Origin of the sequence: Paenibacillus sp. 7541, from assembly GCF_002276395.1 — a bacterium.
Lineage (GTDB): Bacteria > Bacillota > Bacilli > Paenibacillales > Paenibacillaceae > Paenibacillus_AQ > Paenibacillus_AQ campinasensis.
In genome coordinates this window covers 288357-346027 of record NZ_NQLZ01000001.1, presented here as the reverse complement: position 1 = coordinate 346027, position 57671 = coordinate 288357, and the positions used below count along the sequence as shown (strand labels likewise).

At 54.7% G+C, this 57671-nt stretch carries 52 protein-coding genes, 1 pseudogene and 1 other annotated feature (2 of these 54 cut by a window edge); of the genes and pseudogenes, 41 read left to right on the top strand and 12 right to left on the bottom strand.

Annotated elements, in window-relative coordinates; translation table 11 throughout:
• The 4 genes from gndA to CHH75_RS01500 form a co-directional block, all read left to right on the top strand.
• On the top strand, positions 1 to 553 hold the 3' portion of the coding sequence (gene gndA, locus CHH75_RS01510; protein ID WP_095265265.1) for an NADP-dependent phosphogluconate dehydrogenase. Its footprint begins 860 nt before the window's first position; 553 of the gene's 1413 nt are visible here — the last part of the coding sequence; the start codon falls outside the window, past its left edge; it ends in the stop codon at positions 551 to 553.
• A 141-nt stretch (positions 554 to 694) separates the two neighbouring features.
• Positions 695 to 739: an erythromycin resistance leader peptide gene (locus CHH75_RS25495; RefSeq protein ID WP_141235798.1), complete on the top strand. Its 45-nt coding sequence runs from the start codon at positions 695 to 697 to the stop codon at positions 737 to 739.
• A gap of 297 nt (positions 740 to 1036) precedes the next feature.
• A complete protein-coding gene (gene erm / locus CHH75_RS01505) occupies positions 1037 to 1903 on the top strand; it encodes a 23S ribosomal RNA methyltransferase Erm (protein ID WP_095397267.1) in 867 nt (288 codons plus the stop codon).
• 83 nt (positions 1904 to 1986) lie between these two features.
• Positions 1987 to 2838, top strand: coding sequence for a GNAT family N-acetyltransferase (locus CHH75_RS01500; RefSeq protein ID WP_176475423.1), 852 nt, complete (start codon positions 1987 to 1989; stop codon positions 2836 to 2838).
• A gap of 55 nt (positions 2839 to 2893) precedes the next feature.
• Here the strand turns inward: CHH75_RS01500 and CHH75_RS01495 are convergent, their stop codons facing one another.
• Together CHH75_RS01495 and CHH75_RS01490 are read right to left on the bottom strand one after the other, a co-directional pair.
• On the bottom strand, positions 2894 to 3988 hold the full coding sequence (locus CHH75_RS01495) for a glycerol dehydrogenase (protein WP_095265262.1): 1095 nt from the start codon (positions 3986 to 3988) through the stop codon (positions 2894 to 2896).
• A 138-nt stretch (positions 3989 to 4126) separates the two neighbouring features.
• Positions 4127 to 4681 carry a recombinase family protein gene (locus CHH75_RS01490; protein WP_095265261.1) on the bottom strand — a complete coding sequence of 185 codons (555 nt, stop codon included), beginning with the start codon at positions 4679 to 4681 and terminating at the stop codon, positions 4127 to 4129.
• A gap of 172 nt (positions 4682 to 4853) precedes the next feature.
• On the opposite strand from CHH75_RS01490, the gene CHH75_RS01485 reads away from it, so the two are divergent.
• From CHH75_RS01485 to CHH75_RS01465, 5 genes are all read left to right on the top strand, one after another.
• On the top strand, positions 4854 to 6317 hold the full coding sequence (locus CHH75_RS01485) for a SulP family inorganic anion transporter (protein ID WP_095265260.1): 1464 nt from the start codon (positions 4854 to 4856) through the stop codon (positions 6315 to 6317).
• A gap of 79 nt (positions 6318 to 6396) precedes the next feature.
• Positions 6397 to 6626, top strand: a binding site (T-box leader).
• Between the two features lie 60 nt (positions 6627 to 6686).
• Positions 6687 to 7139, top strand: a complete 453-nt coding sequence (locus CHH75_RS01480; protein ID WP_244908159.1) for an HIT family protein — start codon at positions 6687 to 6689, stop codon at positions 7137 to 7139.
• Positions 7126 to 7914 (top strand): PP2C family serine/threonine-protein phosphatase, encoded by a 789-nt coding sequence (locus tag CHH75_RS01475; RefSeq protein WP_095265258.1) that lies wholly within the window; start codon positions 7126 to 7128, stop codon positions 7912 to 7914. Before CHH75_RS01480 ends, CHH75_RS01475 begins: the two co-directional genes overlap by 14 nt.
• 55 nt (positions 7915 to 7969) lie before the next feature.
• Positions 7970 to 8497, top strand: coding sequence for a DinB family protein (locus tag CHH75_RS01470; RefSeq protein WP_095397265.1), 528 nt, complete (start codon positions 7970 to 7972; stop codon positions 8495 to 8497).
• 59 nt (positions 8498 to 8556) lie between these two features.
• On the top strand, positions 8557 to 9678 hold the full coding sequence (locus CHH75_RS01465) for an NAD(P)/FAD-dependent oxidoreductase (protein WP_095265256.1): 1122 nt from the start codon (positions 8557 to 8559) through the stop codon (positions 9676 to 9678).
• 336 nt (positions 9679 to 10014) lie between these two features.
• On the opposite strand, the gene CHH75_RS01460 is transcribed toward CHH75_RS01465, so the two are convergent.
• The gene (locus CHH75_RS01460) at positions 10015 to 10626 is read right to left on the bottom strand and encodes a TetR/AcrR family transcriptional regulator (protein WP_095265255.1); all 612 of its coding nucleotides are present in this window, start codon (positions 10624 to 10626) and stop codon (positions 10015 to 10017) included.
• Positions 10627 to 10830: 204 nt separating this feature from the next.
• On the opposite strand from CHH75_RS01460, the gene CHH75_RS01455 reads away from it, so the two are divergent.
• The 10 genes and pseudogenes from CHH75_RS01455 (at position 10831) to CHH75_RS01410 (ending at position 20006) form a co-directional block, all read left to right on the top strand.
• Positions 10831 to 11889 carry an NADH:flavin oxidoreductase gene (locus CHH75_RS01455; protein ID WP_095397264.1) on the top strand — a complete coding sequence of 353 codons (1059 nt, stop codon included), beginning with the start codon at positions 10831 to 10833 and terminating at the stop codon, positions 11887 to 11889.
• A 191-nt stretch (positions 11890 to 12080) separates the two neighbouring features.
• Entirely contained in the window at positions 12081 to 12680 is a 600-nt protein-coding gene (locus CHH75_RS01450) for a TetR/AcrR family transcriptional regulator (RefSeq protein ID WP_095265253.1), read from the top strand.
• A gap of 167 nt (positions 12681 to 12847) precedes the next feature.
• A complete protein-coding gene (locus tag CHH75_RS01445) occupies positions 12848 to 13726 on the top strand; it encodes an alpha/beta hydrolase (RefSeq protein WP_095397263.1) in 879 nt (292 codons plus the stop codon).
• A gap of 228 nt (positions 13727 to 13954) precedes the next feature.
• On the top strand, positions 13955 to 16090 hold the full coding sequence (locus CHH75_RS01435; protein ID WP_095397261.1) for an ADP-ribosylglycohydrolase family protein: 2136 nt from the start codon (positions 13955 to 13957) through the stop codon (positions 16088 to 16090).
• A 177-nt stretch (positions 16091 to 16267) separates the two neighbouring features.
• Positions 16268 to 16912 carry an SDR family oxidoreductase gene (locus CHH75_RS01430; protein WP_095265249.1) on the top strand — a complete coding sequence of 215 codons (645 nt, stop codon included), beginning with the start codon at positions 16268 to 16270 and terminating at the stop codon, positions 16910 to 16912.
• A gap of 211 nt (positions 16913 to 17123) precedes the next feature.
• Complete coding sequence (locus CHH75_RS01425) at positions 17124 to 18281, top strand: AI-2E family transporter (RefSeq protein ID WP_095397260.1); 1158 nt, start codon at positions 17124 to 17126, stop codon at positions 18279 to 18281.
• Positions 18282 to 18469: 188 nt separating this feature from the next.
• Positions 18470 to 18805: an Imm32 family immunity protein gene (locus CHH75_RS01420; protein ID WP_095265247.1), complete on the top strand. Its 336-nt coding sequence runs from the start codon at positions 18470 to 18472 to the stop codon at positions 18803 to 18805.
• Positions 18806 to 19216: 411 nt separating this feature from the next.
• Complete coding sequence (locus CHH75_RS25490) at positions 19217 to 19402, top strand: HNH/ENDO VII family nuclease (RefSeq protein ID WP_217989066.1); 186 nt, start codon at positions 19217 to 19219, stop codon at positions 19400 to 19402.
• A gap of 4 nt (positions 19403 to 19406) precedes the next feature.
• A pseudogene (locus CHH75_RS25485) lies at positions 19407 to 19517 on the top strand (HNH/ENDO VII family nuclease); the annotation flags it as partial.
• An 18-nt stretch (positions 19518 to 19535) separates the two neighbouring features.
• Positions 19536 to 20006: an SMI1/KNR4 family protein gene (locus tag CHH75_RS01410; protein WP_095397259.1), complete on the top strand. Its 471-nt coding sequence runs from the start codon at positions 19536 to 19538 to the stop codon at positions 20004 to 20006.
• Between the two features lie 399 nt (positions 20007 to 20405).
• Here CHH75_RS01410 and CHH75_RS01405 read toward each other — a convergent pair whose 3' ends face one another.
• Positions 20406 to 21047, bottom strand: coding sequence for an N-acetylmuramoyl-L-alanine amidase family protein (locus tag CHH75_RS01405; protein WP_244908156.1), 642 nt, complete (start codon positions 21045 to 21047; stop codon positions 20406 to 20408).
• 422 nt (positions 21048 to 21469) lie between these two features.
• Here CHH75_RS01405 and CHH75_RS01400 point away from each other — a divergent pair, with 422 nt between their 5' ends.
• The 13 genes from CHH75_RS01400 to CHH75_RS01345 all read left to right on the top strand — a co-directional run bounded on the left by CHH75_RS01400 (position 21470) and on the right by CHH75_RS01345 (position 38212).
• On the top strand, positions 21470 to 23308 hold the full coding sequence (locus CHH75_RS01400) for a helix-turn-helix domain-containing protein (RefSeq protein WP_095397257.1): 1839 nt from the start codon (positions 21470 to 21472) through the stop codon (positions 23306 to 23308).
• A 67-nt stretch (positions 23309 to 23375) separates the two neighbouring features.
• A complete protein-coding gene (locus CHH75_RS01395) occupies positions 23376 to 23807 on the top strand; it encodes a response regulator transcription factor (RefSeq protein WP_095265234.1) in 432 nt (143 codons plus the stop codon).
• A 154-nt stretch (positions 23808 to 23961) separates the two neighbouring features.
• Positions 23962 to 25332, top strand: a complete 1371-nt coding sequence (locus CHH75_RS01390; protein ID WP_244908155.1) for a diaminobutyrate--2-oxoglutarate transaminase — start codon at positions 23962 to 23964, stop codon at positions 25330 to 25332.
• A complete protein-coding gene (locus tag CHH75_RS01385) occupies positions 25326 to 27161 on the top strand; it encodes an IucA/IucC family protein (RefSeq protein ID WP_095265233.1) in 1836 nt (611 codons plus the stop codon). Before CHH75_RS01390 ends, CHH75_RS01385 begins: the two co-directional genes overlap by 7 nt.
• 41 nt (positions 27162 to 27202) lie before the next feature.
• Entirely contained in the window at positions 27203 to 28486 is a 1284-nt protein-coding gene (locus CHH75_RS01380; RefSeq protein WP_095397256.1) for an MFS transporter, read from the top strand.
• Between the two features lie 208 nt (positions 28487 to 28694).
• Positions 28695 to 30527 carry an IucA/IucC family protein gene (locus CHH75_RS01375; RefSeq protein WP_095397255.1) on the top strand — a complete coding sequence of 611 codons (1833 nt, stop codon included), beginning with the start codon at positions 28695 to 28697 and terminating at the stop codon, positions 30525 to 30527.
• The gene (locus CHH75_RS25105; protein ID WP_095397254.1) at positions 30517 to 32661 is read left to right on the top strand and encodes an IucA/IucC family protein; all 2145 of its coding nucleotides are present in this window, start codon (positions 30517 to 30519) and stop codon (positions 32659 to 32661) included. The genes CHH75_RS01375 and CHH75_RS25105 overlap by 11 nt, the downstream gene beginning before the upstream one ends.
• Positions 32648 to 33292 (top strand): RraA family protein, encoded by a 645-nt coding sequence (locus tag CHH75_RS01365; protein WP_095397253.1) that lies wholly within the window; start codon positions 32648 to 32650, stop codon positions 33290 to 33292. Before CHH75_RS25105 ends, CHH75_RS01365 begins: the two co-directional genes overlap by 14 nt.
• Positions 33293 to 33297: 5 nt before the next feature.
• Positions 33298 to 34635, top strand: coding sequence for an LLM class flavin-dependent oxidoreductase (locus CHH75_RS01360; RefSeq protein WP_483310901.1), 1338 nt, complete (start codon positions 33298 to 33300; stop codon positions 34633 to 34635).
• A gap of 328 nt (positions 34636 to 34963) precedes the next feature.
• Complete coding sequence (locus CHH75_RS01355; protein ID WP_255222933.1) at positions 34964 to 36004, top strand: ABC transporter substrate-binding protein; 1041 nt, start codon at positions 34964 to 34966, stop codon at positions 36002 to 36004.
• Complete coding sequence (locus CHH75_RS24715; RefSeq protein ID WP_176475422.1) at positions 36004 to 36153, top strand: hypothetical protein; 150 nt, start codon at positions 36004 to 36006, stop codon at positions 36151 to 36153. The genes CHH75_RS01355 and CHH75_RS24715 overlap by 1 nt, the downstream gene beginning before the upstream one ends.
• Before the next feature lie 3 nt (positions 36154 to 36156).
• Positions 36157 to 37203 (top strand): FecCD family ABC transporter permease, encoded by a 1047-nt coding sequence (locus tag CHH75_RS01350; RefSeq protein ID WP_095397251.1) that lies wholly within the window; start codon positions 36157 to 36159, stop codon positions 37201 to 37203.
• Positions 37178 to 38212: a FecCD family ABC transporter permease gene (locus tag CHH75_RS01345; protein ID WP_095397250.1), complete on the top strand. Its 1035-nt coding sequence runs from the start codon at positions 37178 to 37180 to the stop codon at positions 38210 to 38212. Before CHH75_RS01350 ends, CHH75_RS01345 begins: the two co-directional genes overlap by 26 nt.
• Before the next feature lie 259 nt (positions 38213 to 38471).
• Here the strand turns inward: CHH75_RS01345 and CHH75_RS01340 are convergent, their stop codons facing one another.
• The 7 genes from CHH75_RS01340 to CHH75_RS01310 all read right to left on the bottom strand — a co-directional run bounded on the left by CHH75_RS01340 (position 38472) and on the right by CHH75_RS01310 (position 44893).
• Entirely contained in the window at positions 38472 to 38897 is a 426-nt protein-coding gene (locus CHH75_RS01340; RefSeq protein ID WP_095397249.1) for a DUF4395 domain-containing protein, read from the bottom strand.
• Between the two features lie 162 nt (positions 38898 to 39059).
• Complete coding sequence (ssuD, locus tag CHH75_RS01335; RefSeq protein WP_095265224.1) at positions 39060 to 40196, bottom strand: FMNH2-dependent alkanesulfonate monooxygenase; 1137 nt, start codon at positions 40194 to 40196, stop codon at positions 39060 to 39062.
• Positions 40197 to 40221: 25 nt separating this feature from the next.
• Positions 40222 to 41100 (bottom strand): ABC transporter ATP-binding protein, encoded by an 879-nt coding sequence (locus CHH75_RS01330; RefSeq protein WP_095397248.1) that lies wholly within the window; start codon positions 41098 to 41100, stop codon positions 40222 to 40224.
• A gap of 37 nt (positions 41101 to 41137) precedes the next feature.
• Positions 41138 to 42205 (bottom strand): taurine ABC transporter substrate-binding protein, encoded by a 1068-nt coding sequence (locus CHH75_RS01325; RefSeq protein WP_095397247.1) that lies wholly within the window; start codon positions 42203 to 42205, stop codon positions 41138 to 41140.
• A gap of 30 nt (positions 42206 to 42235) precedes the next feature.
• Positions 42236 to 43048, bottom strand: a complete 813-nt coding sequence (locus CHH75_RS01320; RefSeq protein ID WP_095397246.1) for an ABC transporter permease subunit — start codon at positions 43046 to 43048, stop codon at positions 42236 to 42238.
• 291 nt (positions 43049 to 43339) lie between these two features.
• A complete protein-coding gene (locus CHH75_RS01315; RefSeq protein ID WP_095397245.1) occupies positions 43340 to 43873 on the bottom strand; it encodes a TetR/AcrR family transcriptional regulator in 534 nt (177 codons plus the stop codon).
• A gap of 204 nt (positions 43874 to 44077) precedes the next feature.
• The gene (locus tag CHH75_RS01310) at positions 44078 to 44893 is read right to left on the bottom strand and encodes a phytanoyl-CoA dioxygenase family protein (protein ID WP_095397244.1); all 816 of its coding nucleotides are present in this window, start codon (positions 44891 to 44893) and stop codon (positions 44078 to 44080) included.
• 147 nt (positions 44894 to 45040) lie between these two features.
• Between CHH75_RS01310 and CHH75_RS01305 the strand changes: the two genes are divergently transcribed.
• The 8 genes from CHH75_RS01305 (at position 45041) to CHH75_RS01270 (ending at position 55921) form a co-directional block, all read left to right on the top strand.
• Entirely contained in the window at positions 45041 to 45856 is an 816-nt protein-coding gene (locus CHH75_RS01305) for an AraC family transcriptional regulator (protein ID WP_095397243.1), read from the top strand.
• A gap of 107 nt (positions 45857 to 45963) precedes the next feature.
• Complete coding sequence (locus CHH75_RS01300; protein ID WP_255222932.1) at positions 45964 to 46968, top strand: sugar ABC transporter substrate-binding protein; 1005 nt, start codon at positions 45964 to 45966, stop codon at positions 46966 to 46968.
• Positions 46965 to 48431 (top strand): sensor histidine kinase, encoded by a 1467-nt coding sequence (locus tag CHH75_RS01295; RefSeq protein ID WP_255222931.1) that lies wholly within the window; start codon positions 46965 to 46967, stop codon positions 48429 to 48431. The genes CHH75_RS01300 and CHH75_RS01295 overlap by 4 nt, the downstream gene beginning before the upstream one ends.
• Positions 48406 to 49956, top strand: coding sequence for a response regulator (locus tag CHH75_RS01290; RefSeq protein WP_095397241.1), 1551 nt, complete (start codon positions 48406 to 48408; stop codon positions 49954 to 49956). Before CHH75_RS01295 ends, CHH75_RS01290 begins: the two co-directional genes overlap by 26 nt.
• 37 nt (positions 49957 to 49993) lie before the next feature.
• Complete coding sequence (locus CHH75_RS01285) at positions 49994 to 51112, top strand: sugar ABC transporter substrate-binding protein (protein WP_244908152.1); 1119 nt, start codon at positions 49994 to 49996, stop codon at positions 51110 to 51112.
• Positions 51113 to 51997: 885 nt separating this feature from the next.
• Positions 51998 to 53062, top strand: a complete 1065-nt coding sequence (locus CHH75_RS01280) for a sugar ABC transporter substrate-binding protein (protein WP_413773613.1) — start codon at positions 51998 to 52000, stop codon at positions 53060 to 53062.
• A gap of 100 nt (positions 53063 to 53162) precedes the next feature.
• Positions 53163 to 54683 (top strand): sugar ABC transporter ATP-binding protein, encoded by a 1521-nt coding sequence (locus CHH75_RS01275; RefSeq protein WP_095397240.1) that lies wholly within the window; start codon positions 53163 to 53165, stop codon positions 54681 to 54683.
• A gap of 119 nt (positions 54684 to 54802) precedes the next feature.
• Positions 54803 to 55921: a sugar ABC transporter permease gene (locus CHH75_RS01270; RefSeq protein WP_230875725.1), complete on the top strand. Its 1119-nt coding sequence runs from the start codon at positions 54803 to 54805 to the stop codon at positions 55919 to 55921.
• Between the two features lie 297 nt (positions 55922 to 56218).
• Here the strand turns inward: CHH75_RS01270 and CHH75_RS01265 are convergent, their stop codons facing one another.
• Entirely contained in the window at positions 56219 to 56860 is a 642-nt protein-coding gene (locus CHH75_RS01265) for an HAD family hydrolase (RefSeq protein ID WP_196426430.1), read from the bottom strand.
• Between the two features lie 251 nt (positions 56861 to 57111).
• On the opposite strand from CHH75_RS01265, the gene CHH75_RS01260 reads away from it, so the two are divergent.
• Positions 57112 to 57671 carry the 5' portion of a GNAT family N-acetyltransferase gene (locus CHH75_RS01260; protein WP_095265211.1) on the top strand. The gene runs 1 nt beyond the window's last position, so only the first 560 of its 561 coding nucleotides appear in the window; its start codon is at positions 57112 to 57114; its stop codon straddles the right edge of the window (only 2 of its three bases are visible, at positions 57670 to 57671).

The window sequence follows — 57671 nt, the reverse complement described above, 5'->3', positions numbered from 1 at the left end:
CTTCATCTCTGCGATGAAGGAGGAGCGGGTGGCGGCAAGCAAGCTGCTCAATGGTCCGTCGGCCGGCAGCTATGACGGCGATCGGGCGGAATTCATCGAGGCTGTGCGCAAAGCGCTGTACGCAAGCAAAATCGCCTCTTACGCACAAGGTTTTGCCCAGATGAAAGCTGCTTCCGAAGCTTACAACTGGAACCTGAATTACGGTGCGATCGCGATGATCTTCCGCGGGGGATGCATTATCCGGGCGCGCTTCCTGCAGAACATCAAGGATGCCTATGACCGCAATCCAGAATTGAAAAACCTGCTCCTGGACGACTATTTCAAACAGATCGTGGAGAACTATCAATCGGCGTGGAGACAGGTGGTTTCCATTGCGGTCACAAGAGGAATTCCGGTTCCGGCCTTTGCCTCGGCACTGGCTTACTATGACAGCTATCGCTCGGAGCGTCTGCCAGCTAATTTGCTGCAAGCACAGCGTGACTATTTCGGCGCTCACACCTTTGAGCGGGTGGACAAGGAAGGCAGCTTCCATCATCAGTGGTCTGCTGAATAATCGAACAGCAGTGTTACCCTATACAGCCCGGGAACCTTGTATGGCAAGGTTTGCCGGGCTGTATCATTGACTTGCTCATATCCAGCCACTATAATACGGGATGTAATATGAACTTAACGAATATTGGAGGATTATTAAAAAATGACACATTCGATGAGACTGCGTTTCCCAGCCTTGAACCGTTAATTAAATACGTTCAAGGGCTCTGTTGTTTGGTGTAAACAGAGTAACGGGATCAGTCTGTCCTTTTTTAATAATCTTCACTCGGATTAGAAAGGCGGATCGTTCTGCCTTTCTTTATTTATGTCTACATTTCCTCTGCGCGGCAACGTGCGGAGTCTGTTCGCTGTGCGATACTGGCTTCTGCTGCGCTTGGCGTCAGTCCAATTAAATAAGGATCGGTCTGCTTCCCTTTACTCTGCTGAAATCACAGGCAATTGGCCTGTGATTTTTTTTATTTTCATTCGAGAGGAAGAGATGACAATGACCAGAAGAAAGCATAAGTATAGCGGGACTAAACTGAGCAGAGGCGAGCCTCCCAATTTCTCGGGACAGCATTTCCTGCATAAGCCTGGCCTGATCCGGGAGATTGTGGACCGGGCACAAATTGGCAGCGAGGATACGGTGCTGGAACTCGGGGCGGGAGCCGGGGCGTTGACAACGCTACTGAGTGAGCGGGCTGGCAAAGTGCTGGCCGTGGAGTATGATGAGAAACTGATTGACACGCTGAAGCGCAAAACAGCGGCGTATGGCAACACCGTCATCATACATCAGAACATTCTCAATTTGCGCCTGCCCAAGGGGAAATTTCATGTTGTTGCCAACATTCCATACGCAATTACAACCCCGATCATGAAGCTGCTGCTCAATCGGCCGACGAGCGGATTTCAACGCGGCGTAATTGTGATGGAGAAAGGCGCGGCCAAACGATTTACATCACCTTATGTGAAAAATGCGTATGTGCTCGTGTGGAAAATGTGGTTCGACCTCCGATTGATCAAGGAGATTTCAAGGGAGTGCTTCTCCCCGCCGCCGAAGGTGGAATCCGCTATGGTGAAGATCACCCGCAGACCGAAGCCGATTATCGGCAATCAGGATCGGATGGCCTTCATCGGGCTGGCCGAGTATGCACTGAAGGTGGCGACGGCGCCGGCGGATGACGTGCTGCGCGGCATTTTCACACCGATTCAGATCAAGCATCTCAAGCGAAGCTCGGATATACGAGGCGATCAATCGATCGGCTCGCTGACGGTCCAGCAGTGGGGGGTTGTATTTCATACGATGACCCGGCATGTGCCGCGTCCATACTGGCCGCGTTTGTCCAAGAAGCAGCTTGAACAATATCAATAACCCTAATTTTGGATTTTTGTCCCGGACAGGCTATAATGATCAAGAAATGGGGGATGAAGATGGAGCGGAGAACAGCACTTGATATGGAGAAGATCGCTCGGTTTATATCGAGATTGAACGTTGAAGCCAAACATCATGTTGGCTATGTCGGAACCCAGAAGGATGAGATTGAAGCGTCGATCCGGGAAGAGTTCGTTCAAGACGGGAACGCGGATCAGCTCATAACGGTGGCTTACGAGAACGATGATATCATTGGCGTTTTGGGACTCAATGCGGATGATGAAAGTAATGTCGCTGAAATCTGGGGTCCGTATGTGGATGGAGAGGAAGAAGCATATCTGCGGGTGGCACCCCGCTTATGGGAAGAAGGGGTTCGCAAGCTGGCAGGCAATGTTAAAGCTTTTCACGGATTCTATAACCGGGAGAACAAGAACGCGCAGAAGCTTATGGCATCACTGGGTGCAGAGAAGCGGAATGCGCATATGATCTTAAAGCGATCGAGGCCGGATCGCCCATATCCTTCCGATGGCTCGGTGTCGGCGTTCACGACCGAATACATGAGGGATTTTGTACAGCTGCACGACGCGGTGTTCCCGAATACGTATTATAGCGGGGCGGAGATTATAAGTCGATTAAACGAGAATAACAAGCTGTTCATCTATAGGAAAGACGACAAGCTTGGCGGGTATTGTTATGTCGAAGGGAACCCGGAGCATCAAGAAGGCAGTGTCGAGTATATTGCGGTGTCGGATTCATTTCGAGCTCAAGGTATCGGAAAATCGTTGTTGCATGCCGGCTTGAATCATTTGTTTATGGAGCTGAATACAGCCGAGATTTCCATCTGTGTAGAACTGGGGAATGAGCGTGCCATTGGATTGTATCAGGCCGCAGGGTTTGAGGAGGAGCATGTGCTGTATTTGTATCATGTAAAATAATAAGCGAACACAGCAACCAGCCCGCCGGAATCTCCGGCGGGCTGGTTGACATGGGCTACTGTTGCTGGCTTAATACGTCAACGGCTAATATTGCGTTGGCTACTTGCTCGGCTGTAATCTCTGGGGACAGATTGCCCATCGTTTCATTGGTGCTGGTGGCGGCGGCACCGACCTTCAGCAAGTCCTCATCGGTCGCTTCCTTCAGGTGGAGCTCCTCCAATGTTGTCGGTAGGCCAAGCTCCCGGAAAAAGCGGATGTATTTCAGGATCTCCTGTTCCGGATGCAGCTCCAGGACGAGCTGAACCAAGGTTCCGTATGCCACTTTCTCGCCGTGGGTGAGGTGGTGGATGTCACCGGAGAGCACCGTCATGCCGTTGTGGATGGCATGTGCCGCGGCTAGACCGCCGCTCTCAAATCCGAGGCCGGACAGCAGCGTATTCGCCTCCACAACGGCCTCCACATGACGGGTAACCAGCCCTTGCTGTACTGCTTTATAGGCGGGAATCCCGTATTGAAACAGCGTTTCCTCGCATGCTCTAGCAATGGCCTGGGCAGCGATGCTCGGCTTGCCGCCGGACATGGCGTTCCCTCCGCTTTTCAGCGTAGCTCGCACTTCAATCCATGTCGCCATGGCATCAGCGATGCCGGAAGCGAACAGGCGGGCAGGGGCTTTGGCAACAATCGCGGTATCGACAAGCACCAGATCGGGATTCCGGTTATAGAAGCGATAGGACTCAAACACGCCTTCATCGCTGTAAATAACGGAGAGGGCGCTTGTGGGCGCATCCGTCGATGCAGTTGTAGGGACAATCACCACTTTCGACTTCAACTCATCTGCCACGGCTTTTGCCGTATCCAGCGTCTTGCCGCCGCCGACTCCAATGACGTAATCGACGGACTGTGACTGGCCTTCCTCTGCAATCCGGCGCACTTCGTTAACGGAAGCTTCGCCTTTAAACAGGACGAAGTGGTACGCCATATTTTCCGCTCCCAAGCTTTGAGTAATGGCATCCTCCGTAATACCCCAAACCACTTCGTCAGCGAGAATCAGCGGTTTGCGGCCCATGTCCTTGATATGCTGCCCAATCTCCCGCAAGGCACCCTGACCTTGAATATATTTGCTTGGCGAAATAAAAACAATGTTAGCCATCGATATAACCTCCTGAACCGTGTCAGTTTCTATGGATAATCTCGCCAAAGCGATGGCGGATTATACAGACTATAAACAGTTACAGGTTGTTATAAACCGGACCGACTTGAAAGAAAGGGTCGTTGTACACCTGTCTGTCTAATAGGTGCCTTCGCTTTCGAGGTAACGGTAGAGCGTTGATTTGCTGATGCCGGTTTCCTCTTTAATCTGAGCCAACGTATAGCGTTTGCTCTGATACATCAGAATCGCCCGCTTTACATTCTCATCCGGTTTGCGGGGTCTGCCGGGCGTGTTTCCTTTTTGCTTTGCTTCATATAGTCCTCTTTTTGTTTTCTCGCTAATGACATCACTTTGAAATTCCACCAGATGCTTGATGATGTGATGAAAAGGATAGCCCTCAGGCAGGCTGGTGTCGATCTGCTCCGATAGGGACAGCAGGAAAGCCTCTTTCTCATGGATAGCTTCAAGCAGCTCTGCCAGATGCCGGGTAGAATCGGCAATGGCGAACAGTTTATAAACCACAATCTTATCTCCTGGCGCTAGCTGCGTCAGAAGCTGGTTGAGCTCCGAACGCCGCTTCGCCGAGGAATGCTCTTCTCGAAGGATCTGCTCACAAGGTAGCTGCTCCAGGGCTGCCTTCTGATCGAGGCATTCCCAATCATCGTGATAAGGTCTCATATATCCAATCAGCATCGCGTATCTCCTAGGGGATTGTATTTACAACATCATACCATAATTGATGGTCTCAAAAAGGTTCCATTTCGGATCAAATGGTGGTACACTGTTGCTGTTGATTCTCGAACAGGGCGGATGAGAGCAAGGGTTCAAAGTCAAATAATAGATCAATATGAGGTGTGGAAGAGAAGTGATAGAGACTATCAAGAGAAATTGGTTTTCCAATGTCAGAGGGGACGTGCTGTCCGGTATTGTGGTGGCATTGGCATTGATCCCGGAAGCGATTGCCTTCTCGATTATTGCGGGTGTGGACCCCATGGTTGGATTGTACGCCTCCTTCTGTATCGCGGTCATTATTTCGTTTGTGGGCGGCCGCCCCGGGATGATATCAGCAGCAACAGGTGCTATGGCCTTGTTAATGCTCCCGCTGGTCAAAGAGCACGGGCTCCAATACTTGCTGGCGGCTACGATTTTGACGGGAATCATTCAGTTGATCTTTGGCGTGTTGAAGGTGGCTAGGCTGATGAAGTTTATTCCGCGAGCGGTGATGATCGGATTTGTAAATGCGCTGGCGATCTTGATCTTTATGGCGCAAATCCCGCACGTATGGGGTATTTCGGGCATGACTTATGTATTTGTTGGCATCACACTGGCGATTGTGTATATTGTGCCCCGATTCTTCAAGGCCGTCCCGGCGCCGTTGATCGCCATTGTGGTGCTGTCAGCCGTCGCGATCTCGTCGGACCTCGGGCTGCGCACGGTGGGTGACCTGGGCAATATCCAGCAATCGCTGCCTATGTTCCTGATTCCGGATGTTCCACTCAATTGGGAAACGCTGCGCATTATTTTTCCATATTCCTTCGCGCTTGCCATTGTCGGCCTGCTGGAGTCGCTGCTTACGTCATCCATTGTCGATGATATGACCAAGACAGGCAGTGACAAAAACCGTGAAGCCAGAGGGCAAGGCATCGCGAATATCGTGAACGGATTTTTTGGCGGCATGGCAGGCTGTGCCATGATCGGGCAGTCAGTCATCAATATCAAGTCGGGGGGACGGACCCGTCTATCCACTTTGGTTGCCGGGGCGTTCCTCATGTTTCTCATTCTGGTGCTCGGAGATTGGGTTGTGCTCATCCCGATGCCTGTGCTTGCCGGTATTATGATCATGGTCTGCATCGGCACGTTCGATTGGTCTTCGTTCAACTATTTGAGGAAAGCGCCTAAATCGGATGCTCTCGTCATGCTGGCGACAGTGATTATCGTGGTGGCTACTCATGATCTGTCCAAAGGTGTTATTGCCGGTGTCATCCTCAGCGCTATTTTCTTTGTAGCGAAAATGTCCAAGCTGGAGGTTCGCAAGCGCATGAATGGCGATGAGGCGGTATTTACGGTAAAAGGACAGTTGTTTTTTGCTTCGAGCAACAGCTTTGTTGACGCCTTCGATTATTCGCTGCGCTCGGCGGCCATTGTCATTGATTTCTCGGCGGCTCATATCTGGGATGATTCCGCTGTGGGGGCTCTGGATAAGGTGATCGAGAAATATCATGAGAACGGCAATCGCGTGACCGTTACCGGTCTGGACACGTCAAGTCAAAGCATGGTGGACAGGCTGGCGGTAACTCAAGGGGCGAGTGCCAAAGCGAGCGCGCATTAATCGGATGCTGAGATGAAGTTACTGAGTTGAAGTTGCACTTGACACGAACCGAGGTTGCTTCTATGCTATTAACAAAATTCGAAACACAAAGACCGGGAACAGTAAGGAACCGCCTATTGCCCAGCGAGCTGTCGTGTGGTGTGAGACAGTCTGTAGGCGCCTGAAGCTCGCCCGTGAGTGTCAAGACTGAAGCGATGCAGTAGGTCTTGCCGGTTCCCCGCCGTTAACCGGGCCAGAAGATGGAGCATTGCGGCTCGCCATGCATCCAAGAAGAGTGGTACCGCGATCGGGTAACCTATCGCCTCTTTGCAGGCGGTAGGTTTTTTTGTTGTTGTGTTAATCCATTGGTGAGGAAATGGAGTGATGGGCATGGAAACAGCGGATTGTTTTATTTGTCGTAAACATCGGGGAGAGATTCATGTTGCTGGCGGATGTATCTATGAGGATGACTATGTCTATGTCGGTCATATCGGCTCAAGCGGTTCAGCGGTCTACGTGGGATATGTGATGGTCGATCTGAAGCGGCATGTTGCCGGCTATGGCGATATGACAGAGGACGAGGCGAGCGCGGTTGGATCGGTGCTGAACCGGATCGGCAAGGCGCTTAAAGAAACGGAAGGGGCAGAGCATGTGTATTCCTTTGTGCAGGGGGATGCCTTTCCGCATTTCCATGTTCATCTCATTCCTCGTTATCCCGGCACGCCGGAGGAATACTGGCATCCCACGAGCATCCGGGGCTATGAGGCCGCTTATGGAACCGCGAATGAGGTTGAAACCTTGTGCGTCAGGCTGAAGGAGGTCCTTCATCATGAAGCGGGTTGAGTCCGTGAGCTGCTTATGGACCGGGGATCAGCAGGCCTATCTCGATCAACCCAGCAGCAAGCGAATCCGGCATGTGACGGTTGGCCGTTATGGCGGATGCACGGAGGGCGGTGCCTGTAAAAATGAGGACGGATTCCTGCTGTGGCTGGATGAGGCTGAGGCCTGGGAGTTCGCCGTGATTGTGGACGCGCACAGCTCCTGTCAAAGCGCGGTATTGATTCTGGAGACGCTTCAGCATCACGAAAGCTCCGTCCGCGACATACTCCGTCAGCCGCTGAGAAAGGCGGTAGACAGGATCGAGCGATGGGTGCTGGATATCTTTCAATCGGATGGTTTCTTAGTGAAATGCCGAGCTGTGCAAGGCGAAGCCTCTTGTCTGATCTGTCTGCGTATCGAAAATATGCTGTGGTGGTTCTCCGTAGGAGATTGCCAGCTGTTCCTCTTCCATGATGAACTGGAGTCCTGGGGGCAGAACTCGATGAATCAGCGAAATTTCTATGAATGGATCGGGCAGGTGAACACATTCGAGCAGGCGGTCCCGAGCTACTCGCTTGGACGGAGGCAGCTCCGAACCGGACGGAGCGGGATCATGGTGATGACGGACGGTTATTTGGAAGCAGAAGGCTGTGTGAGTGCGATGCCTGACCTGGGCAGGGGACAGATGTCGGGCGATGAATTCTTAGCCAGGCTGGTTCGCCATAGAACGGTAGACAGCACGACCTTCATACGCTGGTCGGTTCACAACGCGTATCCGGCGGCGCTGCCATCGAGTTGACGAAGAGGCTCCGATTGAGATGAAATATAAAGCAAGGAGAGGAGGAGTGTTCCAGATGAATTTTAGTATGGAGGAAGCGATAGAGGTGCTTGAACGGACGCCCAAGGTGCTGGAAACTCTATTCACAGGCCTGTCGGACGCATGGCTGACGTGCAATGAGGGGGAGGGCACATGGAATGCCTCGCAAGTACTGGATCATCTGATCGAAGGGGAGAAAAGCAACTGGATCCCGCGGCTAGATATGATTCTGTCCGGCGGTGAAGGTAAGCCATTCCCTGAATTCGACCGTTTCGCCCATTTGAATCACGCCGCAGCACCGCTGTCTGACAGGTTAAGCGAGTTTAAGAAGCTTAGAGGAGACAATATTCTCAAGCTGCAGCAGCTGGTTCAGCATGAGAGCCAGCTTGAATGCACAGGGATGCATCCTGCATTCGGCTCGGTGAAGGCAAGCGAGCTAATCGCTACCTGGGTCGTTCATGATATGACACATCTGAGTCAAATCGTTCGTGTGATGGCTGGAAGGTACCGGGAGGATGTCGGCCCCTGGATCGCCTTCTTGAGCGTATTGCAACCCCATCGTTAAAGTGGGCGAAATGATATAATAGGCGTCAAGTACGAGTGTCAGTGTGAAAGGGTGTAACGATGAAGAAAGTGATTGTGATCGGGGCAGGAATACTGGGGGCTTCGACCGCTTACCAGTTAGCCAAAATGGGAGCAGAAGTTACGATTATGGATCGTCAGGATGCCGGTCAGGCTACGGATGCGGCAGCGGGAATTATCTGTCCCTGGATATCCCAGCGGCGGAATAAAGCTTGGTATCGGCTTGTGAAGGCGGGTGCGCGCTTCTACCCGGAATTGATTGCGGAGCTGGAACGCGAGGGGGAGATGGAGACCGGTTATGCCCAGGTCGGGGCGCTCAGCATTCATCACGACGAGGAGAAAATCACGAGAATCGAAGAGCGGGCGCAGGACCGAATGGCCGATGCGCCCGAAATGGGCGAGATCACCCGGCTGGACGAGCATCAGACCAAGGCGTTGTTCCCTCTGCTTGGAGAAGGGTATCAGGCTGTACATATTAGCGGAGCCGCGAGAGTGGACGGCCGTGCCCTGCGGGATGCCTTGATCCGATCTGCCCAGCGAAAGGGAGCTGTTCTGATCCAAGGGGACGCCGTGCTGGAATATGATTCGAATCGTGTCACGGGGGCTTCTGTCCATGGAGGATATATCGCTGCTGACCGTATCGTCGTCTGTGCCGGAGCCTGGGCGAGACAGCTGCTGGAGCCGCTCGGCATCCGCTTCAACGTCAGCTATCAGAAGGCTCAAATTATGCATGTGAAGCTTGAAGGACATCAGGCTACAGCCGCCTGGCCAGTGGTGATGCCGCCTTCCGATCAGTATTTGCTGGCCTTTGATCATCAGAGGATCGTCATCGGGACGACGCATGAGAATGACGTAGACGGCTATGATCCAAGGGTGACGGCTGGGGGGATGCAGGAGGTGCTGAACAAAGGGCTGTCCCTTGCGCCGGACCTTGCGGACAGCACGTTCCTGGAAATGCGGGTAGGCTTTCGTCCGTTCACGCCCGGATTTCTGCCGGTCATTGGATCGATTCCGGGCTGGGAAGGACTCTTTACGGCCAACGGACTCGGTTCTTCGGGATTAACGGCTGGGCCGTATTTGGGATATCAGCTGGCCAAGCTGGCGCTTGGGCTGCCTGTAGATCTGGATATAAATGATTATGACATCGGGCAGGCGCTGGATTAAATCCACTATAGAACCAGATGGATATTCAAGGACATAAATCCAATAAAATACTATTATAATATTTTTTGATTTTAAGATAGTGTGATAGGGGGATTTTAGTGTCATTGTACCATGACCATATCCTGATTCAAGCACTAGGCGTGGACGGTGTATCGATGGCCAGTACTTCGTTAAATATTCATTCGGAGATGGATACGGATTACACTGAATAATATCACTTGAAGAAGACCTGCACTATAGCGATTGAAAGTGCAGGTCTTACTGTGTCATCCGAACGATGCCTTCCACGAATAACGCCTCACCTTGATGAGAAGTCATATTTATCGAGCTTGAGCTTCAGCAGACCGGTTGCGGATTCGAATTCAAGGCCGAGACACCGTTCATCATAATGGGCAATATTCGCGCTGCCAACTGTTCCGGAGATTCGGTTCTGCCGTCGAGGTTCCATTGATACGTGACGCCATAGATGGACCAGCTCATCGAAGTCGCCGCCGATTTCAACAGGGCGGGGTCTTGGCCATTCGCGCCATGGGTCACTAGCTGCGTTATAAAGCTCTCCAGCTGCTGCTTGATATTTTTTTCGACCACAGGGGCGACGGAAGTGTAGTTTTTCATGCATTTGTTGTTCAAAGTCTGATGATAATCGCAAAGCGCATGTATCAGCTGCCGGATGGTTTCCTCCGTCAATGGAGCGTCAGGCCGGATGCGTTGTAACAGAAACGAAGTGAACCCATCCGCCCACAATGCGTCAAGCAGCTCATATTTGTCCTGATAATGCGCATAGAACGTAGCGCGATTGATTGTGGCTTTGCTCGTGATATCGCTAATTGTAATCTGATGAAAGTCCTTATGTCTTAACAGTTCCGTAAACGCGTCCTGAATGAACTGGCGGGTCCGGACGACGCGCGGATCCGTGCGCTTGGAGGATTGGAAATCCGACACTTGCATGAACACCCCTTACCTGGAAGCTATGATTGGTTATATAATACACAACTGTTGTTTTCCTAACAAGTGTATATTAGATACAATATGCCGATTCTGTTGTTTAAGCAAAAGAATGGGCATATTGTTGGTTGAATCAGGTACGCCTAGCTTTTATCATCATAGACGTACCCAAGGTACAACAAAAGCTGAACTGGAGGTCTTGATGAAATGAATACTTCTCAATCTGTACAGGCCCTGTTTCAACCTGTGACGATAGGCAATATGAAACTTCCAAGCCGCATTGTGATGGCACCCATGACGCGCGGATTTTCTCCCGGCGGCATTCCCGGTCCGGATGTAGCGGCATATTACCGGCGGCGGGCGGAGAATGGCGTAGGCCTTATCGTGACGGAGGGGACCATTGTTAATCATCCTGAAGCCCATCAACAGCCGGGTGTGGCTGTCCCTCATTTCTATGGCGAGCAGGCGCTGGCGGGCTGGTCAAAGGTTGTGTCTGAGGTCCATGAGGCAGGCGGCAAGGTGATTCCACAGCTGTGGCACATGGGACTGAACCCGGACCGGAGCGTGAACGAGCTGACTGAAGCGGAGATTCGCGATATCGTTGAGGCATTTGCCCAGGCGGCCGCGGATGCGAAGCGCATAGGATTTGACGGGATTGAGCTTCACGGTGCGCACGGGTATTTGATCGATCAATTCTTCTGGGAGAAGACGAACCAGCGCACAGACCGCTATGGTGGTGATATCGTGGCTCGGACACGCTTCGCAGTTGAAGTGATCGAAGCTTGCCGACAGGCGGTAGGCCCGGATTACCCGATTGTGCTGCGCATATCGCAATGGAAGGGCAGCGATTATTCAGCCAAGCTGGCTGAGACGCCGGAACAGCTGGGGCAATTTCTTGCACCGCTGGTTGAAGCAGGTGTCGATATCTTTCACTGCTCGACCCGCCGTTTCTGGCAGCCGGAGTTTGACGGTTCTGAGCTCAACCTCGCCGGCTGGGTCAAGCAGCTAACTGGCAAACCGACCATTACCGTCGGCTCTATCGGATTGGACAGCGAAGTGACGAGCTATTTCTCTGAAGGGAAAGGAGCGGAAGCGGAGTCCACGAGCATTGACAAGCTGATCTCAAAGCTGGATCGGCAGGAGTTCGATCTGGTGGCGGTAGGCAGGGCGCTGCTGGTGGATCCGGCCTGGGCCGCGAAGCTTCGCGATGGCCGCTGGAGCGAGATGACACCATTTACACCGGAGGCAGCGAAGGTGCTCTATTAAGCGTGATGTAGCCATATGAAAATGATGGAGCATGTTCGGCAGATTCTTTCTCTGCCAAGCATGCTCTTTTTGTTCGGAAACAGAAGTGGATAGCAGCGCTTGCCCCCAGGTGGTTCTTGTGCTAAACTTCGTTTGAGACCGATCGGTTTCTTTTTTGGATGCGGTGAACATACATACAGGAGGAAGCGTGCATGCGTAAAGGCGAGAAGACCCGGGAGTTTATTGTGCAGCAGGCAGCCGAGCTGTTTAACCAGCAAGGGTATTTCGGTTCCTCGATGTCGGATATTATGCGGGTGACAGGGCTGCGCAAGGGCGGGATTTACAACCATTTTGAGAGCAAGGACGAATTGGCGCTTGAAGCGTTCGACTATGCCATTGGCGTACTGAGCAGACGTTATTATGAAGCGATCAGGGGGAAATCGTCGGCGGCCGAGCAGCTGATTTCGGTGGTGTCGATCTATGAGAATGTCATTGAGAATCCTCCGCTTAAAGGAGGCTGTCCGCTGCTGAATACGGCTGTGGAAAGCGACGATGCTCATCCTGTACTCCGTGAGAAAGCAGCAGATGCGATGGATCAGTTCTTGAAGTTTATACAGATGATCATAAACCGCGGGATGCGTAAAGGAGAACTTAAAGCGTCGATTCACCCTGAATCAGCGGCGATATTCATTACGTCTGCGATGGAGGGTGCGGTCATGATGAGCAAGCTGTACCGAGACAGCCGCTATATGCAGCAGGCCCTGGAGCACCTGTCCTCCTATATTCATAGTTTGCAGAAATCGTCCGACTAATTTTTTTTCTTCAAAAAAAGACCGATTGGTCCTTTATTCGGGTTCTTTCATCTCGAAGTGACGTGCTGTATCACATGGGTTGCTGCAATGCGATCCGCGGTCGCTTGGTTCATGAGCAATCCCGTTAACCTGTTCGGAAAAGTACAATAGTATGGAGGGGAAGCAGGATGATTTACATAGTCATAGGGATAGGGATCGCACTGTTGGTGTTTGTCAGCGTCTTGTGGAAACTGGCCGTTAAGGGGCAGACACCCAAAAGGGTGATCAACGTGCAGAAGCCCGCTCAGTATTATGAGGAAGTGTCATTTCAGAGTGGGGATGCGGTTGTTCATGGCTGGTATATTCCAGCCAAGGCCAGCGACGATGAGCCCAAACCGCTCATCATCGTCGTACACGGCTGGGCGTCGGCGAAAAGCCGAGTCATGAGTTATGTGGATCCGCTTCATCAAGCCGGGTATTCGCTGCTGTTGTTTGATGCCAGAGGTCATGGGGACAGCGAGGGGATCAAGGCCCCCACCATCAAAAGTTTCCGGGATGACGTGAAGGCCGCAGTCCGGTATGCTCAGCGCCGAGAAGATGTAGCTCCTGGGCGGATTGGTCTGCTTGGTCACTCCTTCGGGGGCATGGGGAGTCTGCTTGCGAGTCGGGACAAGATTGGCATCAAGGCACTGGTCACTGATTCGATGCCTGCCCGTTTTCGGACGATCATGGAAGCCTTGTTACGTGAATACAAGATGCCATATGCTCCGCTCGGACCTCTGCTAACCCGGATGATGTTTATGAGGGCGGGGATCTCTTCGACGGAGTTGAGAGAAGAACTTAGCCTGCCTGCCGCACTTGAGCATAGAAAGTCTCCCGTGCTGCTGGTGCATTCAAGAAAGGATCGGTATATTCCTTCGGAGGAACTGGATTATCTGATGCGTGGTTTGAAGAACAGACGTGAGGATGTCGAGTGTCTGTATGTTGACACGGACGGGCATCGAAGTTCGGAGAAGGACTCCAGGTTCTGGAAGAACGTGCTGTCTTTTTATCAAAAGTATGTGTAATGGAAGCCCGAGCGCTTGCTGCCCAAATGCCTATTTAGCATCCATTTCCTGGGAAACAGGTTTGGTGAATTAACCGACATTTATGAGTATCCCGGAAATGACAAGCTCTTTATGATGCCGGTCGTGGAATGCTGGTTTGAATCTGCGGCCCCGCTGCTGTATTTTATAAGTACGGTGAAACTTGCCGGACATCTTGAGTGTGGCAATTCATAGACAGGAGTGACAGCGATGACATTTACGATTCCGGAAGATTATGTAGAGCGGGTGTATGCCGGATGGCTTGGCAAAGTGATTGGGGTTCGTCACGGAGGGAACATCGAGCAATGGACGTATGAACAAATTGAAAAGGCTTACGGAGAAATAACCACCTACCTGCATGAGTTCAAAAACTTTGCAGCGGATGATGATACAAACGGTCCAATGTTCTTTCTCCGGGCACTGGAGGATTATACCCATACAGATCAGCTGACGGCGGAGCAGATCGGGCTGACCTGGCTGAATTATGCGCCGGACGGCCATGCATTTTTCTGGTGGGGAGGTTATGGGATATCGACAGAGCATACCGCATACGAGAATCTGAAGCATGGCATTATGGCTCCGAGATCAGGATCTATCGAGCAGAATGGCGCGGCGGTTGCCGAGCAGATTGGAGGCCAGATCTTCATTGACACCTGGGGCCTGATTGCGCCAGGCAACCCGAAGCTTGCCGCTGAGTACGCAGCGAAAGCCGCGAGTGTATCCCATGACGGGAATGGCAAATACGGGGGGATGTTCGTTGCTGCTTGCATTGCGGCGGCTTTTGTCAAGAAAGATATGGCGGATATTATCGAGGCCGGGCTGGGGGTCATTCCGCACAATTCTGAATTCCACCGGATGGCGCTGGACGTGATTGAGTATCACAGCAGGCAGCCGGAATCGTGGCGTGATGCGTATGCTTATGTGAAAGCGCATTATGGCTACCATCTGTACCCGGGCAATTGCCATATCATACCGAATGCGGCGGTGATCATCCTGTCACTGCTATACGGAGAAGGTGACTTCTCCAAGTCAATCAACATATGCAATATGTGCGGCTGGGATACGGATTGCAATGTGGCGAATGTGGGCACAATTCTCGGCGTTCTGAATGGTCTGCAAGGGATCGATGCTTCGTGGCGGACGCCGATCAATGATTTTCTATGCTGCTCAAGCGTTATCGGCTCGCTGAACATCCTGGATCTGCCATGGTGCGCTTCGTATATCGCTCGCTTCGGCTATAAGATCGCCGGGGTGCAGCCTCCGGACCAATGGGAAGCTGTGCTGAATGGCAGCTCGCCGAGATTCCATTTTGAATATCCAGGTTCAACGCATGCGTTCCGTACGGATCACGATGATCCTTCCCGCAATGTTACGGCTCGGGTTGAGAATAGTGAGGCAGAGGCTTATTCCGGAGAGCGCTCGTTAAAAGTAATGTTCGACAGAGTGAGAGGGGGCTACGGCTACCGGGTATATCACCAAACGTATTACGGTCCGTCCGATTTCAATGACAGCCGCTATGATCCGGCCTTCTCCCCACTGCTATATCCGGGCCAGAAGGTGGAAGCGCGCGTGAAACTGCCAGATACCGGTCCGGGTCTGAAAGCAACAATGTTCGTGAAGGATGGCAATCAGGACAAGCTATATTACGGGGAGAGTGTATACGTTCCAGCAGGGGAGTGGATTCATCTGACGATGGATATTCCGGTGCTGGATAACGCCTGCATTGAACAGGCCGGAATTGAATGGATCCCGTTAGCCGACTGGCAAGAAAGCCTGATCGCTTATGTGGACGATATGGATTATAGTGGTTCTCCGCATTACTCGATTGATTTCAGCCAGGAGCGTCTGGAAATGTGGAATCCGATTCACGTTGAGGTCCGTCAGTGCACCTATCTGCGAGGTCATTGGACACTGGACAACGGAGCTCTTAGCGGCAGCGGCTCGCAACTGCCTGCCGAGTGTTATACCGGTGATTATGCGTGGAAGGATTACAAATACGAAGCGGTGTTAACGCCGGTGGTCGGTGAGGAGCATCTGATTCAGGTGCGGGTGCAGGGCGGCATTCGGTCTTATGCAGCCGGCCTGGCGAAGGACAACCAACTCGTGTTGTACAAAAATGATCATGGTTATCGGGCTGTGGCCACGGCCGATTTCGCATGGGAGCCGGGTAAAGACTATCGGGTGGAGATAAGTGCGGAACATAACCGCTTGACGGTTAGTGTGGACGGAACACAGCTGCTGGCGTATACGGATCAGGATGCTCCTTATCTGCATGGCCAGATCGGTTTTGCCAATAGAAACGGAAGCCGGACGCTCTACAAGCGATATGCGGTTTCCCCATTGTAATCGCATCGGCCTGCACCCTTGATCCAGGCGACAGCCGGGCATGGATGCGCCGAACATCACCTATCCCGTCAGGCATGAGGGTGCTGGCTGCACCTGATTGGGCCTGCGGGATGTTTTTTATATAATAATAGCTAAAGATAAAGGATATCCACATTGCCGAAAGTGAGGAGCGACCACATGAACGTATTGATTATTGGAGCGAACGGACAGATTGGACAGCATCTCGTCCGCCAAATGCAGCAGTCGGCCGAGCTGAACCCGATTGCGATGGTGCGAAAGGAAGAGCAGAAGGCGAAGTATGAACAACAGGGCGTTCAGACTGCCCTGGTTGACCTTGAAGGAAGCATAGATCATATCGCCAGCGCGGCTCAAGGTGCGGATGCTATTGTATTTACTGCGGGTTCGGGCGGACATACCGGTGCCGATAAAACGATGCTGATCGACTTGGATGGGGCTATCAAATCGATGGAAGCTGCCAAGCAGGCTGGAATTCAGCGGTTTGTGATGGTTAGCGCAATCGGTGTTCATCATCGGGAGAAGTGGATGGCAAGCGCGCCGCACTACAGTGCAGCCAAGTATTACGCAGACATGTGGCTTATGAGAAGCGGGCTGGATTACACCATTATCCGACCAGGCGGACTAACGAACGAACCGGGAACCGGAAAAGTGAAGGCTGCAGCAGATGTAGAGCGCGGGAACATCCCGCGTGAAGATGTGGCTTCCACGATCCTCGCTGCGCTTGCCGATCCGTCTACGATGGGAAAGGCTTTTGACCTGATCAGCGGGGACACGCCGATTGAACAGGCGCTGAAGTTGGTGTAGGGGGACAGGGGGGCGAACCTCTCCAAAGCGAGTAAGGATAACGGGAAGAACGAGTGCGGCTGCCGATGATCCGGCAGCTGTTTTTTATGTTGCTGTGTGGCGGTACGATTGGCAGATTCGTGACGCAACTGGACACAGGCATTTTTCAAACATTATAGTATAGAGATAGAGTCATTTGCGATACATATCAGACTAGTAAGGGAGGACATCCATGGAGCCAACCCGAATTTGGCCAGATCGCTTTAAGCGATTTTTTCTAAATAACAAGTTTGTGCTGCTCTTGTTCGTGTTGTTGTTGGTAGGAATCAACATATTGGTGCTCAGCAAAATTTCGTTCGTCTGGCACCCTGTTACTGTACTGATCAAAACAATTATATTGCCGATTATCCTATCCGGTATTCTGTTCTATCTGCTTAATCCACTCGTGAATGTGATGGAAAAATGGAGGATCAAGCGGGGCTGGTCGATCCTGATTCTATATTTGGCGATCGCCGGTATTCTGACGGTGGTTGTGCTCGCGGTCATTCCGGTGGTTCGTAATCAGATTATGAGTTTGATCATCAACTTTCCGGTTTACAGTGAAAATCTGAGACAGCAGTTTGAGAATCTGACCGGAACCGAACTGTACAATCAAATTCAGTCGACGATTAACTTGAATTCGGAGGAATGGTGGGGGACCGTTACCCAGCAAGCAACAGATATTCTGAACACGACCTGGTCCAAGGTTGGCGGATTCCTGGGCGCGTTCACGGAAGTTGTGCTGTCGATTATTACGGTTCCGTTCGTGCTCTTCTATATGCTGAAGGATGGCAAGAAGCTGCCTGAGAAGCTGCTCTCTTTCCTGCCGACCCGGAGCCGCACGGGTGCTCTGCATGTGCTTCAGGACATGAACCATCAGATCAGCTCGTTCATCCGCGGCCAGATTATTGTCAGCTTCTGTATCGGTATCCTGCTGTACATCGGTTACATGATCATCGGGCTGGATTACGCGCTAATACTGGCCATTATTGCGTCATTCACCAATGTGGTGCCATATCTGGGTCCCGCGATTGCGATTACGCCGGCTCTTATCGTTGCGCTTGTAACCTCGCCGATCATGCTGCTGAAGATGGTGGCGGTATGGACGATTGTTCAGCTTATTGAAGGCAAGCTGATCTCGCCGCAAATTATGGGCAAGACCCTCAAAATTCATCCAATCACAATTATTTTTGTGATTCTGACATCCGGCAATCTGTTCGGGGTAGTCGGCGTCCTGCTGGCCGTTCCTGGTTACGCGATGCTGAAGGTGTGCGCTACGCACATTTTCCAGTGGTTCAAAAACACCTCGGGGCTGTATGAGTCGCCGGTGGAGCATCATGAGAAAGTATGAGCGAAAACTCCCGTCTGTCGGCAATTTGCTGAGGGCGGGAGTTTTTATGTAGTTAATAGGCATATCCAACTATTTTTTTGCTGGAGAAATTTGTCGAGAGATGGAGGGAGTATGGAATTAATGCGTGCGAAAGGTAGTTGCGAGAGTGGAAAAATCATTGATAGATTTTAGAAAGGAGGATAAATGTTATGAAATATTTGATTGATATAGAAAACGATGAAAGTGATGACTTTGAAAGATTGGCAGATAATGTTGGTGTGTTACAGGTTTTTGATAGCAATGGAAACGAAATAACAAAGTCATCAAAAGTATCCTTATTTCTGAGCAAAAATGCACTAATAGGTTTAGGAACTGAATTGATAAGGTTGGCTCATAATTATAAAGAAGGAAAGCATTATCATATAGAGCCAGCAAGCAAAGAAATGATGGTTCAAACATTAGGGGTTTTTCTGACACCGGATAGTTGTGAATTAATTGTGGGCTGTAGTGACGAAAAAGTTATTGATGATTATTTTAAAGAATAGGGGATTTTAAATTTACACAAATCACTAAACCTTGATTGGCTACATGCCTTTCAAGGTTCTTTACTTTAAATGAAGACGGATAGGGAAAGAGAGACGTATCACATTCAAGTTGCGATATCAAGCCGATCGAAGTGAAACAAGAGACGATTAGAATGTATAATTTCGTGTAGGGATTATTACACGTATTTTGTCAGCGAACTGAAATTATGGACCCCACAACTGCAGCGGCGGCGGAGGCGGACTCGGAAGAGGCCTAACCAGAGGTAGCCTGGGAGGCGGCAGCAACGGAGGAGCATTCGTCACACGAGGTCCTGGCGGCGGGCGAATGAAGCGTTCTTCGAGTAAGGCTGGCCCACTGAGGGTACAGGAAATAGTTATCAATACTGAAATAAAACCACCCAATTTAAAAACATGAAAGTTTACCAAAGAGATGATATTATAAATCCACATATGAAAGACGCACGAGGTAGATCTAACCTTGAAAGGATGCAGAAGGGATTAGCCCCACTTGGTCCAGATGGAAAGTCTATAAACCTTCATCACATGACACAAAGAAATGAAAGTTCGATAGCAGAGGTTACACAGAACGTTTCATAAAGATAACAGTTCTGTAATTCACATCAATCCTAATACTATACCTTCAGGTATAAATAGGTCTGAATTTAATAAATGGCGAACTGATTACTGGAAAAATAGAGTCAATGACTTTTAATGTTAAAGGGGGATGGAAATGAGTGTAGAAAATTATCAAAAAGCAAAGGAAATTATTTTGAGTGAAGAAGAGATTGCAGACTTTGTGGGTGGTCATACAGATGAATTAATTAGTTTGGCTGAAGAAAAATTAGGGTTAAAGTTTACTGGTTTATATCTTGATTATTTAAAGACGTTTGGAGCAGGTAATTTCGAAGCACAAGAAATATACGGAATTATTAATGCTGATTTTGAAAATTCATCAGTTCCAGACGCTATATGGTACACTTTAACAGAACGAAGAGAAATTAATCTACCTAATAATCTACTAGTTATATATGATACAGGGAGTGACGAAATATTTTGTTTAGACTATAATCAACTTGATGATAATGGTGAACCAAAAGTAGTATCTTTTGTACCTGGAGTTGACTTAGAGAGTCAAACATATGAAATAATAGCTAATGACTTTGGTGATTTTTTATTAGACTTAGTTAAGCTAGAAGTATAGATTTGAAAAACCTTGATTGGCTATATGCCTTTCAAGGTTTCTTTTTTATTGGGGGGCTATCCAGTGACGAATAGTTCACTTTTTATTCAGAGAATATGAGTAACCCTTGCAAGTCTTTTATTATGTTGTACGAACTATATTAGTACGTACAAAACCTATAAAACGGATAACCTAATTAATATATTCTACCTCTTAAAAGTAATCACAAAACCATCAGTTACCACCATTTTGACGGAAAAAAAGTTAATCTTCGTTTTCTCCCTGCTTATAAAATACTTGAAGCACCTGAGCCCTTGACGTATTTGAATCATAGGGTTATGACACCTCTCATTCTGATTTGTATCGATCACACAGGAACATAACACCATAATTTCACCTATATGGATGATAGCAAGGAGTTTAATGGCTAAAATAGTTCTTTAACCCTTCATAAATGGCAGTGGCTCCAAGAGCCTGTCCATCGCTGCTTAATAGCAGTTCTTCCTCGCCCGGATTGGTGAGGTATCCCATCTCTACGATGACCGCCGGAACCTCCGACCTGGACAGAATCACGAGCTGTTGCTGTTTGATGCCGCGATCCCGAAGGCCGAGCGCTGCGATAATCTCCTTCTGGAGCGTTCTAGCTAGCGGTATGCTTTCATTATGGTAGTACAAGGTTTCCGTCCCGGAAACCGCGGGGTCCTCGTACGTGTTGCCGTGGATGGAAACCAGCGCATCCGCATTCCACTCATTAGCGATGGCAGCTCGCTCTTCTAACTCAACGAATTGATCGTCTTCGCGGGTCATTTTAACTTCGAACATGGGATCCTGCTCAAGCAGCTGGTACACCCGCTGTGCCATCGCCAGATTGTACTCCTTCTCAAAGGCACCGCTGCTTCCCGTCGCTCCCGGGTCTTTGCCGCCATGTCCGGGGTCGATCACGATCCGGAATGTCGATGGACCGGATTCTGACAGCAGTGGGGGGATTTCAACAACGGAGGCCCCGCTGGTTGATGCGATCCTAATTCCTACAATCGTAACGATAAGCAGTATAAGTGACACACATAATCTTTCGAACCGTTTTCTCCGAGGGACTCTTTTCGAGAAGCCTTGTCTTTTGTTTGTCATGTTTCATTTCCCTTCCTTTCGTTCACAGGGAATGTTACATGGCGGACATCAAGATCATATGCAGACGAGATCAATGGCAAGTGAAAATGAAGGAAGTTATTGCGAGAGATAGACTATTTTTATATAAGGACATGTTCGGCATATACAATTTTTGTAGCCAAAGAGAATTTTGATCATCAGGGAGCGAAGATTCAACGGGTAATCTTCAGAGCAAGTGGTTGTAGCATGGACGATTATCTGCAGCATGAACCGTGATCCCGGGAGGGACCGCTTACAATTAGTTGATAATGATTCTCAATGAATTTATAATGGGGCTAGCATAGCAGACAAATCGGTATGGGGAGGTTGGAAAAACGATGTCGGTACGGGATCTCATGTTGCTGTGGACATACGCTTCCTTTGATGTTGTAGATATCCGCCCGGGACATGTGAAGCCGGAAGATCAGCTGGAATACAGGGCTCCAACATCGTTGTTTCTGGTGACGACAGGAGGTGCGGCCCGAATCAAGGCATCGAAGATCGATTACAGCTCGCAGCAGGCACCGGTAGCTCATATCGCGAAAGGTGAACATCTTCATATTCAGAGTACGCCGGCAGGGTACGAGTATATTATGATCATGTACAAAGCGCAGCTTCCTCATCCTGTGCCGGGCGAGATGGATGATCCGCAGCGTGCAGTAGAGCAGTTTCGGGCCAGTTACACAGCTCCGGCGGAAGCGGGAATTGCGTGCCGAAGCATGGCCTGTGAGATGGAAAACCTGTGGAAGCAAGCACATCCGCTGCTGCGGCTGAAGGTCAAGCAGCAAGTATATGCTTTCATCCATTTGCTGTTGAAGGAGATGGAGGGACAGGCGGAAGCAGGGAGGAGAGATGAGGATGCCATTGACGCTGCTGTTCGTCACATGGAGGCCAATTACAGCAAACCGTGGACGCTTGCGTCGCTCGCCGAGGATCTCGGAACAAATACACGCCAGCTGCAGCGGGGCTTCAAGGCTCGATTTGGCCATAGCCCGCTAGAACATCTGATCAGCATTCGGATTGCTAAAGCGAAGCAGCTATTGGAGCACAGTGAACGGACAATCTCCCAAATTGCCGAGGAGGTCGGTTATCCGGACAGCTACTATTTCAGCCGTTTGTTTAAAAAATACACCGGTATCTCGCCCAGAAGCTACAGGCAATCCCGTAATCAGCACCGTCCGTCTCTTCCCGAGGATTGTCGGATTTCTCCCACAAGTCCGTCGCATTCGGACATTGTTTCGGCAGGCGAGGGTCGGTATGATCAGAGGGAGAACGCTACCCAGGCGTTCCGCGCCTTGCTATCGCTAACTCTGCTCTGTACCGGAGGACTTGTAGAAATCGATGGGCATCTGCGTGTACCGCATTTGCGAGGCACGCTGGAGCTTGCCCGCAGGCCAAGAAGAATTGCGGTGCTGGACAACCAGTATGCAGACCAGCTGCTTGCGCTTGGCGTTGAGCCCGTGGGCAGTGTCGTATGTACGGTGGAGACGGGTGGCTTGCCGGCGAACCTGGCGTTGTCATTAGGAAGAATGGCGAGGCTCGGGACGAAGGAGCAGCCGGATCTGCGCAGATTGGCGGCATTGGAACCGGATCTGGTCCTATGCACCTCATTTCAGGAGCATTGCTACACCGAGATTTCCGGGATCGCGCCGGCGATGATGCTGGATCGCAACGAGGATTGGCGGCTGTCACTGCTTCGGCTTGGCGAGCTGCTTGGATTGAAATGGAAGGCGCTGCAAATCATTGATGCGTATAATGCACAGCTGAGTCGGCTGCGGAGACGGCTTGAAGATGGTGGAAGCACACCTACCGTTGCGTTAATCCGTCCTCGTGACGGCAGCATTCGTCTACATACCGGCAGGCACCGTACCGCAAGGCTTCTGTATAGCGAGCTCGGTCTGTCCGCCCCGCGGCTTGCCGCCAATCACACGGGCACCAGCTCCATGATCCCGCTTGAAGCACTTTCAGAGCTGCGAGCGGACCGGCTGTTTGTGTTGACAGATAATACGAACCGTGAACAGACCCGGCAATACGAGATGAACCCATTATGGAATGACGTGGATGCTGTGCATAGCGGCAAGGTCCGCCATTTTGATACGGCGCTGTGGATCGGATACTACGGTCCGATTGCGATGAGCAGAGTAGTGGAGGAAATTGCGGAGGCGCTGCTGCAATAAACTGCAAGTTTCTTCATAGACCATGCATGAATGAAAAATCCATTCCAGTCTGGGCGGTGATGCGCTTATGCCTGTTACAAAGCTGCTTCTTACGGTCGCTTCCAGCTCAGACCATGAGCGGGAGCGCCAGGAGCTGGCTGAACTGCACAGCATGATTATGAACCGGGTCGTGCACATGAATATCCGGGATTCCGTACAAGTGACGATGGAGTATGTGGTGGCGGATTCGGATGGGGATTCGGCATCCTCCGATTCAGTCGGTTTGGAGCTCGCGGCACGGGATAATCTAGCGAATTTAAGCGCGAGACAATTGGAGATTGCCGTGCTGTTGTGCCGTCATTACAGCATCAGGAAGATTGCCGAGGAATTATATATCAGCATCAACACGGTCAAAAAACATATTCAAAATATCAAAAAAGCACTCTGCCTTGAGGAGGCAGGGGACGAATTTGTGTTTCTTCTGGCGAAGAAGTTGGGAGATGACACTAAAAATGAATGAATAAACATTATTATCCATATGGAGTACTCGGATTATTCAACCGGATAATATTCCGGCTGACAGGGACATGGTATGATTTAGTCATCTTATTGATAATGATTATCATTATTGATAAGGTATGCAATCAAACTATTTTGCAAAGGAGTGTCCCGTCATGTATCGCTCAAGTGTGGCGGCAGAAATGAGCAATAACAGCCGCTATTTGCAAAGCCAGCAGGAGCGCGAATCTTCGGCCCGCTCCTATCCCCGCCGTCTGCCTATAGTCATCTCGGAAGCAGAGGGGATTTACGTCCGGGATTTGGACGGCAAGGTGTACTATGATTGTTTGGCTGGTGCCGGAACACTGGCGCTTGGACATAATCATCCCGTCGTGATCGGAGCGATGAGAGAACTATTTGATTCGAAAGCTCCGCTTCATACGCTGGATTTGACGACACCGCTCAAGGAAGCGTTCGTGGACGAGCTGTTCGCCAGCTTGCCATCGTCTCTGGCGAGCCGGGCACGGATTCAGTTCTGCGGACCGACCGGCGGGGATGCTGTCGAGGCTGCAATCAAGCTGATGAAAACGGCGACCGGCAGACGAAGTGTCCTGTCCTTCCACGGCGGCTATCACGGGTCGACGCATGCTGCGATGAGTCTAAGCGGAACACTCGGTCAAAAGGAGCGGATAGCCGGACTGATGCCGGATGTGCACTTCCTGCCGTACCCATACGCTTATCGCTGTCCGTTCGGCGTGGGTGGCAGCGAGACGCAAGAGCTCAGCCTCCGCTACATCGAAAATGTGCTGCATGACCCTGAAAGCGGGATCGTGCCTCCTGCCGCGATGATCGTTGAACCCGTACAGGGGGAGGGAGGCTCCATACCTGCACCATCCGCATGGCTGAAGGAGCTGCGGCGAATAACGAGAGAGCGGGATATTCCGCTCATCGTGGACGAAGTGCAGACGGGACTTGGGCGTACCGGCAAGCTGTTTGCTTATGAGCACGCCGGGATTGAGCCGGATGCAATCGTGTTGTCGAAGGCGATCGGCGGCAGCTTGCCGCTGTCGGTCGTTGTATACCACGAACGCTACGATGTATGGAAGCCCGGGGCGCATATCGGCACCTTCCGCGGCAATCAGCTGGCGATGGCTGCAGGTCTGGCTGCGCTGCGCTACATCAAGGAGCAGGACCTTCCCGAACGGGCGCGGCTGCTCGGTGATCGGCTAAAGGAGCAGCTGTGGATGCTGGCTGAACATGAGATCTGCATCGGCGATGTGCGCGGACTCGGGCTTATGATCGGCGTTGAAATTGTGGACGAGCATCGTGAGCCTGATCGTCTCGGTCATTATCCGGCTGCTCCGGCACTGGCGGCCCGAATCCAGCAGGAATGCTTGCGGCGCGGCTTGATCCTGGAGGTGGGGGGACGGCATGCGGCGGTTATGCGTTTCCTGCCGCCGCTGATTGTGACGGAGCAGGAGCTGGACGATATCGTATTCCGCTTCGGAGAATCGGTGCGTGCTGCTCGAGAGGCGCAGTCATGCTGACAGACAAACATGCGCTTCCACTCAAGGAAGCTGATCCTGATACAGATATCAAGACAGGACTGATGATACGGGAGGAGACGGAAAGGCTGGCGCAGCAGATGGCTGCCAGGTCTCTGCTAAATGCTTTTCTGAGGGAAAACGTTGATGCCATAGAGCATCTGCAAAGGCTGGCTGAAGCGGCCGAGAAAGGGGCTGCGGTTTCGGTTACGCTTATGCTTGGCGACGGCGCCCGGCTTCATGGCACGGTTCAATATGCATCGCTTATCGGTCAGCATGTATACGCAGATGAATGGATGCTGGAGGCCGGGGAGATTCGGCGGTTGTTGACCTTTCACGAGCTGGCCGAGCGGCTCGTGCTTGAACTGGCCCAAAGGCTTCATCATCGGCGGCAGCGGCTTCTTGCTGTGGATGAGGTGCTGCGACGAATTGGGTTAAGCGTTCGATATTTGCACGGGCATTTAGTTCAGCGGGAGGAGGATGCCAAGGCTGGGAAAGAGGTGCGGAAGCTCGATTACATCAGGTCTGAACAAAGCGTGTTTGCCGGTCATCCGTTTCATCCATATCCGAAAAGCGTGGAAGGGATGGACGAAGTGGACCTGGATCGCTACAGTCCCGAACGGGGCGCAAGCTTTGCCCTGTATTATTTCGCGGTAAGCAAGTCGGCGCTGCATGGGGAATGGCTGCCTGGCGAACGGTCTGCGATGCTTCCGGAGCCGATCTGCGAGCCTTATCGGGAGGCGCTGGTGGAACGGATTGGAACGCTGGCAGAAGATATGTACGAACCCTTGCCGATGCATCCGTGGCAGGCAAGACAACTGCTGGGGCAACCACGTCTGCGCCGTGCGCTGGAGCGAGGCGAACTGGTGCCGCTCGGGCCGCTTGGACCGAAGGTGTTCCCGACCTCCTCGGTGCGCACCGTGTGGGAACCGGGGAGCGGCTGCGGTTGGAAGCTGCCGCTCGGCGTGCGGATAACAAACCTGATACGCGTCAATACCGCCGAGCAGACGACTCGCACAATGCATGCGGCTCAGCTAACGGCCCGTCTCGGTGATGATCTGCGGCGGGAGCTGCCAGGGCTGATGCCGGAAACCGGGTATGCGGGCATCGCGGAACCCGGCGATGCCATACTTGATCCGTCGATTACCGTTATGTTCAGGCCGCTCAAGCTGGATCCTTCATCCTCGTTTGTGCTGGCTTCGCTGGTGGAAAGTTGGCCGGGTGAGAGGGCGCCAAAACTGGCACAGGCGATTGCGGAAAGCGCGCAGGCGGGTGGCACACGGGAACTGCCGGACATGCAGCTGTGGCTGGAGCGTTATTTGCAGCTGTCCATGCTGCCGCTGCTGCGGGTATGGGACCGCTACGGCATCAGCTTTGAAGCGCATGCACAGAATTCGCTGCTGGCGCTTAAGGGAGGCTGGCCAAGCGCTTTCTACACCCGGGATCTGGAAGGGATGAGTGTGGATCGACAAGTGGCGGAAGCGGCCGGCTGGATCGGGGAACTGCTTCCTGAGAATAGCCCGCTGCTCTACAACGCGGCGGAAGCTTGGCGGCGGACACTGTACTACTATTTCGTGAATCATCTTGGTTCGCTTATTCATGCTTGGGCACGCTGTCAGAATCGACCGGAGGGCGAGGGCTGGGACGTCGTTCGCCACCTGCTGCTAGCGGAAAGGGCGCGGGCCAGCGCCAGGCTTCTACCGTATATCGACGGCCTGCTTACCGAGCAGACACTGCCGGCTAAAGCGAATTTCAGCAGCTGTCTGGTCAATAAAGGGGACACGCCCCTCTATATTATGATTGCAAATCCAATGAGGGACGGACGGCGATAACGCCGTCCGATCCTGCTTCATGCGAAGGAAGGCAGGCAGAAATGGAAGGTTGGAAACGGAGTTTATATATTCTCTGCATCGGGCAGTTTTTGGCGATGGCTTCGATCAGCTGTGTAGCCCCGTTTCTGCCGCTGTACTTGCAGGAGCTTGGCGTACAGGATCATGCCGATGTGACCATGTGGTCAGCGGTCATCTATGGGGCGAATTTGCTCAGTGCCTTTGTGATGGCGCCGGTGTGGGGAAGGCTGGCGGACCGTTATGGCCGCAAGCTGATGCTGCTGCGCTCCGGCTTTGGCATGGCGGTGACAATGACGCTCATGGCCTTCGTGAGCGGGCCGGTGGAGCTGCTGCTCCTGCGGCTGCTTAACGGGACCCTGTCCGGATTCGGTCCGGCTGCGATCGCGCTGACAGCCAAAAGTGCGCCCAAAGAGAGGAGCGGCTATGCGCTCGGGATGCTGCACTCCAGCTCGGTTGGCGGCACCATCTGCGGGCCGCTTCTGGGCGGGATGCTGGCGGACCGCTTTGGTTTTGCCGAGGTGTTTCTGTACATGGGCATCGGTATTCTGGCTGCCTCTGTCGTCGTGTTGTTCGGCGTTCATGAGCGATATGAGAAGCCGTTGTTGCAGGCGCAGACTTCCGGACTGCGCGGGGATTTGCGGGAAATGATGTCCCGGCGTCCGCTGCTGCATGTGTTTGTGTCCGCTTTTCTCCAGCGGGCGGCAACGGTCGGAATATTGCCGCTTATTCCGCTCTATGTGCAGCTGCTCGCGCCCGGAAGCAGCAATGTCGCGCTTCTCGCAGGCATCGCTTCCGCGGCGGCGGGGGTGGCCAACATGATGGCGGCTCCGCAACTGGGCAAGCTCGGAGATCGCCGCGGCCCAAGTCGTGTGCTGGCTTCTTCTCTGCTGGGCGCGATGCTGCTGGCCATTCCGCAAGCGTTCGCACAGCAGCTATGGCAGCTGATCGCGCTCCGCTTCTGTAGCGGTGCCAGCCTGAGCGGGCTCGGGCTGTCGCTGAACTCGCTCGTGCGCAGGCATGCACCGGCCGGGATGGAAAGCCGTGCTTACAGTTATCTCAATTGTGCGCAGATGGCTGGCGGTCTGCTCGGTTCCATCGGCATGGGCTGGCTTGCGGGAGCGTTCGGGTTGCGCATCATTTTTGCCGGATCTGCGGTGCTGCTGGCGCTCAATTGGCTATGGGTGAAAATAACCGATGCACATGTATCGGAGACAGACGGGGCTCGTCAGGAAACCGCCGACCTGTCAAGTGATAAGGAAGCCTGGGAGGGACAGCCGCAGCAGACTGGCAGTGTCGGCAAACGATGAGGAAAGAGAGCACAACCCTGACAAGCGGGTGAACAGATTACGGTTCGCAACAGCAGTTGGGCTCTGCTCCAGATTCCAAATTGCGGGTCGGGCAGGAGTATCTTGGTATGACCAAGACAGACTGCGCTCCATGTTCTGAGATGGGTGTGGACCTATCTTCGATAAATCGAGAAGTTTAAAAAATACAGGTGGTTGAGGTGAACTGAAAATGAAAAGCTGGGAGGAAATAGACCCGCGTGCGGCTGCCATTCGTTCGGACGCCTATGCCGCTGCTGAGCAGCGCGTGCTTGGGCAGCTGATAGAAGCGATGCTTTATGAGGAAATCGCCGTGCCCATCGGCGGACTTCCACAGCCCGGGGAAGCCCGAACCGTTGAATTATCCGGTCTTGCGGCTGCTGGTGAGCAGGTTCGATACCGGCTAGACTGCCGGCGTACTCACGGCTTCGGCCGCATCCGTATGGATCGCGGATCGCTGCGGCGTATTGGTGCGGATGGGGAGGTGTCGGCGGGGCGACTTGCTCTTTTCGTTGATGAGGTGCTTGGGCAGAAACAGCAGAGCGAACGGCTGCTACGTTTACAGGATGAACTGGGAAGAACGCTGCTCCACGATGCAGAAGCGCGCGCATGGCGGAGCCTGGCAGGAGCGACGCGATCGCTGGACCATGCGGAAGGGGAGCTGGACGGTCATCCGTATCACCCCTGCTACAAGTCCCGTGTCGGCTTTGATGCGGCCGATAACCGGCTGTACGGGCCGGAGTTTGGTGAGCCGCTGCAGCCGCTGTGGATCGCGGTGGCCCGCTCGCATGCCAGGCTGTCCCTGCGCCGTGGCATGAAGGAGCAGGGATGGCTGCTTGAAGCGCTCGGCGAGGAGTTATATGAAAGGTTCCGTGCGCGGCTTGAACAGCTTGGCTGCGTCCCGGACGACTATGTGTTCATGCCTGTCCACCCGTGGCAATGGGAGCATGTGGTGGTGCCGGCGCTGCACCGGGAGATTGCCGAAGGAGTGCTGCTGCCGATCGGGCGAACGAAGGACATCTACCGGGCACAGCAATCCATCCGCAGCCTGGAAAATGTTACAGACCCGCGCAAGGCGACATGGAAGCTGGCGCTGGGCATCGTCAACACCTCGACCCGGCGCATGCTGGCGCTTCATACGGTGCTGAACGCGGCGCTCGTGTCGGACTGGCTGCATGATCTGCTGGACACCGGCCGCATGCCGGACCAGCCGGAGGTTGCTGTGCTGGATGAATATGCCGGCGTTGCTTTTGACCCGGCGGAGCTATCTCCATCCGTGAGGGAACGCGCCTACGGCTCGCTGGGCGCCATTATGAGACGCGGCATAGCCAGCGTGCTGCGACCGGGCGAGGAGGCGCTGCCGTTCGCCGCGCTTTCATACGCCGATGGTACAGCTGCAGCGCATGTCGAAGCGTGGATCAGGCGCTACGGCTTGTTGCCATGGCTGGATGAGCTGCTGACGGCAACGGTGACGCCGCTGATTCATCTGCTTTACGCCCACGGGGTGGCGCTGGAGTCGCATGCCCAGAACATTTTACTGCTGCACCGGGAAGGACGTCCCGTCCGGATTGCGCTTCGTGACTTTCATGATGGCGTTCGTTTTAGTCGGAGCTTGCTGCCCCAGCCGGAGCTGTGCCCGCAGCTTCATCCTGAACCGGCCGCCCATTTGGCGCAGAATCGCCATTCCTATATGGAGACGGAGGACCCGGCGGCGGTCCGGGATTTCTTGCACAGTGCATTCTTCTTCGTCTGCCTTGGCGATCTTGGTCTCTACTTAAGCGAACGGCACGGCCTGTCCGAGATGGCATTCTGGGAACGCGTCGCGCATGTCATTCATCGATATCAGCATCGCCATCCCGAGCTAGAGAAACAGTACGAGCGATATGATCTGTTCTCGGAAAAAATTCGCATTGAGCAGCTGGCGCGCAGGCGCCTATATCCCGATTCCGAGGTTGAGCCAAAATGGGTGCCGAATCCGCTATATGCGTTTCGGGATGTGAAAGGAGAGAGTGTTCATGCCGGATAAGCGATACGAAGAAGAAGCGGAGCGCCGCGTGATGGAGGATCTGCTGAATGCGCTGCTGGCCGAGGAACTGCTGGTCGGCCTGCAGGTGCTCACGCCGCAGGAAGTGCGCGCCGCGATCGGCGAAGCCGATCCGGCATTCGCCGCGGCCTGGAAGCTGCTCGACGGCGCGTCCGCTATAGCGCCCGGTGATGAGCAAGGCTTGGCCCGGCCGGAGGCGGGGCAAGGAGCAATCAGCGCGCCAGGCGAGCTGATTGGCCTGTGGCGACCGCATGGCGAAGCCGCGGTCGTGTTCGGGCTGCGCCGCTCGCCATGGCAGCGGCTGCGCTGCATGCCCGCGGCCCGGGTCGCCGCCGGCCGCGCTGACGGTGCGGCCGAGCTGCTCGCGCCGGCCGCATGGATGCGCCTCGTGGCGGAGCACCGCACCGAGGCGAGCGGCACGCGCCCCGCGGACGCCGCGGATGTGGCCGCGGCCACGGGGATGGCGCGGGCCGCGGGCATGATGGCGGGAGCCGCAGGCGCAGCAGCCCCCGCGGGCACAGCAGCCCCCGCTGGCACAGCGGGCGCCGCAGAAGCGGGAGCGGAGGCGTTCATCGATATGCTCCGGCAGACAGCCGAGCAGATCGCTTGGTCGCTGGAGCGGCGCGCGCCCGTGAAGGACCTGCTGGCGCTGCCGCAGGACCGCTCGCTGCTGGCGCTGGAGCGCTGCGCCGCCCTTCGCGACCGGCCGTTCCACCCGGTCGCGAAGGTGAAGCTCGGCTGGGGCCGCGCCGAGTGCGGCCTCTACACCGCCGAGGCCGGGCAGCCCATCCGGCTGCGCTGGATGGCGGTGCGGCGCGACCGCCTGCTAAGCGGCGGCGCCGGGGAAGCGCTGCCGCAGTCGCTGCTGCTGCCGGCCGATGTCCGCGCGCCGCTGGAGCAGGAGCTGCGGCGGCGCGGGCTGGACGGCACGCACATCGCGCTGCCGGTGCACCCGTGGCAGCTGGAGCAGGTGCTGCCGCAGCGGCTGCAGCCGGAGCTGGCCAGCGGCGTTTGCGTGCCGCTCGATACGGCGGCTGGCACCTTCTACGCGACTTCGTCCGTGCGCTCGCTCATGAGCCTAGGCGAATCGCCGCAGCATGTGAAGCTTCCGCTTGGCATCCGCTCGCTCGGTGGGCAGCGCTATCTGTCCGCGATCAAGCTGATGAATGGGGTTCGCGCAGAGTCGCTGCTGCGGCAGGTGCGGGCGCTTGATCCGGTGCTGGGCGAGAGGCTGCATCTCTGCGAGGAAGGAAGCTGGTGGGCGCTCGCACCGAAGGATAAAGACCTGTTCGCGGAGAATCCGCGCCATCTGTCAGCAATGATCCGCCGCTATCCTCCGGCGCTTGCTGCCGCCGATGACAGCATCCGGCTTGTGCCGATGTCTGCGTTGGCCGCTCACGAAGCGGAGACCGGGCTGCTCCCGGAATGGCTGCGCCTGCGCGGACTGCCCAATACAGCCCAGGGAGCGCTGAAGCTGTTCCGCGAGATCGCAGTCCTGTTCAGCGAGCTGCTGCTGCGGCTGCTGCGCTTCGGGCTCGTACCGGAAGCGCATGGGCAGAATGCGGTGCTCGTGCTGAAGGAAGGGCAGGTGCACGGCCTGCTGCTGCGGGATCATGACGCGCTGCGCGTCCATGTGCCGTGGCTGCGCAAGGCGGGGCTTGAGGATCCGGGCTATATGCTGCGCCCTGGCGTGCCGAATTCGCTCTATCATGATACGCCGCAGCAATTGCTGGCTTTTTTCCAAATGCTTGGCATCCAGGTGAATCTGTTTGCCATCATGGACAGCGTGTCCCGGGACTACGGCCTAGCGGAGCGGAGCATGTGGGCGGCGCTCGAGTCTGCGCTGTTGACCGCGCTCGCGCAAGCCGGCTTGCCATCGGATCAGGAAGAGATCGTTCGCGCCAGCCTGTTCATGAACGAGCATTGGCCTTGGAAGCAAATCGTGCGTCCCCTGCTAGCACAATCGGCGAAGGTGCCGGGCAGCATGCCGTACAGCAAAGGAGAGACGAGCAATCCGTTTCTGGCGGCGAAGCTGCAGGCTGCGGATTCGCAGTCGCCGCAGCCTGTGTCCCGTAGGTCGACCCCATTACAGGAGGTGCCATATGGTGCGAATTGAACCACTTGCGAAGCCAATAACACCGGAGCTGCTGGAGCTCTACCAAAGCATTCAGCCGTCGACCATCGGTCATCTGACGGATTTCGGCTATATTCGCGGCTTGCAGCCGCTCGTGACACCGATCCGTCTAATCGGAACCGCGCTTACGGTCCGGCTACCTCATATCGGCTCGGCAGCTCTGCGCGAAGCGCTTGAGCTGGCCCGGCCAGGGGACGTTATCGTCATCGACATGTCCGGCGACGAGGACCGGGCTTGCTGGGGAGAGTTCCGCGCTTACAAGGCGATTGCCAAAGGGGTGTCCGGCGCGGTGGTGTCTGGCTGCGTCTCGGACGCCGCGGTCTTGCGGCAGCTTCGTTTTCCCGTCTTCTCGCGCGGCGTCAGCGCGTTGACCACGCGCTCGCTCGAACTGGAGGGTGAGGTCAATACCTGCATTAGCGTTGGCGGTGTGGCCGTTCGTCCCGGCGATCTGATCATTGGCGATGAGGACGGCCTGTTTGCCATCGATCCGAAACGGGCGGAGGAACTGGGACGGCTCGCGCTGGAGAAGCAGGAGCGGGAGCAGCGCAGCCGGGTCAAGCTCGGATACGGCCATATCGGTGGCCATATCCGTGAAGGAGGCGAAGTGACATGAGCGGTTTGGATCGTTCCCGTAAGCAGTTGCATCTCAACCTGTTTCTGATGAGCACGGGGCATCATGAAGCGAGCTGGCGACACCCCAAGGCAAGTCCGCAGCATGCCGCCGACTTCGGCTATTATGCCCGGATGGTGAAGCTGGCTGAACAGGCTAAGATGGATGCCGTGTTCTTGGCGGATAAGTACCGCTTGAACATCATGACCAAGTACCGCGTCATCCCGCAGCTAGAAGCGTTCACCATGCTTTCGGCGCTTGCGGCGGCTACCGAGCGGATCGGGCTTGTCGTCACCGCCTCGACCACCTATAACGACCCTTACCATATCGCCCGCAAGCTGACTTCCCTCGATCATATCAGCGGCGGACGCGCAGCCTGGAATATTGTTACCTCGACAGGGGACGCGACCGCCCGCAATTTCGGGCAGGTGCGGCATTTGCCTCATACGCTCCGCTATGAGCGGGCACATGAGTTCGTGGAGGCGGCGATCCGGCTGTGGAACGGCTGGGCGGAAGATGCCCTTCGATTGGATCAGGAGGCTGGCATATATGCGGATATGAGCCGCATTCAGGCAGCGGATTATGAAGGCAAGCATGTATCGGTAGCCGGACCGCTTAATCTGCCGCGTTCTCCGCAAGGGGTGCCGGTGCTGGTTCAAGCAGGTTCCTCGGAGGACGGCAGAGCTTTCGCGGCGCGCTGGGCGGAGGTCGTATTCACGGCACAGCCGGGCATCGGGGAGGCAGCGGCCTTTTATGCTGACCTGAAGGGCAGGATGAGCGCCTATGGACGCAGGCCGGATCATATGAAAATATTGCCGGGATGCATCCCTTTTGTCGGGGACACGGAGGCCGAGGCGAAGGAGAAGGAGCAGGAGCTGAACGAGCTCAGCGTGTCCGAATACGGGCTGACCAATCTGTCGGCATTGCTGCAGACAGACCTGTCCGGCTGTCCGCTTGACGGCCCGCTGCCTTACGAGCGGCTGCCTGCCCCCGAACAGGTTCAGGGACAGCAGTCTCGCTTCCGGCTGTACACCGAGCTGGCCCGCAAGGAGAACCTGTCGATCCGCCAGCTCATTATCCGTACAGCGGGCGGCCGCGGCCACTTCACGGTGGCGGGAACGCCGGTCCAGATCGCGGACACGATGCAGCGCTGGCTTGAGGAACAGGCAGCCGATGGCTTTAATCTGATGCCTCCGCTGCTGCCGTCCGGGCTAGAGAATTTTGTCCACAAAGTGATTCCGGAGCTGCAGAATCGCGGCATATATCGTACCGATTACAGCGGAAGCACGCTGCGTGAGCATCTGGGGCTGAAGACGGAGGCAGTCATACCGCAAGTATATTCATAGGGCAACAAGGACCAGGTTTAGCATGAGTAAATCATACAGCAGGAGAGAGAATGGCCTACCGGGCAGCATTTTAAGCTAATTCCTAATTCCTGCACACAAGGAGGTGTCCACCAGCCGGATGGCAGGGGGGCGCCTCCTTTGTCGTTCCGGCTTGCTGCGTGAGAAGAGCCTGATGCAGCGTGTCCGTTTCGGGCCGATACATGGCAAGCCGTCGGATATGTACAGAAGCTGTGACGCAAATGTGCATTTTCAACATCATCTCTTCATGTAATAATAATGATAATCAATATCAATTACACCGAAAGAGGAGTAAGGAGAGGTCATGTTCATGATGTATTTCAATCACCAGAGGCTATATAACCGTTATAAAAGCCGTCTGACAATGATGCTGGCCGTTCTGCTGGCTGTACTCACCGTGCTGTCCGGCTGCGGTCAATCCGGGGGCAGCGAAGGTGCTGCTTCACAAACGCCGGAGGCGCAGGCGCAGACCAGCTCCAACGAGCAGAACACGGCAGCCGCCGAAGGGGATAGCGAGCGGACGATCCGGCATGCGATGGGGAATACCGACGTGAAAGGAACGCCGGAGAAGGTGGTAACGCTGTTCCAGGGAGCGACGGATGCCGCGCTCGCGCTTGGCGTGCAGCCGGTCGGGGCGGTTGAAGCCTGGATTGAGCAGCCGTGGTACAACTACATTCGCGACCAGATGGACGGCGTGGTCAATCTCGGCTCGGAGAATCAGCCGAACCTGGAGGAAATTGCGGCGCTCAAGCCGGATGTCATCGTTGCCTCCAAAACCCGGCATGAGGAAATTTACACGCAGCTGAGTGCCATTGCACCGACGGTCATGACCGAAGAGGTACATATCTGGAAGGAGTCGCTGGCACTGACGGCGGAAGCGTTGAACAAACAAGCGGAGGAACAAGCGTTCCTCGAACGCTGGGACAGCGAAGTCGCCGCATTCAAAGAGAAGATGGGCGATAAGCTGAACCTGGAGGTCGGCATCGTCGATTTCCGCGCCGATCATGCGCGCATCGTCTATACCGGGTTCTCTGCGCTGGTGCTGGACGAGCTTGGTATCACCCGCCCGATGGAGCAACAGGGTGAGGACTGGGGCGTCAAGCTGGTATCCAAGGAGAATATCCCGCAGATGGACGCCGACATCATCTTCGACCAGACGAGCACTTCGCGGGATGACGGAAGGCTGGATCTGCGTAAGGAATGGACGGAGCATCCGCTGTGGAATAACCTGAGAGCCGTGCAGAACAACCGGGTGTTCGAGGTGGATACGGCGGTCTGGAACAACGGCTCCGGCCCGCTTGCCGCCGAGGAGATGCTGGAGGATCTCAAGGAGATATACGAACTGAACTGATGCGCGGCAATAACGGCGGCGAAGCATTGCGGTTTCTCTTCGGGGAGTTCCGCTCCTTCCGAGCCGAGCTGGAAGCGGCAGCCGATACGGGTTGCCGCTTCGGCGCTTTTAGCCGTAATCGGCTGCATCAGACAACAAGAGGGGGATAAACGGTGAGGCCACTTTTGCAACATAACGCCAGCAAACTGCTGGGACTTGCGGCTGCACTGCTGCTGCTTGCGGCGGCCTGCGCGGCAAGCATCGCGCTTGGAACGACGTCGATCCGGCTGACTACAACGGTGGAGGCACTGCTCGCCTATAATCCGGCGAACACCGAGCATGTCATCATTGTGACAACGCGGGTGCCGCGAGCGGTCTTTGCCCTGACGGTCGGCGCATCGCTGGCGATGGCGGGAGCGATGATGCAGGCGTTAACGCGCAACCCGCTTGCTTCGCCGGGGTTATTCGGCATTAACTCGGGTGCCGTGCTCGCGGTTGTACTGGCTTTGCTGCTGCTGCCGCTGACCTCGCTGTCGCAGCTCGTATGGGCTGCTTTTGTCGGCGCGGCGGGGGCAGCGCTGCTCGTATATGGACTGGCTTCGCTTGGCGGCGGCAATCTGACGCCGATTCGTCTCGTTCTGGCTGGGTCGGCCCTGAGCGCATTGTTCAGCGCATTGACGCAAGGCGTGCTGGTACTGGATGAATCCGGCCTGCAAAATGTGCTGTTCTGGCTCGCAGGCTCTGTGGCAGGCAAAGAGCTCGGAACGCTGTATCAGGTGCTGCCTTATATGGTGATGGGCGGCGGGGCAGCGCTGCTGCTCGGTTATCCGCTCACGATTCTTAGCTCCGGGGAGGAGATGGCCAAAGGACTGGGGCAGCGGATCGGACTTGTAAAGGCCATTGCTGCGGCTGCGGTGGTGATGCTGGCCGGAAGCGCGGTAGCGGCTGCCGGAGCCATTGGCTTCGTCGGTCTTGTCATGCCGCATTTCGCACGTTATTTGGCCGGCACAGACTACCGCTGGGTCATTCCATACAGCGCCGTGCTAGGCGCGATATTGCTGCTTGGGGCCGACATTGTCGCCCGCTTCCCTGTGCAGCCGGGGGAGCTTCCACTCGGGGTTGTGACCGGACTGATCGGCGTGCCGTTCTTCATTTATATCGCCCGCAGTGATTTCAACAGAAGGAGGGCGCAGGATGAAACCAACCGTTCCGTTTCGTAGTCGGCACCCGTTCCTGTCGGCATTGGAAGACAGGCGGGTGCTGATATTATTGGTGTTGTTGCTGGTGCTTATGGCGGCGCTGGTGCTGGGCGCATGTCTTGGCAGCACATGGGAATCTCCGTTTCAGGTGCTGCTGACGATGGCGGGGGTGCAGAGTGATTCGGCCTTTGTTATCGGCACACTGCGTCTTCCGCGACTGGTGCTGGCATTGCTCTCCGGTGCAGGGCTTAGTCTGGCCGGGGCGGTGCTGCAGGGGCTGATCCGCAACCCGCTCGCCTCGCCGGATGTGCTCGGGATGACAGGGGGCGCATCGGCCGCCGCCGTCGGCTTCATCGCATTGTCCGGCGGGGCGCTCAGCATTCGCTGGCTGCCTGTTGCTGCCATGATTGGCGCGCTGCTTGTGTCTGGCCTTATCTATTTGCTCGCCTGGAAGAACGGGGTTTCTCCGGTTCGGCTTGTGCTGATTGGTGTGGGCATATCCGCAGGCACCAGCTCGGTCACGATGCTGCTGCTGGCATTCAGCTCGATCACTTCGGCCGGCAAGGCCTACATATGGCTGACAGGGAGTGTTTACGGAGCTTCATGGGAGCAGGTGCTCACCTTGCTGCCATGGTTGCTCTTGTTCGGCACGGTGGCCTGGGCAAATGCGAGGAAACTGAACGTGCACCAGCTGGGTGATGAAGCCGCAACCGGCCTTGGAGCCGCCGTACAGCGGCAGCGGCTTGGCTTGATCCTGGTTGCCGTTGCACTCGCAGGCTCATCGGTCGCTCTGGTGGGTGCGGTTGGCTTCATCGGCCTCATTGGTCCGCATATTGCGCGCCGGCTGGTCGGCTCTTCCTATGGCGTGCTGCTGCCTGCATCCGCACTGGTTGGGGCGCTTCTGCTGCTGCTGGCGGATACGGCCGGACGCACGCTGTTTCAGCCGCTGGACATTCCTGCAGGGGTGTTCACTGCTGCGATTGGAGCGCCGTTCTTCATCGCGCTGCTCGTTCGTCACCGCCGGTTATAGGGAGTAGGGGAAGTTGATATCCAAGTTAACCATGACAGGGAAGCCGCATGATGCGGCTTCCCTGCTGGTGTATATAGCTTATTGTGTGATGAATAGGTGGAAAGCGATCCTACGATGCCGGCATCGATATGCCGGCACCTAGATGGCTGTCACTGTGATATACCGCCACCGAGATATACCGCCACACCGAGATATACGGCCACCGGAAAGAAGATATCCGGACTCCCTAGTGGCAGGGGTATGACAGCATTCGAAATCTCTAGCTGGCCCGGGAGCGCAGCAGCTTCCATTTCTTATATTGATAATAGATGGTGCAGCCGATGCAATAGCCGAGCACAGCAGCGGTTGCTGCAGCAGCTACCATCACGGAGGCAGCGATAGCGACAATATGCCATCCCAGCAAATAAGCAGCTGAAGAAACGCCGAGCAGAATGACGGCAATCGATTGGTTGAATCGGGCCAGCTCTGCAGCTTGCGTATCCGATCTTTGCAGTCTGTCAGCGCCTAGAAACCATTTGGCCACCAGAAACAGCAGGTTTGCTCTCGCTCCGGCTGCCAGCGCGATCAGCTGAATCAGAAAGATGGCATAGATGAACAGAGGCTGACGGAAAACAAGTGACAGAAGCACGAACAGCACCATGGCCGCCTGATTTACTTTAATGAGCGGTAGCGGTAGTTCTTTCATGCGCTCACCTCGTTTTCTACATATTTATAAAATAAAAGCAAGTATTCATCCCATCGTACTTACTTTTATTCAGAATCTAACACGGGCATGGGCGGTTGTCAATCTGATTCGAGCACGCCGAACATCTCATATGACGTCCAGGATCGAGCCCGAAGCGCGGTGTCAGGCCTCCTTCGGCTTCGGCTTTCGATTCTCGGCGAGCAGTTCGCCCATAGCAGTCCAGTGCTGCTCTTCTGGGGGCCTTGAGTAAGTGACGGGAAGCCTTGGGAAGAGCAGCTCGGCGATCCGGTAAGCCTCCTCCAGATGCGGATAGCCGGACAAAATAAAGGTATCGATGCCGAGAGCCGCATACTCCAGCAGCCGCTGGGCCACTTCATCCGGGCTGCCGACGAGGGCGGTGCCTACACCGCCTCTCACTTGTCCGATGCCTGCCCACAGATTGGGGCTGATCTCCAGCGTGTCCCGATGCTCGCGCACAAGCTGGCTCATCCGGCGTTGACCTACCGAATCGAAACGGTTCAGCAGCGCTTGCGCTTCCTGCACATCCTCTTCGGTGACATATTGGATCAGCTTGTGCGCCGCTTCCCAGGCTTCCTCAGCCGTCTCGCGCACAATGATTTGCACGCGGAGGCCGATTTTGATCGAGCGGCCGTATCGCTGCGCCCGTTCTCTGACATCGGCGATCTTCTCTGCGACCATCGCGGGCGTTTCAGCCCAGGTCAGATAAGTGTCAATATGTTTGGCGGCCACCTCATGCCCGGCATCGGAGGAAGCGCCGATAAACAGCGGAGGCGACTGCCGGTCAAACGGGACATATTGCAGCCTGGCATCCTCCACCTGTATAAACGTTCCGTGGAACGTAACGCGCTCGCCTGTCATCAGCTTGTGCCATACTTGGAGGAATTCATCGGTAGCTTCGTAACGCTCATGATGCGAGAGGAAGATCCCGTCACCCTTCATCTCCACAGGATCGCCGCCGGTCACGACATTGATCAGCAGGCGCCCGGAGGATAGCCGATCGAATGAGGCGGCCATCCGGGCCGCAATGCTGACCGATATGCCGCCTGGACGGACGGCAACGAGAAATTTCAGCCGCTCGGTTGCTGTAATGAGCGAGGAGGCGACAACCCATCCATCCTCGCACGCATGACCGGTTGGCACCAGCATGCCGGTGTAGCCGAGCCGGTCCACCGCTTGGGCGACCTGTCTGAAATAATGCAGATCGGTGATTTTCGCTCCGTGGGACGTACCGAGATATCTTCCGTCGCCCATCGTAGGCAAGTACCAGAACATTTCCATTGGCTGGTTCACTCCTTTATCTGTTTCAGCGGCTGTTGCTGCCGCTGCCGGCAATCATAGAAACGAGGTGCTGCCGCAAATCGGCAAAGTCCTTGCTGGCGCGCAATATGGAAAAGGAAGGCGCATCCGTGTCCTGAAACAGCGGGTTGCGGATATCCTGCACGATGGTGCCGGGATTCGGGTGCATCACGATAATGCGCCGCCCCAGCAGCAGCGCTTCATCCACATCATGGGTGATGAGGAAGAAGCAGCGGCGTGTCTGCTGCCAGATCCGCCGCACATGCAGCTGCATGGATTCCCGCGTCAGGGCGTCCAGTGCGCTGAACGGCTCATCCATCAAGACGATGCGCGGCTCTGTCGCCAGCGTTCTGGCGAGCGCAGCTCTTTGCTTCATCCCGCCTGACAGCTGATGGGGAAGGCGAGCGGCAGAAGCCTCAAGCCCCACCAGCCCGATGTAGAACGAGGCGATGCGCCGGCGCTCCTTGCGTCCAATACCGGCCATGCGCAGGCCGAACTCGACATTGCCGGCGACCGACAGCCAGGGGAACAGATTGGCATGCTGGAACACAACGCCCACCTGAGGTGTCGGCTTCGTATGGCGTTTCCCGTCAATCCGGACTGACCCGCCGGAGGGCTGGACATACCCGGCGATGATGCTGAGCAGCGTTGATTTACCGCAGCCGGAAGGCCCGAGCAAACATACGAACTCGTCCGGCGCAAGCGAGAGTCCAATCCGGTCCAAGACATGCACAGCTTGGCTGCCTTGACGATAGGTTAACGAAATATCGGCTAATTGAATGCCTGCTGCTGAGCCGGTATCCGGCCCCGGACAAGAGGAGGCATGCTCATTCTGACGTGCTCCGTGCTCATCGCGTGTTGTGGTGGATAATGAAGTTGCGGTCATGATTCGGTCCGCCTTTCCCTTGAAGTTTAGCGAATGATTACGGTGCTTCCACATACAGCTCGTTCAGCAGCGCTTCCTGGAACACGCTCAGTTCCGGCGCACTCTTGATCGACTGCTGCTCAACCAGGAAATCCGCGGTCTGCTTCAGCAGCACGGCGAATTGACCGGGCTCTTCAGGTGTGCCGAGATAGCGGGGGTCTGTCTGCTCCGAGGCACCCAGCACTGTAATTTCGCTCATCGCTTTCAGCGTTTCCTCAACCGACAGTCCCAGCTCCTGGGATAGCGCCTCTGCCGCCTCCTGCGGATGTTCCCGGTAATACGCCGTCCCTTCATCAAGCACTTCGATATACAGCTTGACAGCGGCCGGATAGCTGGCGGCAAAGCTGTTATGGACGACGCCGAATTCGCCGGTGAGCGCGCCGCCCTCGGCAACCTCCTTCGAGGAAATGACGATGCTTCCATGCTCTGCAAGCAGCTTGGATTGTACAGGCTGCCACGTATAGGCGCCGTCGATGTCGCCGCGCTGCCAGGCTGCAAGCAGATCGGGCGCTTGCATATCAATGATCCTGATGTCCGCCGGATCGATGCCCGCTTGCTTGATGGCCGAGAGCAGGCTGAAATGCGAGGTGGATCCGAACGTAGTCGCAATCGTCTTGCCTCTGATATCCTCAAGGGAGTGAATACCGGAGCCGCTCTGCACGACGAGCGCTTCGCTGTCCCCGATCACATCGTGAATGTAATACACTTTGTTCGGCAGCCCCTGCGCGATGCCCGAAGCGCCGGGAGGGGTCCCGACGAGTCCGAAGTCGATGCTGCCGCTGGCCATGGCCGTATTCACATCGCGGCCGGATTCGAACGGGATCCAGGAGATGTTGACATCCGGCATTTTCTTCTCGGCCAGTCCGAGCGCTTTGGCTACCAGTTCTCCGTTAGGCGATACCTGGTAGCCGATGCGGATTTCCTTCGGCAGCGCATCGGCATCTCTTTCCTTGCCGGATGCGGACGGCGTGCCGGACGAGCTGCCGCAGCCGGCTGCCAGCAGCATGAACGCTGCGATGGTGAGTGAGAGAATGGGACGTAGCACGGATATGCGATCATAACGCATGATGGAATCAGCTCCTTTTTTCCTAAGTGTTTAATGTTCCGCCCACGGTGACACGCGCTGAATGAGATAGCGGATGCCCGCATCAATCAGGATGGCGATGATCCCCATGATGATAATGGCGGCATAAATGATGTCGCTGCGCAAATATTTGCTTGCATCCAGCACCATCCAGCCGATCCCGGAGACGGCGGCAATCATCTCAGCGGCGACCAGTGTGGCGTATGTAACGCCTACCGCGGTGCGAAGTCCGGTTAACAAATCCGGCAGGCAGGAGGGGAGAATAACGTACAGATACAGCCTCCACCGGCTGGCTCCGAGAGACCTTGCACCCTGGATCCGATCCGGCGGAATCCGGCGCGCGCTATAGACGGCTGCAATGAACATCGGGGCGAACCCGCCGAGGTACAGCAGCACGATTTTGGACGTATCCTCGATCCCGAACCACAGCACGAGCAACGAATAATAAGCCAGCGGCGGCAGGGGCCGGTAGAACTCGATGAACGGATCGAATATTGCCCGCAGCAGCCGAATTCTGCCGCAGAGGATGCCGAGCGGAACGGCGGTCAGCAGCACCAGGATCAGGGCGACGGCAATGCGCTGCATGCTTGCTCCGATATGCGCTAACAGGCTGGTTCCTTTATAGCCTTCCGTGGCGATCGTCATAAAGGCTGACCAGACGTCCGGCGGTGAAGGGAGGAACAGCGGATTGACCCACTCGTTGCGGCTCGCCATCCACCAGATGAGCAAAGCGAGACCGACGGAAACGGCAGAGACGATGAGGTACAACCCGTTTCTCAGATCCGTGCGGACCGGTTCGGCGGGTTGGGCGTTAGGGTGCGGCATCGATACACACTTCACATCCTTCTTTTTTCATGTTTCATAAATAAGGAAACGAACAGGCTGATGAAGAGGCGAGTGGTAGCAATGTCAGAGCTGACGAGTGAAGGGAAACTCCGGGAGAAGACAACAAAAAAAGAGAGCTTCCGATCGCAGCTCGGCTATACATCAGCCAATAGCTTCCGATTGTCTCTCCTGTCGTCAGGTTGAGGGGAACGATGAAAGGATCCGTTCCTGTAATTGTTGGGGGTGCTGTTATGCTGCACCAATGTTCATTACTTGTCATGCAGGTGGCGGTTACTTATCCACCCGGGTTAACAGATTCGAAAGGACGTCAGCCCGGAGCTGGTCTTCGAGCGGAGCAAAGCCGAACAGCTCGCAGAAGAACAGGCCGTCCGCCGCGAGTCTCGCCACCGTAGCTTCCACTTGATCGCTGCATTCGGTGGTCATGCGGCTCTGCCACTTGAGGTAGCGCTGGCGCATCGGTTCAAGCAGGTCAGGGTTGCTGGCTGCGGCAGCCAGTATGCCAAAACTCATCTCCAGATCCTCCTTGCTGATCTCGAAGGTCTGAATCAGATAAGCTTGCGCCCAGCCCATGGGGGCTTCGCCGCTTGAAGCTTCGGCATCGGTCTCCGAATCGAATCGGTCCAAAAAATCATTCAGCGCGGCCTGGATCAACGCGTCCTTGGTCGGGTAATGGTAGAGCAGCCCGCCTTTGCTGATGCCAGCTTCTCTGGCCACAGCATCAAGTGTTAGGTGAGAGGCGCCCATCGTTCGGACCAGTCTGCAGGCCACTTTCAGTATCGCGTCTCGCCTCGAATTTCGATTCATGGCACCACCTCCAGCTTTACTATACGGTCCGGTCGGTGCAGTCGTCAATATTAATTTTACAAAACCGATCGATTAAGTTTGGATTAAGCCGGTTTTCCGGTATACATATGCATAAACAGAGATGCCAATTGGCCAGACTTCGATCCTGAGGTAGACCGGGACCTATGGCTGGCCTTGGCATCTTTCGCACTTGCCTCTCACCGTTTAATGAGGGTAGACCTGCTGGAATTCTACCCCGCACGGCCCGCCGTCCGGATTGACCTCAAGATCGACTGCGGTGCCGTCAGCACGGAACAGCGGACGATAGTGGGCGTTAATGCGCATGGCCGAAGCATTGGCGTAATGGCAGATGAAGGCGCGGCGAAACTGGTCCTTTGTCTTATTCCGGTATGAGCCGTGGATGAGGTTCCCGTTGAAGAACAGGACATCTCCGCGATCCATGATTGCGGGTATCGGGCTTGAATCCTTGGGCGGCTTGACGTAATGAGTCGTGAACGACTCACTTGCATCCGCCAGCTCCGGGCACTCGATATCGTGCTCACTCGTTTTCGGGACGACCAGCAATCCGCCGTTCTCCTGCGTCGCAGGATCAATAGCGGTCCAGGCGGCAATGCAGTTGCCTGGCTCTACCTGTAGATAGAAATTGTCCTGATGCAGGGCTTGCCCCCGCGCCCCCGGCGGCTTGTAATAGAACATGCTTTGGGCGGCCAGCGCCTCCTCGCCGTACAGATCCTCCAACACCGCCATGATCGGCGGATGAAGCATGAACCGCTTGGCGGTGTCGTTGAAACGATGCGGATGCATCACCCGGGGATAGCGTTTGAGCGGATCCTCCACAGCAGCGGACCGATCAGGCTCGAAATGTCCGGGAATCGTCTGATGGCTGATCGCTTCAAAAGCAGCGTCGATTTCTTGAAGCTCCGCTTCGGTCATCAAGCCCTTCACAATGACATACCCCTCGGTCAGGAAATGCTCCAGCTGCTCCTTCGTCAGTCGCTTCAGCTCCGGTGTGGATTTCATCTTGATCAGCTCCCTTAACATTAGAATGTTGCCCGATGGATATTCGGGTTGACAACAGCTTACCGGGATTCATAATAAATGAGAAGTCACATTCCTGCTGAAAACGACATGGATTCTGCTATTTTCAACTGAACAGGAGGCTTGGAGATGGATGCGAAACTGCCGGTGGATCTATATGACGCTGCCGATTACGGAGACATTATTAGCGGACATATTAGCGCTGACTCTTCCTATGGGGTGATCCGGCCGCAGGGCAGGGGGGATTTGCTGCTTGCTTATACATTGCAGGGGAGAGGATACTTCAAGACGTCAGCCGGCACGCGGGTTGCGGAGGCCCATGAGCTGATATTGCTGCGGGAAGACGTTCCCCATCAATACGGGACGATGGACGGAGAGCAGGGCTGGTCGTTTCTGTGGGTGCATTTCCCTAAACTACCCGAAATCAGCTACCTTCCCCAGGAAGAGCTGCTGAGCGCAAGCATCCCCGAGGGGTATGGAAGGGAGCGGGTGCTCGCCGCGTTTCATCATATTTTCTACCATGCGGGCGAACGTTCGGATTACTGGCATGCGCTGAGCGAGAATTCCATCCGGGAGTTATTGCTCTTGCTGGCCCGGCAGCTTTCGAGCAAGCGCGACCCTCGAATCACGCTCGTGCTTGGAATGTTGTCGCAATCGAAGCAGGAGATCCGGGTGGAGCATCTGGCGAAGGCAGCAGGGCTGTCCGTGTCGCGGCTGGCCCATCTGTTCAAGGAACAGGTAGGTGAGGGGATTGTGGAGCATGCGAACCGGCTGCGCATCCAGCAGGCTGCCCGCTTCATGGAGCATATGGACCGGACGGCGACGGAGGCCGCTCAGGATGTCGGGTTCAACAGCTACAATCATTTTGCCGCATTATTTCGCAAGCAGATGGGGGTCAGCCCGAGAACATACAAACAGATGAAGTCTGCGCAGCAGCAAGGGTGAATCCAGCCGCCAGAAGGGGCTCGAACATCTTATCTGACAGAACAGGCTGTCTTTATTAATCCGGGATTTAATATTATACTTGTAAAAAAATGCATATCGATCTGAAAATGAACATTTTGGGGGGCCAACATCAATTGCGCAAAACGGCCATCATAACCATCATTGCGATGACGCTGATGCTATGTTACTTTACTTCTGCGTCAATCGTGAAGCTGTACCGTGCCGGAAGTCCGATGCCGGCGGCATTGCAGGAGCAGGAGGTACCGTACCGGCTTGTGCTTATTACACAGGAGATGGATACGCCATTCTGGGATCTGGTCGGTGATTCCGCGCTTGCAGAAGCGGAGAAGCAGGGGATCAGCCTCCAGATTTGGGGGAGCTACGGCAGCAATGAGGATGATTTTCTGAAGAAGATGGAGATTGCGATTGCCTCGAAGGTGGACGGCATTATCGTGCAAGGGCTGGATACCGAGGAATTCAACGAGCTGACGAAGATCCAGGCCGGACGGCATGGCATCCCGGTCATCACGGTGGCAAGCGATGTGCCGATGCAGGACAGCCTGAGAAGAACCTATGTCGGCTCCGATCATAAGGAAGCGGGAAGATTGGTTGCCAGGGAACTGCTCTCGGATATGGGACAGGCTGGCACGGTCATTCTGATCGGCGGCAGCCGGCAGCGGTACGATCAGGATCTGCGTCTTGCGGGCATTCACGACATATTGCAGCATTATCCGGATATTCACACTGTGTTTGCCGAAGCGCCCGACGAGCGGGAAAGAGTCGTCAGCGCCGCGAGGGATGTCATGAATCGCTACCCTGAAGCGGATGCGCTAATTGCCGTAAATTCCAACATTACCGAGACGCTTGTCCGGGAGATTGGAAAGCGCTATCACCAAAGTCCGTTTCGCATCTACTCTTTCGATGACAGCCCCGAGACGATGGAGCTGCTCAAGGCAGGCAAGCTGGAGGGCATGATCCTCCAGTCTCCGGAAGAGATGGGGAGAATCAGCGTGGATTTGATGGTGAAATGGCTGAAGGGTGAGGCCGGGCCGCTGGACATGAGCGGCTATTATACGAACATCCGGATGGTGAAGGCGGAGGAACTGCCATGAAGATGAGCATTCAGCATAAAATATGGCTTCTCGCTGCCGTCGTCCTGGTCATTATGGCTTCCATCTGGGCGGCGCTAACGTACTATAATCAGCAAACGCAAGATCAGTATAACAATATCCTACAGCGGTATATTCAGATGAATGACGCCAGCATAGCCAGCAAGGAGCTGGTTGCCGCCTTGAACAATTACCTGGTGACGCCAGCTCAGGAGCAGCGGGCACTGCTCCAGGAAGCGATCGACCATATCCGCCAGTCGAAGTATGAGATGTATCGGCTGCGCAATACGGATAATGACGCTGAACTGAGCAGTGTCGTCCATCTGATGGACAGTCTCGTTGAGACGACGGATCGAACACTGCTGCTAAGATCGGAGAATGATCCGGAGGCGACAAGCACCACTTTTGCCGAGGCGACCCGCCTGTCCCTGTACATTTCCGAGATGACCCTGACGCTGATCGACAAGGAACTGAACACCTACAATCCTTTTTACCGGGGGATTATCGAACGGACCGAAGCCTTGAAACAGCTGGGTGTCTGGCTGCTGCTGCTCATCACATTTTTGCTTGCGGTGTTCACCTATTGGTTCTCCCACAGCATTACAAGACCGCTGCTGTCGCTTAGCCGTGCGGCCAAGGAAATTTCCCGGGGAAGATTCGATTTGAGAATCGAGGTGAATTCGAATGACGAAATCTCTTTCCTGGCCAAAATGTTCGAGCGCATGCGCGTGAACATCAACAACCTCATCATGGAGATTCAAGAAAAGGCGCAGCTGGAAAAGGAGCTCCAGCAAAGTCGGCTGCTGCTACAAGAAAGCCAGCTCCGCAGCTTGCAGAGCCAGATCAATCCGCATTTTCTGTTTAATACACTGGACACCATCTCCAAAAAAGCCTATCTGGAAGGCTCTGAGGAAACGAGCGATCTGCTCGTTAATGTCGCGGAGCTGCTGCGCTACAATCTGAAACGGCTGAACCGGTCGGTTACGCTCTATGACGAAGTGCGTGTGCTGCATCAATACATCGAGATCCAGACTGCCCGATTTGCCGAACGTCTTCAGTTTCAGGCGGATATCGATGAACGCTGCCTGTACATCCAGCTGCCGGGACTTACGCTGCAGCCCCTCATTGAAAACGCTGTCATTCATGCGATTGAGCCGAGGGAGGAAGGGGGCATCATACGGTTTATTGTCAAGGACGAAGCGGAGCATGTCCAGGTTGTCATTGAAGATGACGGCCCGGGCATTCCGGAAGCCAAGATCAGATCGATTGTTGCTGGAGTGGACACCGGCAGCGGCGGGCATTCCACCGGCATCGGATTCAGCAACGTCGTTCAGCGGCTGAAGCTTTTCTATCAGGGAGCGGATGTCATTCACATTAAGAGCGTGCAGGGCGCGGGTACAACCATCATCTTAACACTGCCAAAAAGGGGGAATGAGGAGCATGTACAAAGTTCTGATTGTGGATGATGAGCGGATTGAGCGTGAGGGGCTGCATGCCATTTTGCAGCATGGCATTGCTGAGATCGCCATTGAGGAAGCCGCCAACGGAAAGGCAGCGGTAGAAATGGCTCGAGCCTTCGAGCCGGATTTAATCCTGATGGATATTAAAATGCCGGGCATGAACGGGCTGGAAGCGATTCGACACATTTCGGAACTACGTCCCGAAACCCGGTTCATGATGGTGACCGCATTTGATACGTTCGACTATGCGCGGCAAGCGATCAAGCTTGGTGTCAAGGATTATCTGCTTAAGCCAAGCAAAGCGCGGGAGATCGTCGCTTCGGTCACCCGAGTGCTGGAGCAGATCGGCGCAGAGCGGCAAACGCGCGAACTGCTAATCCGTCAACAGGCCGTACTGAACAAGGCGCTGCCGCTTGTTGAGACCGATGTCGTGACCCAGCTTCTGTTCGATCATGTGCATGATGTGCATCTGGAAGAGCTTCTGACGCTCCTGGGACGAAGTGCGAACGAGGAGATGTTTGCGATGAAGGTCACGCTGCCTGAACAGGCCGAGCATCTGTATGCTGCTGTCAAGGACAGGATCAGGCAGGAGGGAATATGCTGGATCGGAGCGATGTGCGGACTGCAGATTCCGGTCATTGTGTTCCGCGAACGAGACCGATCGTATCGGAACCAGGCGGTGGCGCTGGCCCAGGCGATTATGGCAGCAGCAGGCAGCGGAAATCGGGAAGGATGGTTTGTAGGCATTGGCAATGTGTATGGCTCGCTGCATGATATCCGGCAATCGTACCAGGAAGCGATGATGGCCACGATGGATATGTCGGCTCCGGTGAAATACCGGTTCTATGAGGATATGCCTGTCCAGGGCACCGTCAGAGACTGGATGGACCGGCAGCAGGAGCGGGCGTATCTCGAAGATGTCCGGCTGGGCCGATGGGAGAGCGTGCTGCGGAGCATGATGGATGTCATCGAGCGGCTGGAGCATGAGCAGGTGCATGTTATCCAGGCCCAGCAGCGCATGCTGGAAATGCTGTGGATCGCTTCTAGGCTCTTGACCGAGATGGGCATGGCAGCGGAGAAGCCGATGTATACGTTCCAGGCGAGGGATTACCGCCAGTTCAGGGCGGAGACGATCCGCATGGTTCAGACGATGCAGCAGCACTACGAGGATTATTGTCAGCAGACATCGCCGGACATGATTTATCGCATCAAGCAGTATATCGAAGAACACGCCCATGCGGATATATCACTGGAAGTGATCGCCGAATGGGCAGGACTCAATCCATATTACATCAGCAAATGGTTCAAGGATCAGACGGGAATGAACTATATTGATTTCCTGACGGAATGCCGGATTGAGAAAGCGAAGCAGCTGATGCGCGACCCGGATCGAAGTCTCAAGGAAATTACATATGAGGTCGGTTATCACGATCCGAATTATTTCAGCAAAGTGTTCAGAAAAACATGCGGAGTGTCGCCTACCGAATATAGAAAGCAGCTGCTTCAGAGACATTCTGGTGCGAAGAACTAAAGATCTGATCAAGATCCGGTCCAAGGAGGGACGACAGTTGAAACGATATCTCGATGCGGCCAGGCGAATGCCTTGGCGACCAGGCCTGTGGCTGCTTGTGGTCTGCGTGCTGACCACCTTCCACCTGCCGGTAAAGTCCGGGCTGTTCGCCCCGGATGAGCCAGTGGAGAGCGGCATGTCCGGTCCGGGGACCGTTCAGGCTGCGGCGGGGAGTGAGAGGCTGAAGATCGGCTTTTCCATGGACACGCTGCTGGAGGAGCGATGGTTAAAGGATCGGGATTTATTCCGGGCGGAGGCCGAAAAGCTTGGTGCCGAGGTCGAGGTGATGGCGGCGAACGGAGACGACGCCCTTCAGCTTGTGCAAGCGGAAACGCTGATCAGCCGGGGAGTGGATGTGCTTGTGGTTGTTCCCCATAATGCCGATGCGATGGCTGCAATTGTCCACCGGGCTCATGCGGCAGGCATTAAGGTGCTCGCCTATGACCGGCTCATCCGCAATGCCAGCGTCGATCTGTACATCTCGTTTGATAATGAGCGCGTGGGTGAACTGCAGGCCCAGGCCATTACGGAGCTGGTTCCACGCGGGAAATATGTCTACATCGGCGGTGCCGAGACGGACAACAATGCGCATCTGCTGAAGAAGGGCGTATTCCACGTGCTGCAGCCGCTGATCGATCGCGGTGACATTACGGTCGTCTATGATGAGTGGACGCATAACTGGAAGACAGACATTGCGAGAGAGAACATTAAGACCGCCCTCGATGTCAACGGCAATGACATAGACGCGGTGATTGCGGCCAATGATGCTACGGCGAACGAGGTGATCAAGGAGCTTGAGGCGAGGGGGCTTGCCGGGAAGGTGCCGGTCGCCGGCCAGGATGCCGACTTGACGGCGGCGATCCGCATTGTCGAGGGAACGCAAACGATGACCGTGTACAAGCCGATTCAGTCGATGGCGCAGACAGCGGCCGAAATGGCGGTGAAGCTGGCGAAGGATGAGCCGGTGGAAATCCACCGGACGATGAGCAACGGCAAGCTGGAAGTTCCGTCCCTGCTGCTGACGCCGATTGCGGTGAATCGGGAAACGATCGATGAGACGATTATTGCCGACGGTTTCCACAGCAGGGAGGAGGTCTATTCAGCCGCAAAGCGTTAGAAGCGGCTATAATTCAGCAAGCGAAGCGCTGGACTGTGACATAACCGCATCGGATGACTACAGGATGCCCGGCGAAGCCCGGGCTTTTTGACATTGTCGGAATCTCCTCTGACGCCTACTCCCCTATTGGAGGACGAACATGGGGACTGCAAAGGTGACGGAACTAGTAAGGGAATTAGCAAGGTAACTAGTAAGGTAACTAGTAAGGGGATTCGTAATTTGGCCTGGTAAGATTGATGCATTAAAGCTTCCACGTCAGGCGTTTCTTTCCTTCGAGAGTGACCGGGGGCCTTTTTCTAAGGAGATAATATTATACGCCAGAAGTTATAACTGTTCGGGTGGCATCGTCCGCCGCGAGGTTGTATGAACAGCATAAGATGATTTGTATGAGTGTTTTGTATGATTCGTCGTACAAATCACACTTTTATTCGACAAAATGGTCGGTTTTGTACGATTTTCCATACAAAATCAGAGGTTTGCATGAGTGGACGAGGAATTTTGTGTGATAAATCGTACAAAGCCATCATGAAGCCACCGTACCACCAACGAGCCATCATGATTCCATCAGCCGTCGTATCACCAACGAGTCATCATGAAGCCATCAGCCGTCGTACCACCGAGCCATCGTGTCGCCCAATGGGCAAATCCACGCCCCGATCCTTTCTGCCTGAGCAGGAGTGACCGGGGCGTTTGTCTTATCGTTACGGACCCGCGCACACGGCACCGTCGTCAAAAAAGTCAAGATGATCTAAAAAGAAGACTAGTGATCATGACGATATCGGCGAAAACCCGGTGCTATAGTTAACGTGTCTTTTAGATTATCCATAACGAAAGAGGGGTTCGGCAATGACAAAACTTATGAAACCGATTGCAATGATGCTGATCATGGTCATGGCCGTGATGTTCACGGCTGCATGCAGCCAGAGCGGAAGCGGGAAAATTTCGGTGGGAATCGTTCTCCCGACCAAGGATGAGACGCGGTGGATTCAGGATGAACAGCGGTTCAAGGAGGCGCTGTCGGGCACGGAGTACACCACGGAAATTTTGTTCAGCCAAGGCTCGTCCGCGAAGGAAAAAGAAAACGTCGAAACGCTGATCAACAAAGGCATCCAGGTGCTGATCATCTGTCCGCAGGACGGCGATGCGGCGGCGGCTGCCGTGGAGGCGGCCAAGAAGGAAGGCATTACGGTCATCGCTTATGACCGCCTGATCACCAATACCGATGCGGTGGATTACTACGTCACCTTCGACAGTGAGGCTGTCGGTGCCGCACAGGCGCAGTTCCTGGTAGACAACGCCTCCGGCAGCGGCGTGCCGCTGTATCTGTATGCCGGCTCGGCGGCTGACAACAACGCGTTCCTGTTCTTTAAAGGCGCTTGGTCTGTGCTGCAGCCGAAGATCGCTGACGGCACCTTCAAGATTGCCAACTCCAGCGAAGCCGTAGCGGTACAGGATACCGCCGAGCTGTCCCGGGATCAGCAGAGCAAAATTATCGGCCAGGTTACAACGAACTGGGATCCGAACGAAGCAAAGAACAAAGCGCAGACGCATCTGACAGCAGCCGGAGCTGATCTGAAGGGCGATGTAGCTGTACTGGCGCCGAACGACGGCACGGCCCGCGCCATTGCGGACGTATTCGCCTCCGACAGCGCGGTCACGAACTATGTCATTACCGGTCAGGATGCGGAAATAGCAACGATACAGTACATCATTGACGGCAAACAGTCGATGACGGTATTCAAGGACGTGCGTGTTCTCGTCAAGGATGCGATGGACATGGCGGTGGCGATTCTGGAGGGCAAGACCCCGGAAACAACCGGATCCTATAACAATGGCAAAATCGAAGTCAAAGCGAAGCAAACTGACGTCATTGTTGTACACAAAGACAACGTTCAGCAAGAGATGATTGATTCCGGCTACTACGAGGCAAGCGAATTCACCGGCTTGTAACTTGAGTAAGGAGACGCTTGTGAAGGGCAGGGATAGTCGAGGCTATCCCTGCTTGCGGCGTCATCCCTCAGACAGCTGCCCGGATGAAGGAGGCTATACGATGGGCGAGACCATATTGGAGATGAAGAGAATCAGCAAGGAGTTTATCGGGGTCAAGGCCTTGTCTGATGTCAATTTCAAAGTGAAAAAGGGCGAGATTCATTGCCTGGTCGGCGAGAACGGCGCAGGCAAATCAACGCTGATGAAAGTGCTCAGCGGTGTCTATCCGCACGGCACGTATGAAGGCGAGATCGTATTTGAAGGGCAGACGCAGCGGTTCCGGACGATCAAGGACAGTGTCAATGCAGGCATTGTCATCATCTATCAGGAGCTGGCACTGTTTCCCGATCTGAGCGTGTATGAGAATATTTTTGCCGGCAATGAAGTGAAGCGGGGCAAGCTGGTCGACTGGAACCAGACGATTGTGAAATCCAAGGAGATGCTGCGGAAGGTGAAGCTCGATGTCAATCCGGAGACGCTCGTCAAGGATCTGGGTGTCGGCAAACAGCAGCTGGTGGAGATTGCGAAGGCGCTCAGCAAGGATGTAAAGCTGCTCATTCTGGATGAACCGACGGCGGCGCTGAACGAGGATGACAGTGAGAATTTGCTGCAGCTGCTGCGCGAGCTGAAGAATCAAGGAATCACCTGCATCATGATCTCGCACAAGCTGAAGGAAGTCATTTCGATTGCTGATTCGGCTACGGTGCTTCGCGACGGGCGGACGATCTGCACGCTGGACGCAGACAAAGGCGAGATTACGGAGAATGCAATCATCAAGCATATGGTGGGCCGGGAGCTGAGCGATATTTATCCGAAAAGAGCTTCTAGCAGCTTCGGGGAGCGTGTGCTGGAGCTGGTTGACTGGAGCGCCTATGACCCCAGACTTGGCCGCCATGTCGCCAAAGACGTGCGTCTTCACGTGCGCAAAGGCGAGATTGTGGGCATCGCCGGCTTAATGGGCTCAGGCCGGACGGAGCTGGCCTTGAGCCTGTTCGGCAATCCGAAGGAATACAGGCTGCAAGGAGAGATGCGGCTGGAAGGAAAGGCTGTGAAATTCAGCCACACCAGCGACGCCATCCGATCCGGCATGGCCTATGTGACCGAGGACCGGAAAGGGAATGGGCTGTTTCTGGCACAGGATATCAAGTCCAATATTACGGCCGCGCATCTACGTGCCATCTCCAGCAAGGGTCTGATCAACCACAATGAAGAAGTAAAGCAGGCCCTGGAATACAAGCAATCGATGGTGATCAAGGCCCCCTCGGTGGAGCAGCTGGTCGGCAAGCTGAGCGGAGGGAACCAGCAGAAGGTATCCATTGGCAAATGGCTGTTCACGGAACCGAAGCTGCTCATATTGGACGAACCGACAAGAGGCATTGATGTCGGCGCCAAATTCGAAATCTACTCGATCATGAACGAGCTGATTGCTCGGGGAATGAGCATCATTATGATTTCGTCTGAGCTTGGTGAAGTGCTTGGAATGAGCGACCGCATCTATGTAATGGCGGGCGGCAAGATCAAGGGAGAGCTGCCGGCCGATCAGGCGAATCAGGAAAATATTATGCAGCTGGCTACACAATAGGAGGAGTACCTATGGAACTGAATCAAGCGCCTAAGCGCAATGCGTCAGCGCGGCAGGAGGGGCAGGGCCTTCTACAGGAAGCCCGGACTCTAATCAAGGAGAACATACGGGAATACGGCATGTACATCGCTTTGTTTGTCATTTTGCTCACCTTCAGCATTTTGACAGATGGGCTGTTCATGTCCTCCCGCAATATCAGTAACCTGCTGGATGCAACAGGGTATATCGCGGTGCTGGCCGTCGGGATGACCCTCGTTATTGTCATCCGGCAAATTGACTTATCCGTTGGCTTTGCCGCCGGATTTCTCGGGGCGATCGCAGCCATTATGCTGACGCAGGTCGGCGTTCCGGTCTATATCACGATTCCGGTCATTCTTGTGCTGGGGATGGGTCTTGGCCTGATCAACGGTGTGCTTGTCGCGAAAATCGGCATCCCTTCATTTGTGGCCACTTTGGCAGGCATGCTCGTCTTCCGGGGAGCGCTGCTGCAAATGACGGAGAAGACGGGAACCATTATTGTGAGCGATGAACGGTTCAACGCGATTGGCAACGGCTTTATTCCGGATCTGTTCGAGGTGAACGGCCTTCATATTCTGTCCTTGATACTCGGGTTACTGTGCATTGTACTGTATGTGCTGAGTGAAATGGCCAACCGCCGCAACAAAATCAAGTACCAGTTCGAGGTAATCTCGGGGCCGATATTCGCCTTGAAGCTTATCTTTATCTCCGCGATCATCGGTTATATTACGTGGATTCTGGCTGGATACAACGGCTTCTCCTGGACGGTAGTGATTATGCTGCTGGTCGTTCTGATCTATCATTTCCTTACGACCAAAACGGTGCTCGGACGTCATATCTACGCCGTTGGAAGCAATCCAGAGGCTGCGCATCTGAGCGGGATCAACGTCAAGAAGATCACGTACATCGTCTTCGGATCAATGGGCATGCTGTCCGCGCTTTCCGGTATCCTGTTCACCGCCCGGCTGCAGTCGGCTACAACGACGGCAGGCACATTGTTTGAGCTTGATGCGATTGCGGCCGCTTATGTTGGCGGCGTATCCTCTGCAGGTGGCGTAGGTAAAGTGACCGGCGCGATTATCGGGGCGATTGTGATGGCCTCGCTGACGAGCGGGATGAACCTGCTGGGGGTCGGCGTATCGTATCAATATATGATCCGGGGCGGGGTGCTCGCGGCGGCAGTCATTTTTGACGTGATGACGAGGAAGAAGAGAGCCTGATGGCATGATTGTAGCACGATATGGAATTGGGGACAGGCGCTGTATGGCAAGCCGAGGCTTGCCGTGCAGCGCTTTTTGGCATGCAGCGTAATTCGTCTTCATGATCTGCCTTCCCCTGGCATATCGATGATTAGAAATCATCGGATGGGCATGTGCGGATGTTTGGGGCTGTGCATGCGCGGGAAGGGTAGATCAATTTATCGCAGATGGAGGGTCTTAACTAACGGATTTAGGTAATAATCTTATGTTGCGAACAGCATATGACGGCAGCTATTGAACTGAAGCCTGTACGCTATGCTAAGCGCGAGCCCAGGTTTCGATGTACTGCTTGAAATCGTCAATTGTCGTGAACAGCTGATCCGGGTGATACGACCGCAGCAGCTCCGCATCGGAGGTGTCAGCCCAGGCAGCGGCCGCTACCGGAATACCGGCAGTTCTGGACGACTCGATGTCGCTTGGGGTATCGCCTACATAGAGCGCATCTTCGGGTTTCACATCAAGCTGCTGCAGCACATGCTGGATTCCCTCCACTTTTCGCGGTCCCTGCGGAGAACCGGTTTCGATCACGCGAAAATACGAGCGTATGCCGAAGAGATCCAGTGTAATTTCGGTGCTGCGGGCGCCTTTGCCCGTAACGAGCGCGAGGGCAACCTGAGTCGCTTGCGCCTGATCCAGCAATGCGGCGATGCCCGGAAAGGGAGCCGGGCACATGTGATGCAGCTCGCGATAAGCTTTAAGATAATCCTCAACGCCCTGATCGTAGTGATCAGGAATCAAGGCTTGCACAGTTCCCTCCTCGGAAGGGCCGAAGGTTGCGATAATCTCCTGATCAGTGAGCGACCGGCCTGCAAGCGGCTCTATCGATGCTTTGAAAGCGGCAATGCATAAAGGCAATGTATTTCCCAGCGTGCCATCGAGATCAAAAATGATACATTTCACACGACATGCTCCTCTCTTGTGTGTGCGTTCTGCCGAACCTGCATACAGGGTCATCCTTTATCGATATCGCAGGTTAGCATCCATTCCCTTCTAGTTTATCATGACATCCGCGCTGGGGCGATTTTCCTTTCCCCTTGCACATGGTGTTATTGGTATTGCCAAGCCCCGGTCTGTGGAATATAATGGTCGATAAAACTTGTGAGCAAGACGGATCAGGATGAATACCACACAGACAAAGGGAGAGAGTAACGATGAGACCATTGCCAACCATTCCGTTAGACCGACTGCTGCTGCGACCGTTCCGGCTGGAGGACGCCCCGGTTGTGCAACAACTGGCAGGCGATCCGTTCATCGCGGACATGACACTGTATATTCCTCATCCTTATGGGGACGGGGTGGCTGAACGATGGATCGGAACGCATGCGGACAACTTTGCCGCCGGGCGCTCCCTTGAGCTGGCGATTGTACATAAGGAAGAACAATATGTTATCGGTGCGATCAGCCTCGGCATCCACCGGAACTTCAATCTTGGGGAGCTGGCCTACTGGGTCGGCAGAAAGTACAACAATAACGGCTATTGTACGGAAGCGGCGAAGGGCATGATCCAATACGGGTTTGAAAAGCTCGACTTGAATAAGATCTTTGCGCGTTATTTTGGCAAAAATCCGGCATCCGGCCGGGTCATGGAGAAGATCGGCATGCAGTACGAGGGCACCCTGAGACAGCATGCGCGCAAGGGGGAGCATTATGAAGACCTGATTTACTATGGTCTGTTAAGAGATGAGTACGTTGCAAGACAGCAAACCATGTG

Excerpts from the sequence above, each read along its gene's own strand:
- CHH75_RS01295 (WP_255222931.1), top strand. The coding sequence starts at position 46,965 with ATGAAGATGAGCATTCAGCATAAAATATGGCTTCTCGCTGCCGTCGTC.
- CHH75_RS01305 (WP_095397243.1), top strand. The coding sequence starts at position 45,041 with ATGGATGCGAAACTGCCGGTGGATCTATATGACGCTGCCGATTACGGA.
- CHH75_RS01445 (WP_095397263.1), top strand. The coding sequence starts at position 12,848 with ATGATTTACATAGTCATAGGGATAGGGATCGCACTGTTGGTGTTTGTC.
- CHH75_RS01425 (WP_095397260.1), top strand. The coding sequence starts at position 17,124 with ATGGAGCCAACCCGAATTTGGCCAGATCGCTTTAAGCGATTTTTTCTA.
- CHH75_RS01420 (WP_095265247.1), top strand. The coding sequence starts at position 18,470 with ATGAAATATTTGATTGATATAGAAAACGATGAAAGTGATGACTTTGAA.
- CHH75_RS01330 (WP_095397248.1), bottom strand. The coding sequence starts at position 41,100 with ATGACCGCAACTTCATTATCCACCACAACACGCGATGAGCACGGAGCA.
- CHH75_RS01450 (WP_095265253.1), top strand. The coding sequence starts at position 12,081 with ATGCGTAAAGGCGAGAAGACCCGGGAGTTTATTGTGCAGCAGGCAGCC.
- CHH75_RS01315 (WP_095397245.1), bottom strand. The coding sequence starts at position 43,873 with ATGAATCGAAATTCGAGGCGAGACGCGATACTGAAAGTGGCCTGCAGA.
- erm (WP_095397267.1), top strand. The coding sequence starts at position 1,037 with ATGACCAGAAGAAAGCATAAGTATAGCGGGACTAAACTGAGCAGAGGC.
- CHH75_RS25490 (WP_217989066.1), top strand. The coding sequence starts at position 19,217 with ATGAAAGTTTACCAAAGAGATGATATTATAAATCCACATATGAAAGAC.
- CHH75_RS01500 (WP_176475423.1), top strand. The coding sequence starts at position 1,987 with ATGGAGAAGATCGCTCGGTTTATATCGAGATTGAACGTTGAAGCCAAA.
- CHH75_RS01475 (WP_095265258.1), top strand. The coding sequence starts at position 7,126 with ATGAAGCGGGTTGAGTCCGTGAGCTGCTTATGGACCGGGGATCAGCAG.
- CHH75_RS01310 (WP_095397244.1), bottom strand. The coding sequence starts at position 44,893 with ATGAAATCCACACCGGAGCTGAAGCGACTGACGAAGGAGCAGCTGGAG.
- CHH75_RS01290 (WP_095397241.1), top strand. The coding sequence starts at position 48,406 with ATGTACAAAGTTCTGATTGTGGATGATGAGCGGATTGAGCGTGAGGGG.
- CHH75_RS01340 (WP_095397249.1), bottom strand. The coding sequence starts at position 38,897 with ATGAAAGAACTACCGCTACCGCTCATTAAAGTAAATCAGGCGGCCATG.
- CHH75_RS01300 (WP_255222932.1), top strand. The coding sequence starts at position 45,964 with ATGAACATTTTGGGGGGCCAACATCAATTGCGCAAAACGGCCATCATA.
- CHH75_RS01365 (WP_095397253.1), top strand. The coding sequence starts at position 32,648 with ATGGTGCGAATTGAACCACTTGCGAAGCCAATAACACCGGAGCTGCTG.
- CHH75_RS01470 (WP_095397265.1), top strand. The coding sequence starts at position 7,970 with ATGAATTTTAGTATGGAGGAAGCGATAGAGGTGCTTGAACGGACGCCC.
- CHH75_RS01355 (WP_255222933.1), top strand. The coding sequence starts at position 34,964 with ATGATGTATTTCAATCACCAGAGGCTATATAACCGTTATAAAAGCCGT.
- CHH75_RS01325 (WP_095397247.1), bottom strand. The coding sequence starts at position 42,205 with ATGCGTTATGATCGCATATCCGTGCTACGTCCCATTCTCTCACTCACC.
- CHH75_RS01465 (WP_095265256.1), top strand. The coding sequence starts at position 8,557 with ATGAAGAAAGTGATTGTGATCGGGGCAGGAATACTGGGGGCTTCGACC.
- CHH75_RS01480 (WP_244908159.1), top strand. The coding sequence starts at position 6,687 with ATGGAAACAGCGGATTGTTTTATTTGTCGTAAACATCGGGGAGAGATT.
- CHH75_RS01490 (WP_095265261.1), bottom strand. The coding sequence starts at position 4,681 with ATGCTGATTGGATATATGAGACCTTATCACGATGATTGGGAATGCCTC.
- CHH75_RS01320 (WP_095397246.1), bottom strand. The coding sequence starts at position 43,048 with ATGCCGCACCCTAACGCCCAACCCGCCGAACCGGTCCGCACGGATCTG.
- CHH75_RS25105 (WP_095397254.1), top strand. The coding sequence starts at position 30,517 with ATGCCGGATAAGCGATACGAAGAAGAAGCGGAGCGCCGCGTGATGGAG.
- CHH75_RS01280 (WP_413773613.1), top strand. The coding sequence starts at position 51,998 with ATGGTCATGGCCGTGATGTTCACGGCTGCATGCAGCCAGAGCGGAAGC.
- CHH75_RS01375 (WP_095397255.1), top strand. The coding sequence starts at position 28,695 with ATGAAAAGCTGGGAGGAAATAGACCCGCGTGCGGCTGCCATTCGTTCG.
- CHH75_RS01410 (WP_095397259.1), top strand. The coding sequence starts at position 19,536 with ATGAGTGTAGAAAATTATCAAAAAGCAAAGGAAATTATTTTGAGTGAA.
- CHH75_RS01455 (WP_095397264.1), top strand. The coding sequence starts at position 10,831 with ATGAATACTTCTCAATCTGTACAGGCCCTGTTTCAACCTGTGACGATA.
- CHH75_RS01430 (WP_095265249.1), top strand. The coding sequence starts at position 16,268 with ATGAACGTATTGATTATTGGAGCGAACGGACAGATTGGACAGCATCTC.
- CHH75_RS01400 (WP_095397257.1), top strand. The coding sequence starts at position 21,470 with ATGTCGGTACGGGATCTCATGTTGCTGTGGACATACGCTTCCTTTGAT.
- CHH75_RS01460 (WP_095265255.1), bottom strand. The coding sequence starts at position 10,626 with ATGCAAGTGTCGGATTTCCAATCCTCCAAGCGCACGGATCCGCGCGTC.
- ssuD (WP_095265224.1), bottom strand. The coding sequence starts at position 40,196 with ATGGAAATGTTCTGGTACTTGCCTACGATGGGCGACGGAAGATATCTC.
- CHH75_RS01345 (WP_095397250.1), top strand. The coding sequence starts at position 37,178 with ATGAAACCAACCGTTCCGTTTCGTAGTCGGCACCCGTTCCTGTCGGCA.
- CHH75_RS01435 (WP_095397261.1), top strand. The coding sequence starts at position 13,955 with ATGACATTTACGATTCCGGAAGATTATGTAGAGCGGGTGTATGCCGGA.
- CHH75_RS01270 (WP_230875725.1), top strand. The coding sequence starts at position 54,803 with ATGTACATCGCTTTGTTTGTCATTTTGCTCACCTTCAGCATTTTGACA.
- CHH75_RS01395 (WP_095265234.1), top strand. The coding sequence starts at position 23,376 with ATGCCTGTTACAAAGCTGCTTCTTACGGTCGCTTCCAGCTCAGACCAT.
- CHH75_RS01275 (WP_095397240.1), top strand. The coding sequence starts at position 53,163 with ATGGGCGAGACCATATTGGAGATGAAGAGAATCAGCAAGGAGTTTATC.
- CHH75_RS01385 (WP_095265233.1), top strand. The coding sequence starts at position 25,326 with ATGCTGACAGACAAACATGCGCTTCCACTCAAGGAAGCTGATCCTGAT.
- CHH75_RS01390 (WP_244908155.1), top strand. The coding sequence starts at position 23,962 with ATGTATCGCTCAAGTGTGGCGGCAGAAATGAGCAATAACAGCCGCTAT.
- CHH75_RS24715 (WP_176475422.1), top strand. The coding sequence starts at position 36,004 with ATGCGCGGCAATAACGGCGGCGAAGCATTGCGGTTTCTCTTCGGGGAG.
- CHH75_RS01495 (WP_095265262.1), bottom strand. The coding sequence starts at position 3,988 with ATGGCTAACATTGTTTTTATTTCGCCAAGCAAATATATTCAAGGTCAG.
- CHH75_RS01380 (WP_095397256.1), top strand. The coding sequence starts at position 27,203 with ATGGAAGGTTGGAAACGGAGTTTATATATTCTCTGCATCGGGCAGTTT.